The organism is Pedobacter nyackensis (assembly GCF_900176505.1).
GTDB classification, from domain to species: Bacteria; Bacteroidota; Bacteroidia; order Sphingobacteriales; family Sphingobacteriaceae; genus Pedobacter; species Pedobacter nyackensis.
Window position 1 is genome coordinate 1 of sequence record NZ_FWYB01000017.1, and the last position, 57,671, is coordinate 57,671.

The 57,671-nt window shown below is 39.6% G+C and carries 55 protein-coding genes (1 of these 55 running past the window's edge); 30 read left to right on the plus strand and 25 right to left on the minus strand.

The window, feature by feature from the left end:
- From B9A18_RS21530 to B9A18_RS21590, 13 genes are all read left to right on the plus strand, one after another.
- The coding region (locus tag B9A18_RS21530) for a thioredoxin fold domain-containing protein (protein WP_394335633.1) at nucleotides 1-372 on the plus strand (372 nt) is incomplete at its 5' end.
- A 341-nt stretch (nucleotides 373-713) separates the two neighbouring features.
- On the plus strand, nucleotides 714-1,964 hold the full coding sequence (gene fabF / locus B9A18_RS21535) for a beta-ketoacyl-ACP synthase II (RefSeq protein WP_084291625.1): 1,251 nt from the start codon (nucleotides 714-716) through the stop codon (nucleotides 1,962-1,964).
- A gap of 171 nt (nucleotides 1,965-2,135) precedes the next feature.
- Nucleotides 2,136-2,711, plus strand: coding sequence for an RNA polymerase sigma factor (locus tag B9A18_RS21540; RefSeq protein WP_084291626.1), 576 nt, complete (start codon nucleotides 2,136-2,138; stop codon nucleotides 2,709-2,711).
- Between the two features lie 87 nt (nucleotides 2,712-2,798).
- Entirely contained in the window at nucleotides 2,799-3,995 is a 1,197-nt protein-coding gene (locus B9A18_RS21545; protein ID WP_084291627.1) for a FecR family protein, read from the plus strand.
- 202 nt (nucleotides 3,996-4,197) lie between these two features.
- On the plus strand, nucleotides 4,198-7,596 hold the full coding sequence (locus tag B9A18_RS21550) for a SusC/RagA family TonB-linked outer membrane protein (protein ID WP_159452718.1): 3,399 nt from the start codon (nucleotides 4,198-4,200) through the stop codon (nucleotides 7,594-7,596).
- Between the two features lie 20 nt (nucleotides 7,597-7,616).
- Nucleotides 7,617-9,071: a SusD/RagB family nutrient-binding outer membrane lipoprotein gene (locus B9A18_RS21555; RefSeq protein WP_159452719.1), complete on the plus strand. Its 1,455-nt coding sequence runs from the start codon at nucleotides 7,617-7,619 to the stop codon at nucleotides 9,069-9,071.
- A gap of 24 nt (nucleotides 9,072-9,095) precedes the next feature.
- Nucleotides 9,096-10,328 carry a DUF5689 domain-containing protein gene (locus B9A18_RS21560; RefSeq protein WP_144009576.1) on the plus strand — a complete coding sequence of 411 codons (1,233 nt, stop codon included), beginning with the start codon at nucleotides 9,096-9,098 and terminating at the stop codon, nucleotides 10,326-10,328.
- Nucleotides 10,329-10,392: 64 nt separating this feature from the next.
- The gene (locus tag B9A18_RS21565; RefSeq protein WP_084291631.1) at nucleotides 10,393-11,748 is read left to right on the plus strand and encodes an endonuclease/exonuclease/phosphatase family protein; all 1,356 of its coding nucleotides are present in this window, start codon (nucleotides 10,393-10,395) and stop codon (nucleotides 11,746-11,748) included.
- A 96-nt stretch (nucleotides 11,749-11,844) separates the two neighbouring features.
- On the plus strand, nucleotides 11,845-13,473 hold the full coding sequence (locus B9A18_RS21570) for an acyl-CoA carboxylase subunit beta (RefSeq protein WP_084291632.1): 1,629 nt from the start codon (nucleotides 11,845-11,847) through the stop codon (nucleotides 13,471-13,473).
- A gap of 101 nt (nucleotides 13,474-13,574) precedes the next feature.
- The gene (gene trxB, locus B9A18_RS21575; RefSeq protein WP_084291633.1) at nucleotides 13,575-14,537 is read left to right on the plus strand and encodes a thioredoxin-disulfide reductase; all 963 of its coding nucleotides are present in this window, start codon (nucleotides 13,575-13,577) and stop codon (nucleotides 14,535-14,537) included.
- Nucleotides 14,538-14,662: 125 nt separating this feature from the next.
- Entirely contained in the window at nucleotides 14,663-16,564 is a 1,902-nt protein-coding gene (locus B9A18_RS21580; protein ID WP_084291634.1) for a beta-N-acetylhexosaminidase, read from the plus strand.
- A gap of 23 nt (nucleotides 16,565-16,587) precedes the next feature.
- Nucleotides 16,588-17,214, plus strand: a complete 627-nt coding sequence (locus tag B9A18_RS21585; RefSeq protein WP_084291635.1) for a hypothetical protein — start codon at nucleotides 16,588-16,590, stop codon at nucleotides 17,212-17,214.
- Between the two features lie 7 nt (nucleotides 17,215-17,221).
- Nucleotides 17,222-18,040, plus strand: a complete 819-nt coding sequence (locus B9A18_RS21590) for a helix-turn-helix transcriptional regulator (RefSeq protein ID WP_235005405.1) — start codon at nucleotides 17,222-17,224, stop codon at nucleotides 18,038-18,040.
- A gap of 148 nt (nucleotides 18,041-18,188) precedes the next feature.
- On the opposite strand, the gene B9A18_RS21595 is transcribed toward B9A18_RS21590, so the two are convergent.
- Together B9A18_RS21595 and B9A18_RS21600 are read right to left on the minus strand one after the other, a co-directional pair.
- Entirely contained in the window at nucleotides 18,189-18,788 is a 600-nt protein-coding gene (locus B9A18_RS21595; RefSeq protein ID WP_084291637.1) for a hypothetical protein, read from the minus strand.
- Nucleotides 18,775-19,272 carry an RNA polymerase sigma factor gene (locus B9A18_RS21600; protein WP_084291638.1) on the minus strand — a complete coding sequence of 166 codons (498 nt, stop codon included), beginning with the start codon at nucleotides 19,270-19,272 and terminating at the stop codon, nucleotides 18,775-18,777. Before B9A18_RS21600 ends, B9A18_RS21595 begins: the two co-directional genes overlap by 14 nt.
- Before the next feature lie 131 nt (nucleotides 19,273-19,403).
- On the opposite strand from B9A18_RS21600, the gene B9A18_RS21605 reads away from it, so the two are divergent.
- The 4 genes from B9A18_RS21605 (at nucleotide 19,404) to rpmA (ending at nucleotide 22,175) form a co-directional block, all read left to right on the plus strand.
- Nucleotides 19,404-20,831 (plus strand): dicarboxylate/amino acid:cation symporter, encoded by a 1,428-nt coding sequence (locus B9A18_RS21605; protein WP_084291737.1) that lies wholly within the window; start codon nucleotides 19,404-19,406, stop codon nucleotides 20,829-20,831.
- A 14-nt stretch (nucleotides 20,832-20,845) separates the two neighbouring features.
- Nucleotides 20,846-21,370, plus strand: coding sequence for a hypothetical protein (locus B9A18_RS21610; protein ID WP_084291639.1), 525 nt, complete (start codon nucleotides 20,846-20,848; stop codon nucleotides 21,368-21,370).
- Between the two features lie 83 nt (nucleotides 21,371-21,453).
- Entirely contained in the window at nucleotides 21,454-21,765 is a 312-nt protein-coding gene (gene rplU, locus B9A18_RS21615; protein ID WP_048904572.1) for a 50S ribosomal protein L21, read from the plus strand.
- A 53-nt stretch (nucleotides 21,766-21,818) separates the two neighbouring features.
- Nucleotides 21,819-22,175, plus strand: coding sequence for a 50S ribosomal protein L27 (rpmA, locus tag B9A18_RS21620; protein ID WP_084291640.1), 357 nt, complete (start codon nucleotides 21,819-21,821; stop codon nucleotides 22,173-22,175).
- 57 nt (nucleotides 22,176-22,232) lie between these two features.
- Here the strand turns inward: rpmA and B9A18_RS21625 are convergent, their stop codons facing one another.
- The 3 genes from B9A18_RS21625 to rnr all read right to left on the minus strand — a co-directional run bounded on the left by B9A18_RS21625 (nucleotide 22,233) and on the right by rnr (nucleotide 25,987).
- On the minus strand, nucleotides 22,233-22,595 hold the full coding sequence (locus tag B9A18_RS21625) for a helix-turn-helix domain-containing protein (RefSeq protein WP_084291641.1): 363 nt from the start codon (nucleotides 22,593-22,595) through the stop codon (nucleotides 22,233-22,235).
- 252 nt (nucleotides 22,596-22,847) lie between these two features.
- A complete protein-coding gene (locus tag B9A18_RS21630; protein WP_084291642.1) occupies nucleotides 22,848-23,816 on the minus strand; it encodes a polyprenyl synthetase family protein in 969 nt (322 codons plus the stop codon).
- Nucleotides 23,817-23,851: 35 nt separating this feature from the next.
- Nucleotides 23,852-25,987, minus strand: coding sequence for a ribonuclease R (gene rnr / locus B9A18_RS21635; RefSeq protein WP_084291643.1), 2,136 nt, complete (start codon nucleotides 25,985-25,987; stop codon nucleotides 23,852-23,854).
- Nucleotides 25,988-26,089: 102 nt separating this feature from the next.
- Here rnr and B9A18_RS21640 point away from each other — a divergent pair, with 102 nt between their 5' ends.
- A complete protein-coding gene (locus B9A18_RS21640; protein WP_084291644.1) occupies nucleotides 26,090-26,980 on the plus strand; it encodes a mechanosensitive ion channel family protein in 891 nt (296 codons plus the stop codon).
- Here B9A18_RS21640 and B9A18_RS21645 read toward each other — a convergent pair.
- Nucleotides 26,977-28,677: an ABC transporter ATP-binding protein gene (locus B9A18_RS21645; protein ID WP_084291645.1), complete on the minus strand. Its 1,701-nt coding sequence runs from the start codon at nucleotides 28,675-28,677 to the stop codon at nucleotides 26,977-26,979. The two genes, B9A18_RS21640 and B9A18_RS21645, sit on opposite strands and share 4 nt — an antisense overlap.
- A gap of 87 nt (nucleotides 28,678-28,764) precedes the next feature.
- On the opposite strand from B9A18_RS21645, the gene B9A18_RS21650 reads away from it, so the two are divergent.
- Nucleotides 28,765-30,075, plus strand: coding sequence for a nicotinamide mononucleotide adenylyltransferase (locus tag B9A18_RS21650; protein ID WP_084291646.1), 1,311 nt, complete (start codon nucleotides 28,765-28,767; stop codon nucleotides 30,073-30,075).
- 91 nt (nucleotides 30,076-30,166) lie between these two features.
- On the opposite strand, the gene B9A18_RS21655 is transcribed toward B9A18_RS21650, so the two are convergent.
- Nucleotides 30,167-30,658, minus strand: coding sequence for a YajQ family cyclic di-GMP-binding protein (locus B9A18_RS21655; protein WP_084291738.1), 492 nt, complete (start codon nucleotides 30,656-30,658; stop codon nucleotides 30,167-30,169).
- A 175-nt stretch (nucleotides 30,659-30,833) separates the two neighbouring features.
- Here B9A18_RS21655 and B9A18_RS21660 point away from each other — a divergent pair, with 175 nt between their 5' ends.
- From B9A18_RS21660 to B9A18_RS21670, 3 genes are all read left to right on the plus strand, one after another.
- The gene (locus B9A18_RS21660) at nucleotides 30,834-31,604 is read left to right on the plus strand and encodes a hypothetical protein (protein ID WP_084291647.1); all 771 of its coding nucleotides are present in this window, start codon (nucleotides 30,834-30,836) and stop codon (nucleotides 31,602-31,604) included.
- 80 nt (nucleotides 31,605-31,684) lie between these two features.
- Entirely contained in the window at nucleotides 31,685-33,742 is a 2,058-nt protein-coding gene (gene ppk1 / locus B9A18_RS21665; RefSeq protein ID WP_084291648.1) for a polyphosphate kinase 1, read from the plus strand.
- A gap of 6 nt (nucleotides 33,743-33,748) precedes the next feature.
- Complete coding sequence (locus B9A18_RS21670) at nucleotides 33,749-34,636, plus strand: Ppx/GppA phosphatase family protein (RefSeq protein ID WP_084291649.1); 888 nt, start codon at nucleotides 33,749-33,751, stop codon at nucleotides 34,634-34,636.
- Here the strand turns inward: B9A18_RS21670 and B9A18_RS21675 are convergent.
- From B9A18_RS21675 to B9A18_RS21725, 11 genes are all read right to left on the minus strand, one after another.
- Nucleotides 34,623-35,093 (minus strand): 4'-phosphopantetheinyl transferase family protein, encoded by a 471-nt coding sequence (locus tag B9A18_RS21675; RefSeq protein WP_159452720.1) that lies wholly within the window; start codon nucleotides 35,091-35,093, stop codon nucleotides 34,623-34,625. The two genes, B9A18_RS21670 and B9A18_RS21675, sit on opposite strands and share 14 nt — an antisense overlap.
- Entirely contained in the window at nucleotides 35,080-35,343 is a 264-nt protein-coding gene (locus tag B9A18_RS21680) for an acyl carrier protein (RefSeq protein ID WP_084291651.1), read from the minus strand. The genes B9A18_RS21675 and B9A18_RS21680 overlap by 14 nt, the downstream gene beginning before the upstream one ends.
- Nucleotides 35,336-36,613 carry a beta-ketoacyl-[acyl-carrier-protein] synthase family protein gene (locus tag B9A18_RS21685; RefSeq protein WP_084291652.1) on the minus strand — a complete coding sequence of 426 codons (1,278 nt, stop codon included), beginning with the start codon at nucleotides 36,611-36,613 and terminating at the stop codon, nucleotides 35,336-35,338. The genes B9A18_RS21680 and B9A18_RS21685 overlap by 8 nt, the downstream gene beginning before the upstream one ends.
- Nucleotides 36,606-37,052, minus strand: a complete 447-nt coding sequence (locus B9A18_RS21690) for a 3-hydroxyacyl-ACP dehydratase FabZ family protein (protein ID WP_084291653.1) — start codon at nucleotides 37,050-37,052, stop codon at nucleotides 36,606-36,608. The genes B9A18_RS21685 and B9A18_RS21690 overlap by 8 nt, the downstream gene beginning before the upstream one ends.
- Before the next feature lie 21 nt (nucleotides 37,053-37,073).
- Nucleotides 37,074-38,126 carry a type III polyketide synthase gene (locus B9A18_RS21695; protein ID WP_084291654.1) on the minus strand — a complete coding sequence of 351 codons (1,053 nt, stop codon included), beginning with the start codon at nucleotides 38,124-38,126 and terminating at the stop codon, nucleotides 37,074-37,076.
- On the minus strand, nucleotides 38,123-38,839 hold the full coding sequence (locus tag B9A18_RS21700; RefSeq protein WP_084291655.1) for a methyltransferase domain-containing protein: 717 nt from the start codon (nucleotides 38,837-38,839) through the stop codon (nucleotides 38,123-38,125). The genes B9A18_RS21695 and B9A18_RS21700 overlap by 4 nt, the downstream gene beginning before the upstream one ends.
- The gene (locus B9A18_RS21705; RefSeq protein ID WP_084291656.1) at nucleotides 38,830-39,966 is read right to left on the minus strand and encodes an NAD(P)/FAD-dependent oxidoreductase; all 1,137 of its coding nucleotides are present in this window, start codon (nucleotides 39,964-39,966) and stop codon (nucleotides 38,830-38,832) included. The genes B9A18_RS21700 and B9A18_RS21705 overlap by 10 nt, the downstream gene beginning before the upstream one ends.
- A gap of 86 nt (nucleotides 39,967-40,052) precedes the next feature.
- Complete coding sequence (locus B9A18_RS21710) at nucleotides 40,053-41,033, minus strand: PorP/SprF family type IX secretion system membrane protein (protein ID WP_084291657.1); 981 nt, start codon at nucleotides 41,031-41,033, stop codon at nucleotides 40,053-40,055.
- 1 nt (nucleotide 41,034) lies between these two features.
- Complete coding sequence (locus tag B9A18_RS21715) at nucleotides 41,035-41,985, minus strand: T9SS type B sorting domain-containing protein (RefSeq protein ID WP_084291658.1); 951 nt, start codon at nucleotides 41,983-41,985, stop codon at nucleotides 41,035-41,037.
- Nucleotides 41,986-42,009: 24 nt separating this feature from the next.
- On the minus strand, nucleotides 42,010-42,744 hold the full coding sequence (locus B9A18_RS21720; RefSeq protein ID WP_084291659.1) for a hypothetical protein: 735 nt from the start codon (nucleotides 42,742-42,744) through the stop codon (nucleotides 42,010-42,012).
- Nucleotides 42,745-42,779: 35 nt separating this feature from the next.
- Nucleotides 42,780-44,180, minus strand: a complete 1,401-nt coding sequence (locus B9A18_RS21725) for an immunoglobulin domain-containing protein (protein WP_144009577.1) — start codon at nucleotides 44,178-44,180, stop codon at nucleotides 42,780-42,782.
- 630 nt (nucleotides 44,181-44,810) lie between these two features.
- On the opposite strand from B9A18_RS21725, the gene B9A18_RS21730 reads away from it, so the two are divergent.
- Nucleotides 44,811-45,470, plus strand: coding sequence for a DUF6266 family protein (locus B9A18_RS21730; RefSeq protein ID WP_084291661.1), 660 nt, complete (start codon nucleotides 44,811-44,813; stop codon nucleotides 45,468-45,470).
- Between the two features lies 1 nt (nucleotide 45,471).
- Here the strand turns inward: B9A18_RS21730 and B9A18_RS21735 are convergent, their stop codons facing one another.
- Nucleotides 45,472-46,953 (minus strand): GntR family transcriptional regulator, encoded by a 1,482-nt coding sequence (locus B9A18_RS21735; RefSeq protein ID WP_084291662.1) that lies wholly within the window; start codon nucleotides 46,951-46,953, stop codon nucleotides 45,472-45,474.
- A gap of 248 nt (nucleotides 46,954-47,201) precedes the next feature.
- Here B9A18_RS21735 and B9A18_RS21740 point away from each other — a divergent pair, with 248 nt between their 5' ends.
- A complete protein-coding gene (locus B9A18_RS21740) occupies nucleotides 47,202-47,381 on the plus strand; it encodes a hypothetical protein (RefSeq protein WP_144009578.1) in 180 nt (59 codons plus the stop codon).
- 41 nt (nucleotides 47,382-47,422) lie between these two features.
- Nucleotides 47,423-47,872 carry a DinB family protein gene (locus B9A18_RS21745; RefSeq protein ID WP_084291664.1) on the plus strand — a complete coding sequence of 150 codons (450 nt, stop codon included), beginning with the start codon at nucleotides 47,423-47,425 and terminating at the stop codon, nucleotides 47,870-47,872.
- Nucleotides 47,873-47,934: 62 nt separating this feature from the next.
- Here B9A18_RS21745 and pgl read toward each other — a convergent pair whose 3' ends face one another.
- The 4 genes from pgl to B9A18_RS21765 are packed head-to-tail and all read right to left on the minus strand — an operon-like array spanning nucleotide 47,935 to nucleotide 52,363.
- Nucleotides 47,935-48,657 carry a 6-phosphogluconolactonase gene (gene pgl, locus B9A18_RS21750; protein ID WP_084291665.1) on the minus strand — a complete coding sequence of 241 codons (723 nt, stop codon included), beginning with the start codon at nucleotides 48,655-48,657 and terminating at the stop codon, nucleotides 47,935-47,937.
- A complete protein-coding gene (gene zwf / locus B9A18_RS21755; RefSeq protein ID WP_084291666.1) occupies nucleotides 48,657-50,168 on the minus strand; it encodes a glucose-6-phosphate dehydrogenase in 1,512 nt (503 codons plus the stop codon). The genes pgl and zwf overlap by 1 nt, the downstream gene beginning before the upstream one ends.
- Before the next feature lie 11 nt (nucleotides 50,169-50,179).
- Nucleotides 50,180-51,595 (minus strand): NADP-dependent phosphogluconate dehydrogenase, encoded by a 1,416-nt coding sequence (gndA, locus tag B9A18_RS21760; protein ID WP_084291667.1) that lies wholly within the window; start codon nucleotides 51,593-51,595, stop codon nucleotides 50,180-50,182.
- 3 nt (nucleotides 51,596-51,598) lie between these two features.
- Nucleotides 51,599-52,363, minus strand: coding sequence for an ROK family protein (locus B9A18_RS21765; RefSeq protein ID WP_084291668.1), 765 nt, complete (start codon nucleotides 52,361-52,363; stop codon nucleotides 51,599-51,601).
- A 187-nt stretch (nucleotides 52,364-52,550) separates the two neighbouring features.
- Here B9A18_RS21765 and B9A18_RS21770 point away from each other — a divergent pair, with 187 nt between their 5' ends.
- The 3 genes from B9A18_RS21770 to B9A18_RS21780 all read left to right on the plus strand — a co-directional run bounded on the left by B9A18_RS21770 (nucleotide 52,551) and on the right by B9A18_RS21780 (nucleotide 54,219).
- On the plus strand, nucleotides 52,551-52,703 hold the full coding sequence (locus B9A18_RS21770) for an AraC family transcriptional regulator (protein WP_084291669.1): 153 nt from the start codon (nucleotides 52,551-52,553) through the stop codon (nucleotides 52,701-52,703).
- Between the two features lie 43 nt (nucleotides 52,704-52,746).
- Nucleotides 52,747-52,983 (plus strand): hypothetical protein, encoded by a 237-nt coding sequence (locus B9A18_RS21775; protein WP_144009579.1) that lies wholly within the window; start codon nucleotides 52,747-52,749, stop codon nucleotides 52,981-52,983.
- A 114-nt stretch (nucleotides 52,984-53,097) separates the two neighbouring features.
- Nucleotides 53,098-54,219, plus strand: coding sequence for a hypothetical protein (locus tag B9A18_RS21780; protein ID WP_084291671.1), 1,122 nt, complete (start codon nucleotides 53,098-53,100; stop codon nucleotides 54,217-54,219).
- Between the two features lie 70 nt (nucleotides 54,220-54,289).
- Here B9A18_RS21780 and B9A18_RS21785 read toward each other — a convergent pair whose 3' ends face one another.
- Both B9A18_RS21785 and B9A18_RS21790 read right to left on the minus strand, forming a co-directional pair.
- On the minus strand, nucleotides 54,290-54,916 hold the full coding sequence (locus B9A18_RS21785) for an alpha/beta hydrolase (RefSeq protein ID WP_084291672.1): 627 nt from the start codon (nucleotides 54,914-54,916) through the stop codon (nucleotides 54,290-54,292).
- Between the two features lies 1 nt (nucleotide 54,917).
- Nucleotides 54,918-55,853 carry a ring-cleaving dioxygenase gene (locus tag B9A18_RS21790; protein WP_084291673.1) on the minus strand — a complete coding sequence of 312 codons (936 nt, stop codon included), beginning with the start codon at nucleotides 55,851-55,853 and terminating at the stop codon, nucleotides 54,918-54,920.
- 189 nt (nucleotides 55,854-56,042) lie between these two features.
- Between B9A18_RS21790 and B9A18_RS21795 the strand changes: the two genes are divergently transcribed.
- Together B9A18_RS21795 and B9A18_RS21800 are read left to right on the plus strand one after the other, a co-directional pair.
- Nucleotides 56,043-56,657, plus strand: a complete 615-nt coding sequence (locus B9A18_RS21795) for a sterol desaturase family protein (protein WP_084291674.1) — start codon at nucleotides 56,043-56,045, stop codon at nucleotides 56,655-56,657.
- 171 nt (nucleotides 56,658-56,828) lie between these two features.
- Nucleotides 56,829-57,671: the 5' portion of a PQQ-dependent sugar dehydrogenase gene (locus B9A18_RS21800; protein ID WP_084291675.1), read on the plus strand. Its footprint extends 663 nt past the window's final position; the window shows 843 of its 1,506 coding nt (coding positions 1-843); it begins with the start codon at nucleotides 56,829-56,831; its stop codon lies beyond the right edge, outside the window.

Here is a 57,671-nt window from a genome sequence, read left to right on the forward strand (position 1 = left end):
CCGGTAATGATCGACTTCACAGGCCATGCTTGTGTAAACTGTCGCAAAATGGAAGCGAATGTATGGCCAGATAAAGCTGTTTACAGCAAGCTGAGCAACGATTTCGTAATCATTCAGTTATATGTTGATGACAAGACTGAGCTTCAGGAAAATGAAAAATTCAAATCGACATTCAGTGGTAAAGCCGTAAATACTATAGGTAACAAATGGAGTGATCTTCAGGCAGCGAAATTCAACTCTAATTCGCAGCCGTTTTATGTATTACTAGGCCATGATGAAAAACCACTGGTAAAACCAACAGGTGCCAACTACGAATCTGTTGAATACCTACACTTTCTTGAAAGCGGTATAGCTGCTTTTAAGAATAAGTAAACAATACTATCCATAGAAAAACTGAAAATAGGTAGTTAATAATTAAGCAAAGGCCGGTGGATACCGGCCTTGTTTATTTTACGTCTTTTTGTATAATTGTATTTTCTTTTTTAAATTTTATATAATTCTTTACGATTTATAGTAAGTTTTTTCAGCCATTATTAATAATTGATTGTTGTTAAAGTGTTCACTTTGAGTAGTTAAGCTAGAAGGGTTAAAGTCGGAATAGCTTTAGTGCCGAAAAACATCTATTTTTGACGCTGGAAAAGTTGTTAGGATTATAAATAATAAGATAAAATGTTCAAAACAGCTTTTGTTTTGATATAAAGTAACAAGTAAATATGAAAAGAGTAGTAGTGACAGGTTTAGGTGCTGTAACCCCGGTGGGAAATACAGTAAAAGAATTTTGGGATAACATCGTGGCCGGTAAAAGCGGTGTGGGTGCTATTACAAAATTCGACACTTCAAAATTCAAAACTAATTTTGCTGCCGAAGTTAAAGATTTTGATGCTGAGGCTTATGTCGACAAAAAGGAATTGAAAAAGTACGATCTATATACTCAGTATGCTATTGCTGCGAGTGATCAGGCTATCAAAGATTCCGGATTGGATTTCGAGGCTATGCCCGAAGTAGAAAGATATGAAGTAGGTGTGATCTGGGCTTCAGGTAATGGAGGTATCACTACTTTTGAACAACAACTAAAGGAATATCATTTAGGAGATGGAACGCCAAGATTTAGTCCTTATTTCATTCCAAAGATGATTGTTGATATCGCGGCAGGAGTAATCTCTATCAGACATAAACTACATGGACCAAACTATGCAACGGTTTCGGCTTGTGCATCTTCAAATACAGCTATCATTAGTGCGTTCGATACCATTCGTTTAGGTAAGGCAAACATTATGGTAGCAGGTGGGTCAGAGGCAGCTATCACTGAATCTTCGGTAGGTGGGTTTAACTCTGCGCACGCTTTGTCGAAAAGAAACGACGATCCTGCAACTGCATCCCGTCCCTTCGATGTAGATAGAGATGGTTTTGTAATCGGTGAAGGTGCCGGTGCGTTAATACTTGAAGAGTACGAACATGCTATAGCACGTGGTGCACATATTTATGCTGAGATGGTAGGCGGTGGAATGGCTGCTGATGCTTATCACTTGACCGGTACTCCTCCGGATGGTCTGGGTGCTTCATTAGGTATAGCTAAAGCATTGGCTGATGCGGGAATTACTGCTGATAAAATTGATTACATCAATGCACATGCTACTTCAACCGGATTGGGGGATGTTGGTGAGTTGAATGGTATCAAAAAAATCTTCGGTGATCTTCCTGTTGCTATTAGTGCTACTAAATCTATGACCGGACACCTTTTAGGTGGTGCAGGTGCAATAGAAAGTATCATCAGCGTGATGTCTGTAAAAGATGATATCATTCCGGGAACAATTAATACAAAAGTATTGGACCCTAAAATCCCTGCAGGATTGAATATCATCCTTGGTAAATCGGTTAAACAACAGGTAAATTATGTATTGAACAATACTTTTGGTTTCGGTGGACACACTGCAACCTCTATCTTTAAAAAATACACACCATAGTGTGATTACAGAGAATGGCAGACTCTTGCCATTCTCTGTATATATAGGCCTCTCCATTTTGCTTGAATGTTATGCTTTTGTGAACAGAATATTATCAATAAAAGCTGATTTGTAAATAAGGTTTATTAGCTTTATCATTACCAATTAAATCAAATATTCATCTTTTAGAGCATGCAAAGACTTTTTGATAGTCATGATATTCTGCGTTTACGCTCCGGAGATGAGGCGGCTTTCAGATTGGTTTATGACTATTTTAGCGAGCAGGTATACCGCCTGGCCTTTCGGTTTCTGAAAAATGAAGAACAAAGTGAAGATATTGTACAGGAAGCCTTTCTTAGTCTTTGGCAAAGCAGGGAAAAACTGGATGAGCATGGTAACATGTGGTTATACCTGTATGTAATTACCAAACGACTTTGCCTGAACTCCATCAGAGATATTCATAAATCTGCCGAACTGTTTGAAAAACTACTTGTAAATATTCAACAAGCCCATAACCATACTGAAGAAGCAATTCTGGTATCTGACCTGGAGCGCTATACGGAAGTGCTGGTTGGTGGGCTTCCCCCACAGCAGCAAATCGTATTCGATTTAAGTAGAACACAAGGCCTTTCTCATCATGAAATCGCTCAAAGGCTTAACATCTCCCCAAGTACCGTAAATAACCACCTGGTACAGGCGCTTAAAACATTGAGGACGAAACTGCAGTATTCAGACCTCACTTTTTTAATTTCAATTATCTTTTATTAAAAAAAACATATTCGACTAGTTATAAGCGGTAAGTTCTGTGTTCTCTATTTATAACCAACCCCTTTTAGGGAATATAAATTAAAGAACGTGGATAAAATCAGGCTTAAAGAATTACTAGCCCAATACTTTAATCATACAATCAATCCGGCAGATTGTGAGGAGTTATTGGCTTACCTGTCTGCAAATAGAGATATTGCCGAATCATCAGGGGTTTTTGATGAATTGCTCCTGAACAGGAACGACGGTCCTTCCTTTAAAGCAGAAAATGCTGACAAGGTTTTTGATCGAATTAAAACCTCCGGGGAATTTACCCGTAAATCGGTTATCCCTGGTAAAACACCACAACGCCTTTATCAAAATATCTGGTTCAGGGTTGCTGCAATTCTGCTAGTTGTGCTTTCTATAGGGATGTTGTTTTATTTAAATAATCAGACCCTTCGACAAAATAGCAGCACATCTTTAGCGGATAGTAATGCAAGTAAATCGCTGTCTTCCGTTTCCATATTAAAACTTTCTGATGGAAAGGTGGTCGAATTGGATAGCGTTAAAAATGGGTTGATCCTGATCGCCAATGGGGCTAAAATCAGTAAATCAAAAGACGGGCAATTGATTTATGATATTTCTTCAGGTTCTGGTAACAACCAGCCCGAATTCCATACTTTATTCACCGCAAAAGGAAAGGAGTATCAAGTGAATTTACCTGATGGAACCCGCGTATGGCTCAACTCTTCATCAGAATTAATTTTTCCAACGCGTTTTTCCGGTTCGGATAGAACGGTACAGCTAAATGGGGAGGCATACTTTGAAGTGGCGAAAAATAAAGATAAGCCATTTAAAGTAAGTGCCCATGGAACAACAGTAAGAGTTTTAGGTACGCATTTTAACATCATGGCTTATGATGATGAGGAAGCAGTGACTACTACACTGCTTGAGGGAGCTGTTAAAGTTGGGATGGCTAATCGTGAATTAACGATTGCACCAGGACAGCAGGCAATTGTTAAAAGAGCAGGAAACAGTATTGTGGTTTCTGAAGTAAATATAGCGGATGCAATGGCCTGGAAGAATGGTTATTTCAAGTTTCAGGATGAAGATATTAAAAGCATCATGAAAAAGGTGTGCCGCTGGTATGATGTAGAAGTAGAATATCAGGGAGATGTGGATGATCAGAGATTTGGCGGAACATTCTATCGCGCTAAAAGTCTGGCTGAATTGCTTAACTACCTTGAAAAATTAGGCACTGTTAAATTTAAGATAGCGGGAAGGAGGATCATCGTTATGGCTTAACCGATACTTACCCCATTGGTTACATTAAACCAGGAGCGTTCCAGCGCCCCCGGTTTCCAGCTCGGAAAAGCCGGGTCAGGTAACCACAATCATTGCTAGAATACAACCTTTTATAATTAAACCCAACATCCAAATGTATAAAAATTTTACTGCATTTATTTGCAGCAGGCAACCCTGCTGCTTATATAAATTTTTGCTTATAATGAAGCTTACTTTTGTTTTATTAATGATTTTTTGTTTACAAGCGAGTGCAAGTATTTTTGCTCAAAAAGTTACGCTAAAGACTAAAAATGCTCCTGTTGAATATGTTTTTGAACAAATCAGACAGCAAACCGGATACGACTTCCTTTACAACTCAAAAGATTTGAAGGATGCCAGTCGTGTTAGTCTTGATTTTAGTAATGTGACCTTAAATGAAGCGTTGGATCAGTGTTTCATCAATCAGCCATTTACCTATAGTATTGAAAATACAATGGTTTTGATCACCAGGCGTCAGAAACCCTTAAAAACTGCACCAATAAATATCACAGGTCGTATTACCGATGATAAGAATCTTCCATTGCAGGGTGCCTCCGTTAAAATTGTGGAATTGAACAGGGCTGTGGTGAGTAAAGGCGATGGATCTTTCTCTATTGCTGTGGAACCTGGTACATATACGCTTGAGGTAAGCTATATATCTTTTCAAACCAAAAAGATTGCCGGCATACAGGTTCGTAGCTCTGGTAATATGCCACTAGTTGTAAAGCTATTACCGGTTGCACGTGATCTGGATCAGGTTGTGGTAACCGCATTGGGTATCAAAAAAGAGGAGAAGTCCTTAGGATATTCCGTGCAGGTAGTGGACGGAAAGGAAGTAACGGCAGCACCTACAAACAATATGATCAATGCGTTGGCAGGTAAAGTGGCCGGTTTAAACCTAAACAAAATAGGCGGACCGCTAGGCACAAGTGATGTGGTATTAAGGGGCGATAATGTGTTGGCATTAGGTTCAAGTGGAGCTTTGATTGTTGTTGATGGAGTACCCATCAGTACGGGACAGTCGGGTACAGGACATAATCCATATGCAGGGAACGACAGTCCTATTGACTTTGGAAGTTTATTAAGTGATATAAACCCGGAAACAATAGAGAACATTTCAGTATTAAAAGGCCCAGGCGCTGCAGCGTTATATGGATCAAGGGCTGCAAATGGTGCCATTATTATTACTACTAAGGCCGGCAGGAAATTACCTGGATTTGGTATTTACGTGAATCAGGTGGTATCCATAGATGAGATCAATAGGTGGCCGGACTTTCAGTTTGAATATGGTGCCGGTACCACAGGTGCTACTTATTATTCCTATGGTGCTACTGCAGATGGAAGTAGTACGGCTGGAAGTACGCAGACCTGGGGACCTAGATTTTTGGGACAGCCTTATTTCCAATACAATTCTCCAATTAATCCTGCTACAGGTGCCCGTACCGAAAGAGTACCATGGCTTCCTTATGAAAATGCTTATTCAGGCGTTTTCAGAACGGGGTATACTGCAACAACAACTGTAGGGATCTCTGGTCAGGGATTTTCAGGCGGAGTTTCCTATTTGAAAAACGAATGGATATTGCCGAATACGGGCTTTGACAGGGTATCAAGCTGGCTTTCTGCTTCACAAAAGGTATCTACAAAAGTAACCCTCTCAGGTAAGGTGAATTATAACAGAAAGTATACAGATAACCTTCCTTCTCAGGGGTATAATAACCAGGCGATCATGTATTTCCTTCCGCAAACACAACCCAATACGAATCCCGAATGGTTAAAACCGATGTGGACTCCTGGAAAAGAGAATGTGGAGCAACTTACGCCTTTCTGGGCTGGTATAGATAATCCTTTTGTGATTTTAAATACCATGACAAATGCCAGTGATAAACACAATGTAAATGGTAATATCAATGCAGGTATTCAGTTTAACAAGCACCTTAATCTGGCTTTGCGGTCGGGGCTCGACTTTAGCTATGAGTTCAGGTCTCAGCAAAGGCCAAAGGATACCTATAAGTTTGCAGAGGGGATGTACAGACAGCAGGATGTTTTCAGAATGGAAGCGAACACTGATTTCCTGTTGAAATACAACAATGTGCTACCAGGTAAGATAAAGTATACCGCAAGTATTGGTGGTAATCAGAGGTTTAGTGATTATAAATACAGCAATGAAATGGCCGAGCGCTTAAGTATTCCGGGTGTATACAATCTGGCAAACTCTAAAGACCCAGTATTGGTGTCGAGCGATAAAGCCCAATTTCTAGTGAACAGTCTTTATGGCTTCCTAAATTTTGATTACAAAGGCAAGGTATTTTTAGAATTAACCGGCCGTAACGATTGGTCTACAACTTTACCTGAAAATAATCAGTCCTTTTTCTATCCAAGTGTAAATACCAGTTTCTTACTGGATCAGATATTTAAACTTCCTTCGGCAATAAGTCTGGCCAAAATAAGGGCTTCTTATTCTGAAACAGGAGTTGATGCTAAAACACCATATCGTTTTAATGCGGGGTATAACCGTACCGACTTTGCAGGTGGCTTACAATTGCAGAGCATCGTACCTAATCCTGATCTTAAACCTCAGTTTACCAAAGCTATTGAAACAGGTCTTGATTTAAGGTTATTTAAAAGCAGACTAGGACTTGATATGGCTTTGTACAGAAACAATACCATTAACCAGATCATCAACCTGCCAATTGATAATTCAAGCGGCTACACCACCGCATTATCTAACGTAGGTAGAGTCGTGAACTGGGGTATGGAAGTTCAGTTAAGAGGTACACCAATAAAACGCAAATTCCAGTGGGATATAACGTTAAACTGGGCAGCTAACCGCAATAAAGTGATGGAGCTTAATGTACCTGGATCAGGAGGAATGATTGAGCTATACAACGTAAGTATGGGCTTGAATATCGTTGCAGAAGAAGGTCGGCCGCTGGGCCAGATCTATGGTTTAGGCTTAGCACGTTCTCCTGAAGGAAAAGTAATTCACAATAGTGAAGGCTATCCGGTAATGGGAACTGTTCTTCAAAACCTGGGGTCAATAAATCCGGATTGGAATGGTAGTATCCTGAATAAGTTTACCTGGAAAGGGATTAGCTTGTCGGCCTTAATTGACATTAGACAAGGTGGAGATATTTATTCACTGTCACATTCATTATATGCTTCTTATGGTAAGTTGAGGAAAACACTTCCAGGACGTGAGGATGGTATTATTGGTGATGGGGTTCAATACAACGCCGCAACAAATTCATACGTTCCTAATGATGTAAAAGCACAGATTACAGGTTTGTATTACAACAGATTGTACGACCGTTCAAATATTGAAACCAATCTTTTTTCGGCATCTTATATTAAATTAAGAGAGGTGACTGTGAACTACACTTTACCAAAAGCCTGGTTAAAAAAATCAATGCTGCAGGATGTGAGCATAGGCTTGTTTGGCAGGGAATTGTTTAACTGGACGAAGTTCCCTGGATTTGATCCTGAAACAGCTTCTTTAAACAGCGCGCAGGTGGTGCCTGGAATTGAGATCGCTCAATTCCCTTCGGCCAGAACTATCGGAATGAATGTAAGGGTAAGTTTTTAATGCTAAAAAAGACAATCGACATGAATATCAAATATTTATACACTAAAATAGCGGCCTTTCTTATAGCGGTACCAATGCTGTTTGCTGGCTGCACCAAGAGCTTTGAAGAATTGAGAATTGATCCTGAAGGCGTACTAAGCGCACAGCCATCCAGCTTCTTATCTAATGCTTTGTACCGTGCAAATTCGACTTTTATTTATCGCGGACAAAGCATTAATAACCAATTGATGCAGGTTACGGCAGGTAGAACTGCTGATAATGAGATTCACAGATATGTACTTAAACCATTGATATATGATCAGTTATGGCTTACGTATTCTCAAATAGCAAATATTGAGGAAATGCTAAACCTGTCCATTAAAATTGGAGATAAAAATTATACCGCCATTGCTTATACCTTAAAAGCATATATGGTTTCGATCCTGACGGATACCCATGGTGATATTCCTTTTACTGAGGCTTTTAAAGGGAATCAGGGAATTATAAGACCAGTTTTTGATGAGCAGAAATTGATTTATGATACCTTACTGGACAATCTGGAGACAGCAAATGGCTTGTATGACCTGACTAAGGTTTTAAGTGGTGAAGATATTCTCTTTTCTGCCAATACGAGCGCGGCGAATATCATCAAATGGAAAAAGTTTACTAATGCCCTTCATATCCGTCTGTTAATGCGCGTTGCACATAAATCTCAGGTTTATGAACAGAAATTAAGAGATATACTGGCCGACCCAGCGACTTATCCTTTAATGTCATCGGTTGCCGAAAGTGCAGTAATTTACCATACCAATATTGCGCCTAATTTAAATCCCTTTTACAATACAACTGACCTTGTATTTAGTAGCAGTGTAGGTTTCACAGAGTTTTTTGTGAATAGTATGAATGTGATTGGTGATCCGAGATTGCCATTGTGGGCTACCAAAGTAAGCGGTACTTACCGTGGTGTTCCAACTGCATATCCATTCGAGGATCAGGATCTGGTGTCGGGAAGTTCATGGTCTACTTATGTGAATACTTTAAAAAAGTCTAATCTTTTTGGAAGCATTATACAATATGCAGAGCAGGAATTTATTCTTGCTGAAGCTTGTTTAAAAGGTTACATGAATGATGATGCAAAAAAACATTACGATAATGGGGTTAAAGCATCCTGCAATCATTGGGGTATAGCAACTGCTGATATTCCTGCTGCTTTTCTTAGTAATCCGGCGATAGTTTATAATGGTACTTTAGAACAGATTATCACTCAAAAGTATTATGCCTTGTTCATGAACGATTTTCAGCAGTGGTTTGAATACAGAAGAACAGGTTTCCCTGTTCTAGGTTCGGGTCCTTCGGCACAAAATAATGGTGTTCTGCCTGTCCGGATTCCATATCCAACAGATATTGCAGCTTATAATGCGGTGAATTATGCTGCCGTTGTTGCGCGAAATGGTAAAGATGATCTCAATACCAAAGTTTGGTGGCAGAAGCCGTAAGTGGCCTTATTAATCGAAATGTTTATGAATAATAGAAATATTCTGATGAAAAATATAGAAATGAAGACCTTCATAGGTTCTTTTCTGTGCTTTGCGATGGTTGCGTTGTTTTTGCCATCCTGCACCAAAGATAAATACAAAGCGGATCCTTATACGCTGCAACAGGTAAGACTACTGTACACCGGTAAACCTTTAGAGCTTCCGGAAAGTAAAATTATAGGGGTCGTGATTTCGGATGCGAATTCAAAAAATATACCAGCAGGGATGGTTGTGGTACAAGATAACAATAGAGGTATCGCTTTGTCGGTAGGAGCAGAGGCTGCTGCTTCGCTAAGTAAAGGTGATTCGATACGTGTTGATGCTACCGGTGGTTCACTAACAAGGGAGAATGGTATTTTACAAGTGAAGAACATCGATAAGAACAAAATTCAAAAGTTGGCCTCCAATAGTATAGTAAAGCCCTTACAGCTTACCTATGCTGATTTTATGGCCAATGTTTTAAATTATGAATCAACGCTGGTACAGGTTACTGCAAGCACGGAACCTGCGCCTGTACAAGGTGACGTTTTTAAAGGTGATAAACTGTTGAGTGATAATATGGGCAAAACAATCGTTATGCATACAGAGGCTAACGCTACCTTTGCTGAGGCTGCACTTCCTGTTAATGCTACCTTTACCGGAATTGCTTTTGCAACCGCCGAAGCATTGCCTCAACTCTGGGTCCGTAACGCTGACGATGTACTGCATTCCAGTGGTGCTATGTATGCCAATTACCCAGAGCAATTTGAGAATAGCACTAAAAAAGGGTATACGCCAGCAGTAAATGTTCCACTGCCATCAGGCTCATGGCGCTTAGATAATGCCGTAATGCAAAATGATGTAAAGGATAAGCCAACCAGTGGAGTTTATGCAGTTAGGATGCAGCAAAACCTTACGATTTCGGCTTACCTGCAGATGATGTACAATGTGCCATCTGCTTCAAAAGTTACTGTGTGGTATGGTGTATTTATGGATGACCTGGGATGTACCTGGAGGTTGGAGTATTCGACCAATAATGGGACGAGCTGGACAGCAGCAGGTCCTGATGTGAAAGATGCTTCGCCACGAGATAGGAAGCTGGCGGTATTTACTTTTAATATCAAGGTTCCTGTTAGATTCAGAATTAACAAGATTGGATTGGGGACTACAAACAGTAGCGCTAAGCCGCCTATTATAAATGGCCGCTTGAATGTTGATGATTTTGCCATCTATCAGTAAAGAGTTTTTTTTGATAAATACAATCATGAAACCATTATAACCATTAAAAAGAAAATATATATTGATGAAAATAAAATATGCTTTGGCTGCTTTATTGGCTATTTGTATGAGTATAGCTACTCAGGCTCAGTCATTTAATCTGGCATCCTATAACATCAGGTTTAAGTCGCCAACTGATATCGGTAACATGTGGGAGCAGCGTGCCCCTGAAATTGTTAAACAGGTAAAAACCTATGATATTGATGTAATGGGCGTGCAGGAAGCTGCAGCACGCCAGCTGGCAGACCTGGATTCTTTATTATCCGGTTATGATTTTGTTGGCATTGGGGCGGTAGGTCCCAATGCCATCTTTTACAGGACAGCAAAATATAAGGTGGTTAAAAGTGGTCACTTCTGGCTCACGGAAACGCCTGATAAAAAGGGAAAAGGATGGGATGCCTACTCCGTTAGAAATTGTTTATGGGCAGAATTGGTTGATAAATCAGGCTTTAGCTTTTACTATTTCAATGCGCATTTTGATCATAAAGGTGTAGTTGCCCGTGCAAAAAGTACGGCGTTGATGATGCGTAAAATAGATTCTATCGCTGGGAAATCCCCTGCGGTATTTTCCGGAGATCTTAACTTCAATCAGTATGATCCCAATTACGTAACGTTGAACCAGTCGGGCTGGTTAAAAAATGCTTATGATCTTGCTGATGACCTGCAGAATGATACTGCCGGAACATACAATAACTTTGGTAAGGGCTATAGTTCTAGAGGGCGCAGAATTGATCATATATTTTTAAACGGCGGACTTAAGGTGAACAGTTATAATGTACTCCTGGATACCTATGCCGAAAATAAATACCCCTCAGATCATTTCCCTGTGCTTATCAATATGGAAAAGAAGAAAAACAAAGTAGCTTCTTTGTACGATAGTTTTCCTGAAGATTTTGAAAACGCCCCGGCAAAAAAGAATTACCTGGCGGGAAAGGTAAAGCTTAGAAGTGGGGTGTGGTTTTTGGATAATGCCGTTGTTCAGAATGAGGTTTATGACCGACCTACCAGCGGTAAGTTTAGCGTTAGGATGCAGCAAAATCTGTATGTACCGGCTTATGCGCAAATGAATTTTGACCTGCCGGATGGTGCCAGTAAAGTTGTCATCTGGTACAGTTCATGGGCAGCTTTAACAGATCCGCCTTGTCAGTGGCGATTGGAATACTCTGAAAATGGTGGACGTAGCTGGGAGCAAACGGGTGAAGATGTTATGGTGCTGAATAAGCAAAAGCAACGTATCGTATTTCCAGTGAAAATTTCAGGGCCTGTAAGGTTTCGTATTCATAAACTCGGACTGGGTTCAAATGTAATTGATGCATCTGTTCAAAACGGACGTTTAAGCATTGATGACATCTCCATATTTAAAGCAGGTTCAACTAAATAATAATTTTAACTGGCCAAGCTTCAGATACTGATGATCTTTGTACCAAAGCCCGAAACGGACTTTTGTTCCCTTGAAAATAAAATCTAACTTGGCCAGATGAATATAGAGTTCAATAAAAATGAAGATGTAAATAAGCAGTCGGTTTATGAGTTGAAAACCAGGCTTAAAAAAATATATAGTGGAGGAGGAGAAAAGAGTGCAGCGAAACAGAAAGCAAAGGGTAAACTTTTAGCCAGAGAACGTATAGCTTACCTGATTGATAAGGAAAGCGAGTTCCTGGAGGTAGGTGCGTTTGCCGCTGATGATATGTATGCGGAGCAAGGTGGCTGCCCTTCGGCAGGTGTAGTGTGTGGTATCGGTTATGTATCGGGCCGACAATGCATGATTGTGGCTAATGATGCTACGGTTAAAGCCGGTGCCTGGTTTCCTATGACCGCCAAAAAGAACTTAAGGGCACAGGAAATTGCCATGGAAAATAGGCTGCCCGTGATCTACCTGGTAGATAGTGCTGGTGTTTATCTGCCTATGCAAGATGAGATTTTTCCTGATAAGGAGCATTTTGGAAGAATGTTTAGAAACAATGCGCTGATGTCGTCGGATGGTATTGTACAGATTGCTGCCATCATGGGCTCTTGTGTTGCAGGTGGTGCATATTTGCCTATTATGAGTGATGAGGCCATGATCGTAGATGGAACAGGTTCCGTGTTTTTAGCCGGTTCTTATCTGGTTAAATCGGCCATTGGAGAAGACGTAGACAATGAGACATTGGGTGGGGCAACTACACATTGCGAAATATCAGGTGTGACAGACTACAAGCACCCTAATGATCAGGCTTGCTTAGATAGCATCCGCAACATCATGAGTAAACTGGGCGCACCACAGGTGGCTGGTTATGATCGTGTTAAGCCGGTATTGCCAAAGTTAAACCCTGAAGAGATTTATGGTGTGCTTCCTGAAAACAGAGAAAAACCTTATGACATGCTGGATATTATCCATCGTTTGGTGGATGATTCGGATTTTGAAGAATATAAAAAGTTATATGGACAGAGTATCCTGTGTGGATTAGCGAGGATTGATGGCTGGGCCGTAGGGATTGTTGCTAACCAGCGGAAGGTTGTGAAGTCTAAAAAAGGGGAAATGCAGTTTGGCGGCGTAATTTATTCCGACAGTGCGGATAAAGCTACAAGGTTTATTATGAACTGTAACCAGAAAAAAATCCCGTTGGTGTTTTTACAGGATGTTACGGGTTTTATGGTGGGTAGCCGTTCCGAACATGGCGGGATCATTAAAGATGGCGCAAAAATGGTAAATGCAGTAGCAAACTCCGTAGTGCCGAAGTTTACCATCGTGATCGGAAACTCTTACGGCGCCGGCAATTATGCGATGTGTGGTAAAGCTTACGATCCGAGGTTGATCTATGCCTGGCCAAGTGCTAAGATCGCCGTAATGGGTGGTTCGCAGGCAGCGAAGGTGTTGCTGCAGATTCAGGAGGCTTCGCTTAAAGCAAAGGGGGAGGTGATTACGCCGGAGAAAGAGGCTGAACTGCTGAAAGAAATTACCGATAGATATAACCGACAAACCACACCTTATTACGCTGCCTCGAGATTATGGGTGGATGGTATCATTGATCCTAAAGAAACACGAAAAGTGATTTCTATGGGTATCGAAGCTGCTAATCAGTCGCCTATCAAAAAACAGTTTAATGTAGGCATTATTCAAACCTGATCTACTTTATAATCTGTATATCACAATGTTGCATTTGTTACAAAATTGCTATTTGCGTATAGCGGGATAAAGCGTAATTTTGTAAAACAATAGAAAAAAATATGTCAGAAGAATTAGAACACGTTCAATGTTTAATTATAGGTTCAGGACCTGCAGGATATACAGCAGCAATTTATGCAGCGCGTGCGGATCTTAAACCAGTTATGTATACAGGTATGGAGCCCGGAGGGCAGCTAACCCAAACTACTGAGGTGGATAACTTCCCAGGATACCCTACGGGAATTACCGGCCCTGAGATGATGGAAGATTTCCGTAAACAAGCTGAGCGTTTCGGAACAGACATTCGTTTTGGATATGCAAGTTCGGTTGACTTTTCTTCATTACCACATAAAGTTGTAATTGATGATATCAAAACAATTACTGCTGATACCGTAATTATTTCTACAGGTGCTACTGCTAAATGGTTAGGCCTTCCAAGTGAAGGTAAATACAATGGCTTTGGTGTTTCTGCTTGTGCCGTTTGTGATGGTTTCTTCTTTAAAGGACAAGATGTAGCTATCGTTGGTGCGGGTGATACTGCTGCTGAAGAAGCAACTTACCTGGCTAAACTTTGTAAAAAGGTTTATATGCTTGTTCGTAGAGATGAGTTCAGAGCTTCAAAGGCGATGGTACATAGAGTATTGAATACACCGAATATTGAAGTAATCTATAACACTGAGACTAAGGAAATATTAGGTAATGGTAAAAACGTTACCGGTGTTAGAGTGGTAAATAACCAAACAGGTGCTGAATCTGATTTGGACGTTGAAGGATTCTTCGTGGCTATTGGTCATAAACCAAATACAGATATCTTCAAAGGTCAGTTGGATATGGATGATACTGGTTATCTGAAAACTGTTCCGGGATCTACATTAACCAATGTTGAAGGTGTTTTTGCTAGTGGAGATGTACAGGATAGCTATTACCGTCAGGCTGTAACTGCAGCAGGTTCGGGTTGTATGGCAGCACTTGATGCAGAGCGCTATTTAGCAGCTAAAGAGCACGATGTGAAAGTAGTATCTTAAGTATTTAAGTAAAAAAATATATAAAAAAAGCAGGATCATTTATTGATCCTGCTTTTTTTATGGGTTTAATTATTAGGTTTTTTTTATCTTAGGCATGAAAATAAACCTTTCACTTAACCACAATAATGAAAAAACTACTATCAATTGTCTTATTGGCATTCGTATATGTCAACACTTTTGCACAGAACGATATTAATATGGGTATTATCCCTGCACCTGTATCTGTGAAGAAAAATGCAGGAAATTTTAAATTAGATAAAACAGTGGTATTGGTTTCCAATGATGCGAAAAATGCGAAATCTGCTGATTTATTAAATGCTTATATCGTTGTTAAAGGCGGTTATGCACTAAGAACAGTTAAAGCTGCCGGTGCTAACGAGCGTTCAATAGTGCTTAGCGCTTCGGGTGCCGATCAATTGCCTGCCGAAGGTTATAAAATTAGCATCACCTCAAAAAATATTACAGTCACAGGTAAGGATGCCGGTCTGTTTTATGGCGTACAGTCTTTAATGCAACTGATGCCTGAGAAAATGCAGAATGGAATAAGCATAAATGCTGCGGAAATCAATGATTATCCGCGCTTTAAATATAGAGGATTGCACTTAGATGTGGGACGCCATATGTTCCCTGTTTCCTTCATTAAAAAATACATAGATATGATGGCCCAGTATAAGTTAAACAACTTTCACTGGCATTTAACTGAAGATCAGGGCTGGAGAATTGAAATTAAAAAATACCCAAAGTTAACTACTGTGGGGGCTAGCAGAAACGGAACAATTATCGGTCACCATCCCGGTGTAAATACCGATGGCGAAGTTTACAAAGGATTTTATACGCAAAATGATGTAAAAGAAGTTGTGGCCTATGCTGCTGCCAGATTTATCAATGTGATTCCTGAAATTGAATTGCCGGGACACAGCTCTGCGGCTATTGCGGCTTATCCTGAATTGAGTTGTTTTCCGGAGCGTGATACTTTTGTAAGTGATAATACACCATGGTCGGGCTCCCGTAAAGGGAAGCAGGTACAGCAAACCTGGGGCGTATTTGACGATGTATTTGTACCTACAGAAAACACATTTAAGTTTTTACAGGATGTGTTGGATGAAGTGATAGAACTTTTCCCTTCTAAGTATATTCATATCGGTGGAGATGAAAGTCCGAAGGAGTACTGGAAGCAAAGTGAGTTTTGCCAGAAACTAATCAAGCAGCTCGGTTTAAAAGATGAACATGAACTTCAAAGTTATTTCATCCAGCGAATGGAGAAATATGTGAATACAAAGGGACGCAGCATTATCGGTTGGGATGAAATATTAGAGGGTGGATTAGCGCCTAACGCAACAGTAATGTCCTGGCGAGGAGTAGCAGGAGGAATTGCCGCTGCTCAGCAAAAGCATGATGTAATCATGACACCAAATGCCGGTGGACTTTATTTTGATCACAAACAATCTGAGTCGGCTGATGAGCCAACAAATATTGGCGGTTTAGCGCCATACAGTAAAGCCTATGCTTATGATCCGGTTCCTACTGAACTTACCGCTGATGAACAGAAATACGTAATAGGCGTTCAGGCAAATGTGTGGACAGAGTATATGCAAACTTCTTCAAAAGTTGAATATTTCTTATTGCCAAGATTATTCTCTTTAGCTGAGATTGCATGGAGTCAGCCATCCCGTAAGGATTTCAAAAACTTTTCGGAAGAACGCCTTCCTTTGCATTTGTCGAAATTAGATAAGACCAATACAAATTACTGGGTGCCAACACCATTCGGACAGGATAAGAAGATTCTTAACGGTGAGCAATTTAGTATAGAATTAAAAGAGCCGATGCCGGGAGCGAAGATTTATTATACTTTAGATCTTACACGACCTTCAGAAATTGGTACTTTATACACTAAAGCCATCAAGGTTAGCGTTCCAAAGGGAAAGAAGCAAGTGTTAAAAACGGTTGTAGTTACGCCTTCAGGAAAGCGTAGCGTGGTGACTGAAACGGTACTGAACAATGGTGCTCCCGACGTTAAAACGAAATAAGCTTTAAAAACAACAATACATTAATGAGACAAATAACCAATTTATTACAACATTCACTGCTTGTGGCAGGAGTGCTTTTAATGGTGTCATGTGGTAATGAAACAAATGAAAAAGCAGGTGCTGTAAAAGAAGATGCAAGCGCAACAGCTAAAGCAAAAGGACAATTCCCTTTTTACAAAGATATCAGTGTAAAACCGGGATTGAATTTTGAGGTAGTAAGCTGGGGTAAAGGGGTAGACAGCATCGGTGGTTACCTGATTCTGATGTCTGATTCAGTAAAAAATAATTACAATTCTTTTTCTGCAGAACGTAAAGGAATCATTACTGATGCCTGGAATATGGACATGGATAATGATGGTAATCCTGAAATTTATGTAGAGTTGCTGAGCAAGAAAAATGTATTGGATTTAAATGTTTATGAGTACTCTGGTGGTGATTTTAGAAAGATTAACTTTCCACCACTAAGCAGTAACTCGAAGAAGAGCTATGCAGGTAACGATAAGTTTATCATTAAAAATGGTGATTTGTTTCGCTCTTTTCCGCTTGTAAATCCTAAAGATACTTCAATTAAGGCTGGGGCTGTTAAAATGTTACAATACCAGTTAAATGGGAATAGCTTTTCTGTAAATGAAGTAGAGCAAGCGCAGTAATCAGATAATGGGTTATAAGAGAATACGGGTTAACAAGAATGAGATTATAAGTGAATCCACTTATAATGTCGCTTATTCAAACCTTTCGGGTAAATATGCACTCCATGTTGTGTTTAGCGGAGAAGTAGATTATATCATCGAAAGGCGGAATATTACCCTTTTGCCCGGTAGTTTTATTTTCTTAAACCACGATACGCGCTATTCAAAGAGCATTAAGTCTGACGTTGAAGTAAAAACCCTCATCATTTTATTTGATCCTGGTTTTGTGCATGATTTTGAGGCGTTTAACCTGGGTAAGGAGGGGTTGCGTTTAGTTGAATCTATTCATTCGGTAGATGGGGATTTTAAATTCAATCTGGCGCAACTGGGCATGTATATTGAAAGTGGTATGAGTGACCAATTGCTTTTAAGGGAGTATTTAAATCGTTGTCTGCTTGGTTATCAGGAGATTTATCAAGATGAAATTGTAAACAGAGAAGAATCGCTGCAGTTTCTGAATGGTGCTACTAAAACCGAGATTCTGAAACGATTGTCTATCGCAAGGGATTTTATGATCAGTAACTATAGCAAGCCTATTTGTCTGGAGGAAATTGCAAAAATAGCCTGTTTGTCTGTGAATCATTTATTGCGGACCTATAAACAGGCTTATAAACAATCACCTTATCAGTTTTTAACAACAGTACGTCTGTTACAGGCAAAACATCTGCTAAAGAATACGGATTATCCGGTAAACGAAATTGTGGATATTGTGGGCTTTGAATGCCCAAGTTCCTTTATCAGATTATTCAGAAACTCTTTCAATGTTACGCCGGGAAAATATAGGTAGTTTTAGTATACTTTAATGGTGATTTTCGCTTATTGGTTTTCGAAACGGTTAAGTTAAATTTGTAGCAGGAAACCTCTATATAGATTTGGATGAATTTAATTTAGGTTAGTTAATAATAAGGTCATCCGGCTGGTCCGGATGACTTTTTTTATATAGGCTCCTTAAACTGGTTTCCAAGACGTTCAAACTTTTCAATCAATAAAGCAATTCTTTCCTTTTCTTTTTTCATTACAGCTTTTCGTACCAATGTTGAGCAGAAAACAATCCACCCAAAAGTAAAGAGTATAATCAGGCACTGGGCCCATAGGTCGAAATAAGCCAGGATTTCAAAGAAGTACAGCGTAATTCCAAGACTCAAAGCAATGGCATAAACCCAGTAGATTTTGCTGTAAAGACTGAACCTGCTTAACTGATAGCTTTTCAGGTTGTTCAGAAATTCATTGGGATCTGTAGTGAAATCATTTTTTGCGATCAGCTGATGACTTTTGTACAACATAAAGGTAGACACTGCAATTGCAAAAAGAAAAATGGTTAGGCCGGCATGGGTAGTCCAGGAATTAAAACTGAAAAATAACCACAATATAACGATTGCAATAAAGGAGAGGAGCATCCCAACGATGTTGAAAAGGGATTTATTACGAATAGCGCTTACTTCTTTCTTTGCCTGCCTGAGCATTTCATCCGAGGAGATTTTTACCTCAAGGGAATGTGATTGCCAGAGCGACTGTATATGATTAAATTCTTGCATGCTGGTTGTATAATTCTGTAAGTTTTACTTTAATCCGGTGAATTTTAACCCTTAAGTTTCCTTCACTGATGCCGGATATTTCTGCTATTTCATTATAGGGCAGTTCGTCGAGCACCATTGTGATGATCAAGCGGTCGTTTTCCTCTAACTTCGAAATTGATTTATAAAGCAAAGCTACTTGCTCATTTTTTTCCGAAAGCTCTTCAGGTTTGTTCTCTATAATGTTATCTGTGAGCGCGTCTTTTGCCTGTCTTTTTTCGGATCTTAAATAGGTTAAACAGGTGTTAACTGCAATTCTATAGATCCAGGTCGAGATCAGTGATTTGTTTCTGAATTTATCCAGGTTTTGCCAAACTTTTAAAAAAGTTTCCTGCAATAAATCATTTGCCGCATCCTCATCACCTGTGTAACCATAACATAAGTGAAATATCTTTTTGGAATTGGTATCGAAAATCTCTTTAAATAATTGGTCCTTTTTATCCATTAATAATGCGTTAACAGCAGTTTGATTACTGTCACACCGAAATGTTACAGCCTCTTTTGTCTCAAAAATAATAAATGTTTGCGGGCTTAACTCAAATAATTACTTTTGTGGCAAATCAAACAGCCTTTTTTATGAAACAAAACCGTATTGGGTTACTCACATTGGTATTTATCACTATAGCAGCCTTGCTAGGTGTTTTAAATGATTTCAATATCGTTGATATTCCGGACAATGTGATGGTGGCAACCCGTTGGATTCTTGCTGTTCAGCTGGTGATTTACTCGCTGGTGAAAAGAAACCTTACTACCTGGATATTGGTCTGTATGGTATTAGGTGTGTTTATCGGTGTAGATTATCCTCATGTTGCGGTAGCTTTACAACCCTTAAGTAAAGGCTTTATTAAGCTCGTTAAAACAATAGTTGGACCTATATTATTTGCCACGCTGGTGTATGGTATTGCAGGGCATTCTGATTTAAAACAGGTGGGCAGGATGGCCTGGAAATCGATGGTTTATTTCTATTTTGCAACAACTATAGCCTTATTTATTGGCTTGGCGGCAATTAACCTTACTCAAGCAGGTGTCGGTGTGAATATTGCAAACATGCCTCACAATGAATTGCCCAAACCTGTCACGGATCCAATTGATGAAAGTATATTGAGTACATTGCCTGATGGTGTGCACTGGTTGTACAAAACCTTGGCTTTCTTCAGGAACATTTTTCCTGAAAACATCGTTAAATCGGTATATGACGCACAGATTCTTCAAATCGTCATCTTCTCGGTTATTTTCGGAATAGGTCTGGCTATGGTGGATGAAAAGAAACGTAAACCCATGGTGGATTTCTGCGAAAGTCTGTCAGAGACTATGTTTAAGTTCACCAATATCATTATGTATTTTGCTCCAATAGGAGTAGGGGCGGCTATGGCTTATACGGTTGGACATATGGGGGTCGATATACTTAAGCATCTTTTTATGCTTGTAGCCACGCTCTATATGGCGCTAATCGCATTTATTTTAATTGTATTGTTGCCAATTGCTTTATATATCAAGCTGCCGATAGTGAAGTTCATCAATGCCATTAAGGAGCCAGTATCTATTGCTTTTGCCACAACTAGTTCCGATGCTGCCTTACCTAAAGCAATGAGTGCAATGGAAAAATTTGGGGTGCCCCGTAAAATTGTCTCATTTGTGATCCCAACTGGCTATAGTTTTAATTTGGATGGAACGACGCTTTATTTATCGCTGGCTTCTATTTTTGTGGCTCAGGCTGCCGGAATGCATTTAACTTTCGGCGAACAGTTGCTTATTGTATTCACATTGATGATTACGAGTAAAGGAGTAGCTGCTATTCCGCGTGCATCATTAATCATTCTGATTGCGACAGCGGATCAATTCGGACTGCCAACATTTATTATTGCCGCAATTCTGGGAATTGATGAACTGATGGATATGGGAAGAACGTCATTAAACGTTATAGGAAACTGTCTGGCAACCGTTGTAATTGCCAAGTGGGAGGGAGAATACAACCCTGATCAGATTGAAATTAAAGAAGCATAAGAGAAGAATAAGATATGAGTAATAAAGCAAAAAAAATATTCCTGGCTTTAACGATTGTGGTTCCTTTCATGATTTATTGCGTTGTATATTACACACCGATGTTCAGGAATGCACCTTACAAGCTAAAGGAATTTGAATCTATAGATTTTAAGTGGGGTATGGGGAATAATCTGGAGAACTCCTACAACTCAGCTACGGGCGATTACCAGTACGTGAACGCTCAGGATTCGGTGATTAAAACCAATGTGAAATTAAGAAAAGATGATATCCTTTATTTGCACTCAAAAGCAAATGAACTGGGCTTTTTTAATTTTCCTGAACTTATAGCAAATCCAGGTACAACGCTTGATTCTTCTAAAGTGCTTCGTTATGTGATGCAGTTCAATTATAAAAAGAAATCTAAGCAAGTAATTTATATCACGGATTTCAATGACATACCGAAACTAAAAGGGCTCGCAGAGCAAATGAAAACCCTTTTGCAGCAAAGTATCAATGATGCAGAAGAAAGGTATGGAAAACAGACTGAATCAAAAAACTAAATCATTTGTGTATTTAGAAAATAAAGTTCTATATTTGCACCTCGATAAAAATAAACAATTTATATAATAATAATTAATTAACAATGTACGCAATAGTAAATATAGCAGGACAGCAATTCAAAGTTGCAAAAGACCAGCACCTTTTTGTACACCGTTTGCAAGGAGATGAAGGCGCTAGTATTGAATTTGACAATGTATTGTTGGTTGAAGATGGTGGTAAAATCTCTGTAGGAGCTCCTACATTGAAAGGTGCATCGGTTTCAGCTAAAATCGTGTCTCATTTAAAAGGTGATAAAGTAATCGTTTTCAAAAAGAAACGTAGAAAAGGTTACAAAAAGAAAAACGGTCACCGTCAGTATTTCACCAAGATCCAGATCTCTGGTATCAGTTTATAATTATTGTTAAACATCAATTGCCGGTTTTCGGTAGTTAAAAAATATAAAACAAGATGGCACATAAAAAAGGAGCCGGTAGTTCCAGGAACGGACGTGAATCGCATAGTAAACGTTTAGGTATCAAAATTTTTGGTGGTCAGGTAGCTATCGCTGGAAACATTTTAGTACGTCAACGTGGTACAAAACACCATCCAGATAACGGAGTAGGTATCGGTAAAGACCATACTTTATTCGCTTTAGTTGATGGTACAGTAATCTTCAAAAAGAAACGTGATAACAAATCTTATGTTTCTATTTTACCTGCAGCTGAAGTTGTAGAAGAAGTTGCTGCTGCCCCTGTTAAAGAGGAAAAAGCACCTGCAAAAAAAGCACCTGCTAAGAAAGCTGTTGCAGCTGAAGGCGCGGAGTAATCGCAGTATAACATTATTAAAAAGGGCTGATCATATGATATGATCAGCCCTTTTTTATCATTTAAACTTATGTTTTCTGGCGTTGATGTGCTGCAACTCATGCTCCAGCTTCTTTAACGTATTACTAAAGTGCCTGTACGAAATATCCAGGTCGCGTAAAAGAACGGCCAGCTTTTCAGGAACTTCCTGGTCCTCTTCAGGAGTGGTGCCATGCAGCAGCCAGTCGTAACTTTTTGAGTAGTACCTTGATATTGCATGTAAAATAGTGAACGTCGGGTATTGGTTGCCGAGTTCTATTTGCGAATAGTTACTCCTTGATAAATTTAGAATGGTGGCAATATGTGCCTGGGAAAGACCTTTGTCTACTCTTAAAGCTTTAATACGCTCACCAATGTCTTTTCTGGATAGAATCTCTTGCATAATAAACTGTTTAATTGCTCGAAAAACCAGACAAATTTAACTCCACAAAATCTTTCAGCTGTCAGTATAGCTCCGGTTATGAAGCAAGCCTTAGGCACAAGGACGCACTAAGGTCATTTTTATAACCAATAAAAATCAAACGGGTTAATTTTTGTTAACTGACACAATAAAAAATCTGGGTAATTCTTTGAATAAAATCCCTTAATTGGGAACTTTATTGTGGAAATCATTGCACAGGTTGCAAAGAAGAAGCTAGTACTCTCTATTCATTAATTGATCGGCAAGGCTAAATAGTTCAGTCTTACGCTCTTCTGCAATATTTAAGGATGTTAATGCGCTGAAGGCTTTGTCAGAATATTTTTTCATTTCAATACTGGCCAGGCCCCTGATGTTATAGTCATCGTAAAGTGCTGTTGTGTTTTTAATTTTATCCACATGATCTTTGTTTACGCTTTGATATTCCAGCTCCTGCAGGTCGTTCTCTGTAGCCAGTTCCTTTAGTTTTAACAAGAGAAGGGTTTTTTTGTTGGCAATGATATCGCCACCTACCTGTTTTCCGAATTTTTCAGGGTCACCATAAACGTCGAGAATATCGTCTTGTAACTGGAAAGCTATTCCAAGGTTTTCACCAAAGGTGTAGAGCTGTTCAGCTTCATCAGGACTAGCGCCTGCAACCTGAGCACCAAGCTTCATCGCACCACCTAGCAATACCGCAGTCTTCAGGCGGATCATGTTGATGTAATCTGCAATGCTCACCACTTCCTGCTCTTCAAATTCCATATCCAATTGCTGACCTTCACACACGCCTTGCGCTGTTGCATTAAAGGTATTCAGCGCATCTTTTAATACAGCGCTGTCGAGCATAGAAAGTTGCTTATTGGCTTCGACCATCATCACATCACCACTTAAAATGGCATTGTTTACTCCCCATTTTTCATGTACAGTTTGCTTACCTCTTCTCAAAGGGGCGTTGTCCATAATGTCATCATGAATCAAGGTGAAATTATGGAAAGTTTCAATGGCCAATGCGGCGGGCATTGTTTTTTGTATATCTCCTTTAAATAGTTCTGCAGCCATCAATGTTAATACCGGCCTTATCCTTTTGCCTCCTAAGCTCATAATATAACGTATAGGCTCATAAAGTCTTTGAGGATGTGCAGCGTATTGAATGTTTTGAACAGCGTTTTCTATAACTTCTTGTAATTGATTAGGAGTATGCATTTTTTTTTAAAAAGGAATTTTACCGGAGTCTTGTTTTATTGTTGAATTAATGTGAAATCGATCTGGCGTTTAGACAAATCTACTTTTTTTACTTTTACCATAACTTCATCACCTAACTGGTATTTTTTATGTTTACGCTGACCAACGATGCAGTAGTTTTTCTCGTCCAGCACATAGAAGTCGTCGGTGATGTCGCGGAGGCGAATCATTCCCTCGCATTTATTCTCTGTAAGTTCTACGTACATTCCCCATTCTGTAACTCCAGAAATGAGGCCTGCAAATGTATTACCTACATTTTCTTCCAGGTATTCGGCTTGTTTATACTTGATAGAAGCACGTTCCGCATCGGCTGCACGTTTTTCCATAGCAGATGAATGGGAGGCTGCAATTTCATACTCTTCTTCATTAGCTGATTTCTCATTGTTTAAATAAGCCGCAAGCAAGCGGTGTACCATTACATCCGGGTATCGGCGGATAGGAGAGGTGAAGTGCGTATAGTGGTCGAATGCCAAGCCGTAATGACTGGTTTTCTTTGTGGTATATATGGCCTTGGCCATTGAACGTATGGCTAGTTGTGTCAATACGTTCTGTTCTTTTTTACCTTCTACATCTTCCATCAGGTAATTTAAAGATTTAGCAATCTCCTTATCTGATTTCATATTGATCTTATAACCAAAACGGGCAGCAAACAAAGCAAAGCTGCTTAAGTTTTCCAGATTTGGAGAATCATGTGAGCGATAAACAAACGTATATTTTTCTTTCCCCTTGCCTTTTTTAGCGATGAATTCAGCTACTTTCTTATTAGCAAGTAACATAAAGTCTTCGATCAGTTTGTGGGCGTCTTTACGTTCTTTAACATATACACCTACCGGTTTACCATGCTCGTCTAGTTTGAACTTTACTTCAGTACTTTCAAAGCTGATGGCTCCGTTTTTAAATTTCTTTTCACGTAATATATAGGCCAGTTCATTCAGCTTTAGAATTTCTTCAGCATGATCGCCAGCTTTATTTTCAATCACTTCCTGAGCTTCCTCATAGCTAAATCTCCTGTCTGAATGGATTACTGTTCGTCCAAACCATTCTGTAATGATGTTAGCCTTATTATCCAGTTCAAATACCGCTGCAAAGCACAACTTATCTTCATTTGGACGAAGTGAACATACACCATTGCTCAGGCGTTCTGGGAGCATAGGGATTACGCGGTCAACCAGGTATACTGAAGTAGCTCTTGAATAGGCTTCCTTATCCAGATGACTGTTGGGTGTTACATAATGGGAAACATCCGCGATATGTACGCCAATTTCATAGTTGCCATTCTCTAACGTTTTAAAAGAGATCGCATCATCAAAATCTTTTGCATCTGCCGGATCTATGGTAAAGGTGATGGTATCTCTAAAGTCTTTACGACCTTTAAGTTCAGCTTTTGTTACCACTTCTGGAATAGCGTTCGCTTCGTTTTCAACTTCGGCAGGAAAGCTGAGTGGAAAGCCATACTGGGCAAGGATGGCATTCATCTCTGTATTATTCTCGCCCTGTTCGCCCAGGATATTAATGATTCTGCCAATAGGGTTTTTCGCCCCTTCAGGCCATTCGGCAATGCTTACCTGTACTTTTTGCCCGTTTTTAGCGCCATTAATGTCAGTTAAAGGGATGAAAATATCATGAAGCATTTTCCGGTCGTCAACGTTTACAAATGCATAACGGTCGGATATTCTGATAACACCAATAAAATCGGTTTTTGCGCGGGTAATGATTTCTACAACTTCGCCTTCGTTTTTGCGACCGCCGCTTTTCTTGGCGAAAATATAGACCTTCACTTTATCGCCGTGTAGCGCATTGTGTAGTTTTCTGGCAGAAACAAAAATATCCTTCTCAAACTCGTCATCAGGAATCACAAATGCCGAACCATCGGCAGTCATGTCGACCTTACCAGTAAGGAAAGTTTTTAGATCTTTTAGTTTGAACTTACCTTTCTCTGGTTCCAGGAACACACCTTTTCTGGCCTGCTCTTTTAAAACTTCGAGAATGGTGTCTCGTGATGCTGCATCAGTAATATTTAATTTAGCAGAAACCTGTTTGTAGTTCTGTGCTTCGTTATTACTTTTTTCCAGTACATCGCTAATTAATTGGATTAAAACGAGTTCCAGATGAGATGATTTCTTTTTTGCCATAGTCTATGTATGAATCATTCGAAGGTAACAATTTGAACTGAGTATTGTTGGATTTTGTATCTTTGATTGCACGCCTATTGATGAACTTAACTACTTTTTAATATGATTGAAGACAGAGAAAGAAAGACAGGTAAAGAGATTGTAATGATTTTGATTAAAGCTATTGTCTACTTATTTCTGGTATATCTGTATATCAATAAACCAATTGTTTATAGCGAGTATCCGGTCATAGGGAAGTTAGCAGGAGCGTTGATGATTTTTCTAGGTCCCAGTTTGTTGGTATCCATGATTAGGTTGACCATTATTTACTGGTACATCCGTAAGCATAAGTTTAAAAGTAACATTAAAGATAACTTCATTCTGGGGATTAACCGGATCGTTTCTATACTTGATGTGGTATTTTTAGGACTGGCTGTTTTATCGCTGTCAGAGGTACAGCTGGAAGATCTTGTTTTTAGTGTATCGATTGTTGCGGCGGCTGTAGCGCTTACTTTCAAGGATTACGTAACCAATATGATCAATGGGCTGATCATTATGTTTTCAGACCGTTTGTCGCTTGGTGATCACATCAAAATGGGCGAACATGAGGGGAAAATCCTCGACATTACGCTGATCAATATGATCCTTCAGAATGAAGATAGTGATATGGTGATTATTCCGAATTCAGTGGTGTTCAGCTCTGTCATCATTAATCAGTCGAAACAGAACATTAAGAAACTAAGTATTGAGTTCGATATGTCTTTGAAAAACGGCTACACACCTGAGTATCTTGAAAACTATCTGAACAAAGTAATTTCGAATTACTCCGCTAATGTGATGGAGAGAGGTTTGACAGTTAAAACTATTGCCATCAATAAAGATGCAGCGGTTTTTAAAGCGATGGTGCTGTTAAGACATTATGATAAATTAAAGGAAAGAGAAATCAGGAGGGCTATCAATACTGCGCTGATCAGACTCTCTGCTACTTTGAAAGAGGAGGAGGCGGGAGGCTAGCCAGGTATGGCAGCAATCAGCTTTTTCGTGTACTCAGCTTGTGGATTATTGTAAATATCTTCAGGGAAGCCTTGTTCTTCAATTTTACCTTTATTCATCACGATCATCCTGTCGGATATGTGTTTAACTACTGCCAGGTCGTGGGAGATGAATATATAAGTTAGTCCAAACTCCTGTTGCAGTTCTCTCAGAAGGTTAAGTACTTGCGCTTGCACTGACACATCAAGTGCAGAAACCGATTCGTCACAGATGATAAAACGAGGTTTTAAAGCTAGTGCTCTTGCGATCACTATCCGCTGACGCTGTCCGCCTGAAAATTCATGTGGATATCTGTTAAAATGTTCAGGTTTTAAATCTACACGGTTTAATAAATCCAATACATAGGCTTTGCGCTGGGCATCGTTGTCGAGCATTTTATGCACCTGAAGGGGTTCCATTATAGCACTTCCTATGGTTAAGCGCGGGTTGAGGGAGGAGTAGGGATCCTGAAATATGATCTGTACGTCACGCCTCATCCTTCTTAATCCGTCGGCATTTAGCTGAGTGATGTCTGTTCCGTCGAATAAAATCTGACCCGATGTAGGATCTGTAAGTCGAATAATACTCCGTCCCAGGGTGGTTTTTCCACATCCTGATTCGCCAACCAGCCCCAGTGTTTCTCCGGGAAAAACATCAAAGGTGATGTCATCTACCGCTTTTACGTAATTGCTGATTTTGCCAAACAGTCCTTTTTTTACGGGATACCAGGTGCACAACTGTTTTACCTGTAGCAAAGGATCCTGACTATAAAGCGCTTTTCTGCGCAGAGCAATTTCCTGCGGCGTATAGCTGTTTATTTCCAGTAGATGAGCCAGGGCCATTTCTTTGTCGGTACTCAAAAAATCAGCCACTACAGGTAATCTTTTCAGTGAGCGATGTGGATTTGGCCTGCAAGCGAGCAAACCTTTGGTATATGGGTGTTCGGGTGTTTCGAATATTGCTTTAACAGGGCCTTGCTCAACAATTTGCCCCTTATACATGACGGCCACCTCGTCGGCAATTTCGCCAATTACAGCAAGATCATGGGTGATGAAAATCATGGCCATCCCCCGGTCTTTTTTTAATTTCAGCAATAACTCCAGTATGGTCTTTTGTACGGTTACATCCAGGGCTGTGGTGGGCTCGTCAGCAATCAAAAGCTGAGGATTACAACTTAAAGCCATGGCAATCATTACCCTTTGTTTTTGCCCCCCTGATAACTGGTGTGGGTAGCTGTCAAAAATGCTCCCGGGGCGGGGTAGCTGAACCTCCTCAAACAAGGCTATAGTCTTCGCTTTAGCGCTATGCTTATCTACATTCTGGTGTAACATAATGGCCTCCTTCACCTGGTAACCACAAGTAAACACGGGGTTTAGTGAGGTCATGGGCTCCTGAAAGATCATGGCTATTTTGTTGCCTCTGTATTTCCTGATTTCTTCGGCAGATAAATCAAGTAAATTGATCTGCTCAAATTCAATCTCTCCGTCAATTTTAGTGCCTTGCGGATCATGCAGGCGCATGATGGAAAAGGACGTTACTGATTTTCCTGAGCCCGATTCGCCAACTATACCTAGAACTTTTCCTTTTTCAATGCTGAAACTGACATGGTTAACTGCTTTGAGCCAGGAATGGTCTTCTTTATTGAGAAATTGTATGTCGAGATTTTTAACGTTTAGCATTATTAAGACACGATCTTGATAAGAGAAATCTGTGATCAAGATAGTTATTTTATCGTCCAAATTCAGCAGTTTGCTTAATTTTGCACTATGGAAAGAGAAATTCTTGATACCAAGCGTAAAGCTTTAAAGATTAACTTAAACCCTAGGATTTACGGGACCTTTGCGGAGATTGGGGCAGGACAAGAGGTGGCTCGTAACTTTTTTACTGCCGGCGCTGCGTCTGGTACTGTGGCTAAAACTATGTCGGCTTACGATATGACTTTTAGTGACGTCATTTATGGTGCTGAAACTTCTGGCAGGTATGTAAGTGAATCCAGATTGCTGAAAATGCTGGGACACGAGTTCAGTTTGTTAACTGAGCGATTAAACACTGAAAAATATGAGGATCGTACGTTCTTCGCATTTGCAGATACGGTTACTACATTAAACTATAACAAATCAAACGATCCGCATGGCTGGATCGGTATCCGTTTTCAGGCTGAGCCTGGAGGTGAACCCAACGAGATATTTTTTCACGTACGTTTACTGGATACTGATGCGGCATTGCAGCAAAATGTATTGGGAATTATAGGTGTAAACCTGGTTTATGCTGCTTTTTACTTCAATCAGGATCCTAAAACAATGATCGAATCTCTGGCGGATAACCTTACTGTAGGTTCTGTTGAGATCGATTTGATCTCCGTAAATGGGCCTGTGTTTAAAGATGTAAACAACATTCTGTTAAACCTGTATCTGATTGTTAAGGATTTCTCGGATGCGGCTATTTTTGACGCTCAAGGTAAGCCTTGTTTGCCTAAAGATTTGTTGTACAAGAAGGATATTATGATTTTGCGTACTAAATACGCACAGAAATCAAATCCTAACTTTAGCATGTTAAATAAAGCGGTTGATCAGTTTGTGCGCACCGAAAGTGTAAAGGAAGACAATCTGAGCGTACTGATCGAGGTACTGATGTCGAATGTGTTGAGTAATGATGATTTACCAGATAACATTGACTTAAAGGCTGTTGCTAAAAGAGCTGAGGAGATGTGCAATACAGATAACCTTGTGATTGTATCCAACTTTGCAAGACACAATAAGCTGGCAAAATACCTGGATCGCTGCAGACCGAAAAGCGTGGGTATATCGACCAACATCAATAACTTAAAATTTGTGTTCAACTCGACTAATTTTGGCGACAATTACTCTAGTCAGCTGCTGAGTTATGTAAGTGATATGTTTAGTAAAAACGTTAAGCTTTTTGCTTATCCTTATCTTGATAAAAAGACCAATGAGGTGGTTACCAGTGCGAATATGCCGGTAACGGCGGATGCAAGACCATTGTTCGACTTTTTAATTATTAACGGATACATTACAGATATTGAAGAATACAGCGAAGGGGATGTAAAAACCGTTTAATTGTACTGAACAGTGAAAATATTGTATATAAAAAAACTGCAGCCATATCGGTCTGCAGTTTTTTTATATAAGAATATTACCTTAATGTTATTTAGTTGCGCATGTTGATGAACTGTAGTGGCTGACCGAAGTCTTCACTACGGCAAAGCGCAATAACACCTTGTAAATCATCAATGCTTTTGCTTTGTACACGAACCTGATCATCCATCATAGATGCCTGTACTTTTAGGCCACTGGCTTTTATTTTAGCAACAATCTTTTTAGCGGTTTCTTTGTCAATACCTTCTTTAATAGATATCTCTTTACGGATCATGTTTCCTGAAGCATAAACCTCTTTTCCAAAATCCAAACTCTTTGAATCAAGGTTTTGTTTCATCATTCGTGAAATGATAGCGTCTTCTATGGCTTTCAAACGCATGTCATCTTCGGTAACGATGGTAATAACATTTGTTTTTTTATCATGATCAATAGTACTCTTTGAGGTGCTGAAATCATAACGGTTCAGAATCTCTTTTTTTGCATTGTTCATCGCATTATCAAGTGTTTGCGCATCAACTTTGCTAACTATATCGAAAGTGGGCATGATTATTATGGCTTTAGTGTAAAAATAGATTAAATTTATAAATATTTGGTCGGGCAACTCAACCACACAAATATAAACAATTAATGCAAATGCATACGAAATCATCATGAGTTTAAACCCTGCGAAATGCAAGGCGTACAAAGCTTAATAAATTAGAAACTTAAAAGATAAACCTATGAAAACAAGTAAGCCAAGAGTACAAAAAAAAGCCGCGAAAAAGATCATTAGAAAACAATTTGAAAAAAGCTTATCGGACAAAATCTTCGAAACGGTTAAACATGTAGGGCAGGATGCAGAGCGAATTGGAGATGAGATTGCCATGATTAGTAAGTTTGTAGCTAAGGAATTATCGAAGAAATTTCAGGATGTAAAAGCTATTGTTGGAAATAAAATTGATAAAGCTGTTGGTAAAAAGGATGTAAAAAAGGCCAAAAAGAAGGTTGGAGCTGTTAAAAAGGAAGTGAAAAAGGAGTTGGCTAAAGATGTTAAAAAAATTAAAAAGGCCGTTGAAGTGGCTAAAAAGAAGGTTAAGCCTGTATTACATAGTGTAAAGGTTGCAGCCATCGCTACTGAAGAGAAGGCTGCAATGGCACTTGCTAAACCGGTTCCCCAGGTGGTTGCTAAAGCGAAAACAGCAGCTGAAGAAGTTAAAAAGGATGTTGCTGCAGCAGTTTCAAAAACCGCGGTAAAGCCTGCGTCAGTGAAGACTCCTGTTAAAAAGGCAAGTTCGGCTGCTAAACCTGTAGTTAAAGCGATAAAACTGGCTACGAGCAAAACTGTAGCTAAGGCTCCGGCTAAAAAGGCTAGTCCTGCAGCTAAGCCTGAAGTTACAGCGGAAAAACCAGTAGCTGTTAAAGCATCTGCAAATACTACAGTAGCTAAAACGCCTGATACTTCCAAAGATGGTGTTTCAGAAGCTGTTAAAGCAGAATCGGAAAGCAAATAAGATTAAGTAGTTAAAAAGCGAATAATTGCTTGATAATTAACAATTACTTAACAATAGAATTCGCAGTTTTGAATTTGTAAATGACGAAGAAGAAGGCACCATTCCTAAACAGAGAGATCAGTTGGTTGTATTTTAATGAACGGGTTTTGCAAGAGGCAGCCGATGAGACTGTTCCCTTAATAGAACGAATCCGCTTTCTGTCTATTTTTTCGTCCAATCTAGAAGAATTTTATAGGGTCCGGGTGGCTACTTTAAGTCGCCTGGCCAATTTAAATGAAAAGGCCAAAGCTTTACTGGGATTTAACCCTAAAAAAATATTAAACGAAATTAAAAATATCGTAGTAAAGCAGGAGCGTAAGTTTGATCAGTTGTTTAAAGCTACATTGATTAATGAACTCGCGCAGAATCGGATTTTTATTCTTAATGATACGCAGTTGAACGTGGTTAGGGGAGAGTTTGTAAGAAATCATTTCCGCGACAAGATCCTGTCTAACCTGGTGCCAATCATGATCGACCTGGCGCAGCCATTCCCTGAGCTCAAAGATCGTTATCTGTACTTTTTTGTCCGCCTCTCGAGAAACGCATCTGCCAAAAGTGAAAAGTATGCACTGATTGAATTACCGCCAGATCTGCCGCGATTTCTGGTGCTGCCTGAAACCAATGGACTGAAGTTTATCATCCTGGCCGAGGACATTATCAAGTACTGTCTGGATGATATTTTTTATGTTTTTAATTACGATAACCTGGAGGCCTATTCTATACAGGTTACCCGCGATGCTGAGCTCGATATTGATAAAAATATCAGTGATAAATTTATTGATGAGTTAAAATCCAGCCTGGACAAGCGTAAAAGAGGAAAGCCAATGCGTCTGTTATACGATACGGATATGCCTTTTGAGATGCTTACCGTGTTGGTTAATAAAATGAAAATAGAGGCTGAAAGCCTTATCCCAGGCAACCAATACCATCGTTTTGGTGATTTCATAGCTTTCCCTAATGTGGGTAGTAAAGAACTTGAATATAAGCCTAATGCGCCCTTAAAGGTACATGGATTACATCGTACAGAAAGTATTTTCAATAAGCTACAGGAAAGGGATTATTTAATTAATCTCCCTTATCAATCGTACGATTACATTATTCTTTTCTTACGTGAGGCAGCCATTGATCCGAAGGTAGTTGAAATCAACATCACTTTGTATCGTCTGGCCGAGAACTCAAGGGTGGTTAATGCGCTGATCAATGCGGCAAAGAATGGTAAAAAGGTGAATTGCCTGGTAGAGCTAAAGGCCAGGTTTGATGAGCGGGCTAATATCTTCTGGACCAACAGACTGGAAGAGGAAGGAGTAAATGTAAATTACGGATTAACCGATTATAAAGTCCACTCTAAAATATGCCTGGTTAAAAGAATGGAAAAGGGTAAGGCAGTTTATTACGCTAATCTTGCCACAGGTAATTTTAACGAAAAAACAGCACGAATATACTGTGATCACAGTATATTTACCGCTAAGAAGGAAATTACTACTGATTTAATTAAGCTATTTAAAGCTTTAAATAAAAAAATGGTGGTCAAAGGTTTCAAGCACCTGATTGTTTCGCCTTTGGAAACCAGAACGAAGTTTTACACGCTGATCGATCGGGAAATCAAAAATGCAAGCCTAGGCAAACCTGCCTATATGATTTTAAAGGTAAATAGCCTTGCTGATGAAGGAATCGTTGAGAAGCTGTATGAAGCCAGTAATGCCGGAGTTAAAATAAAACTGATTGTACGGGGAATCTGCACATTAGTTCCCGGAGTACCGGAATTTAGTGAAAACATTACGGTGATCAGTATTATCGATAAGTTTCTGGAGCATGCCCGGGTATTTATTTTTGGTAATAACGGTAAAGAGGAAGTTTTCCTTTCTTCTGCAGATTTAATGAGCCGGAATTTAGAACACCGGGTTGAAGTTGGGTTTCCTGTGCTGGATCCTGAGGTAAAACAAGAAATACGGGACATTATCGACTTCCAGTTGCAGGATAATGTTAAAGCCCGGGACATCACGAAATCGAATAAAAATCAATACCACAAAAATAATCTGAAAACAAAAAACAGAGCACAGTTACAAACCTACAATTACTTAAAAAACAAACATCAATAAAAGCCAATGTTAAGATACGCTGCCATAGATATAGGTTCCAATGCGGTTAGGCTATTAATAGCCGACATCTCTAAAAATGAGGAGGGGTACAGTTTTAAAAAGAATACTTTGGTAAGGGTTCCCTTGCGGCTTGGTGATGATGCTTTTTTAGATCGTCGTATTTCTGAGCGTAAAACGGAAGATTTATTGAAGACCATGCTGGCTTTTAAAAACCTGATGGATGTGTACCATGTATCAGCCTATCTGGCTTGTGCAACTTCGGCCATGCGTGAAGCTGAGAATGGTGCTGAGATTATTAAGAAAGTAAAAGAACTAACTGATGTTGACCTTCAGATTATTGAGGGACAGCGCGAAGCCAACATCATTTATGCGAACCATATTGAAGCTAACCTCGACATCAGGAAGAGTTATCTCTACATTGATGTAGGTGGAGGTAGTACCGAATTATCTGTTTTTGTGAATAGGATACCTATTGCTTCCAAATCATTTGATATCGGAACCATTCGGATTCTGGATAATCAGGATAAGGAGGAAACATGGGAAGAGATGAGAGAATGGGTAAAGGAAAATACGAAGTCTTTAAAAAATCTGGCAGGTATTGGAACTGGGGGTAACATCAATAAGTTGTTCCGCATGTCTGATGAAAAGGATGGTATGCCATTAACCTTCTTGAAATTAAAAGCGCTTTACAATCAGCTCAATTCACATTCTCTTAAGGAGCGGATCAATATTTTTGGTTTAAATCCGGATAGGGCGGATGTAATTATACCAGCCTGCGAAATTTATATTACTTTGTTAAAGTGGACGGGGATCAAGCAGGTTTATGTGCCGAAAGTTGGTTTGGTAGATGGAATTATCAGCTTGCTGATGGAAGAGAATCTTAAAGATAAATAAGGGCCAGGTAATGGCCGTGGTGACTTACAGAAGCCGGATGGGTGCTTCTGTATGAGTTATCGAACTCATTATAATCACTAATTTTAGGGTTTATGTCTTTTAATACACTGGCTTTCTCGGATGCGATGGTATGGATATAGTTTTGGGCTATGCTGCTCTGACTATAAAACACTTTGCCCTCGTAAAATAAATCTCCGGAGGCAGTTTCATCATGCAGAATCAAGTTGTTGCAACAAATCAAGGTGGGAGCAAAGGTTCTGAATTTTGTCTCCCTTGAATAGGCCTTGTAAGCCGCTTCCTTCATGGTCCACATGAGCCATACCATTATTTGGGGGTCTTTTGCTACCTGGATATGAAACCTTTCGGCTGTGGTGAAAATCTTTTCCAGGTAACCAGTTCTGGCCCAATTGCTTTCTTTTGCAGCAATACTTAAATCAACAATATCATTCCCTATCAAGTGCTTTAAGTTTTGACTCAATAATCGTTACAGTTTCGTTTACATTCAGCATTTTCGCCATCTCCAGATTATCAATCTCAATATCAAACTCTTCTTCAACATCTAGGATCACATCTACCAGGTTGGCCGAATTGATCTTAAGGTCATTGATGAAATCTGTTGTTTGATTGATCTTTGCTAAAGCCTCTTTGTCGTGGGTGTATGGAGCAACAATTTCTTTCAGTTTTGCTATGAGTTTTTCTCTATCCATTGTAGTACTTTTTAAAGATAATGCAGGCATTCACATCACCAAACCCAAAACTTGCCTTAGCTAATATATCAATGTTTTGATGAATTATTTGCTTTGTTATTTTATTTTTATTTACCAGTTCAGCTATTTCCGGGTGGAGATCTTCGCAGTTTACCGAAGGGAAGATAAAACCTTGCTGTAATTGTAGTACTGATGCTACACATTCGATACTTCCTGCGGCACTTAAACAGTGTCCGGTCATTGATTTTAAGCTGTTTATATAGGGGAAGTTCTCGGCTGACCGGTTCAAAGCTATAGCCCAGTTTTGTATTTCCAGTGCGTCTTTTGCTGTTGCTGTGAGGTGGCCATTAATAACATTAATATCCCAGGTGTTGATACCCGAGTTTTGTACGGCTGCCTGTATGCAGCGTTGTACGGCAATGGAGTTTGGAGCGGTCATACTACCGCTACCACGTTGTCCGCCTGAGTTGAGGTGTCCACCCAATATTTCGGCATAGATTTTTGCTCCACGAGCCAGTGCGCTTTCCAGCGACTCAATTACCAATGCAGCTGCACCACTTCCGGGCACAAAACCGCTGGCGCTGCTACTCATTGGCCGCGAGCCCTTTTCCGGCTCCTCGTTGTGTTTAAAGGTACATACCTTCATCGCATCGAAGCCGCCCCAGATATAGGGGCCACTGTCGCTCGTACTCCCTGCAAGCATTCTTTTAGCCTGACCACTTTTAACGCGCTCATAGGCCATTAAAATGCTTTCTGTGCCCGTTGTACAAGCCGATGAGTTGCTGCTTACCTGGTTGCCTAATCCAAGCTTTCCGCCCAGGTAAGCGCTGATACCGCTGGCCATGGTTTGTATCACCGCAGTACTGCCCAGTTTACGTACCAGCAACTCATCGACCATATAAATGGCTTCCCTGAATTTATCAATGCCCGATGTGCCTGCGCCAAATATGGTCCCACTGTCCCAGTCGGGCTCTTCTTCATTAGCAATGGTTAGCCCGGCATCTTGCCAGGCATCCATACCGGCAATAATGCCATATAGAATGCCAGTGCTATTAAAGTTTCTCCGTTCTAAATCAGTGAGGTACTGGGCAATCAGTTCATCAGATAATTCCGGCTTTCCGGCAATCTGACAGGAAAATTGTAGTCTTTCCAACTCCGGATCGTGTTTGATGCCAGAAACACCATTTTTAATGGCCTCCGTAAATGCAGTTAGTCCAACTCCATTTGGTGCAACAACACCCATTCCGGTTATGACTACACGTTTATCCATTCATTTTGTTGGTTACCATACCGGCAATGGTACCTTTGCAAACTACCTCTCCGGCAGCATTGGTCATCTGTACAGTACAGTTTAGTTTTTTAAACCTGAAATATACTTTTTGAGCAGTTACCGTTACTTTTTCTCCCGGAAAAACAGGTTTCATAAAGTCGATAGCTGTAGATGTTAGCATAACGTGACCAGGCATTCCACCTTCAGCATTTCCAGATAAGTAAATACCCAGGCAAACCAGTCCGATTTGTGCCATGGTTTCTGTTAAAATTACCCCTGGTGTAACCGGATGATCTTTAAAGTGACCTTTATAGAAGTCTAGTTCCGGATCAAAGGTGTAAGAACCTTTAACGCCGTTTTCATCAATTTCATCCAGTTCGTCGACAAATAAAAATGGTTTCGTGTAAGGTAAATGGGATAAGATATCTGCTTTTTTCATGTTGTATTTTTTAATTGTTGTTTACCATTTTAAAAGAATTCTTTGTGCCGAGAAGCCTGGTCCGAAACTTAGCATCAGGCCTAGCTCTCCGCTTCGAATTGGCTTTGCCATATAGCGTTCCAGCACATAAAGTACGGTGGCGCTCGACATGTTTCCGTATTCTCTTAAAATGTTTTTAGTCTCATTTATATTTTTGCCTAAATTACCAAATAAGGCTTCAACTGTTTCAATAATTTTTTTTCCTCCCGGATGAAAGATCAGATGATCTATCTCTTCAATTGTGTATCCGTTTTTTTTCAGAAAAGGGTGTATGATATCAGGGAAATGCTGTTCTATGTTTTCTGGGACGGAGATATCAAGTACCATTTTTAAGCCCTTGTTGGTCAGGTTAAAACCCATCATGGGAATGGCATCATAAAAGTGATACATCTCTTCGGCAATCATTTCCGGGCCTTCTTCTCCTTCTAAAGAAGAGAGGAGAACACATGCTGCCCCATCTCCAAAAATGGCCGCACTAACGATATTGGTCATCGAATAATCGTCGAGCTGAAAGGTTGCTGTTGGTGATTCCACAGCTATTACGGCAGCGCGTTTGCCTGGATTTGCTTTTAAAAAGTTCTTCGCGTAGATCATTCCTGATATTCCGGCGGCACAGCCCATCTCTGTTACCGGAAGGCGTACGATATCCTGTCGCAGGTTTAATGCATTGATTAGGTAGGCATCCATGGATGGAATCATGATTCCTGTGCAACTTACCGTAATGAGGTAATCCAGATCTTGCGGTTTCCAGTCTGCTTTTTCCAGGGCGAGTCGTAAACATTCGGTACCTAATTTTATGCCTTCCCTGATGTAGATGTTGTTTTTTTCTTCAAATGAGCTTCGGTTAAACACTTCTTCTGGCGACATAATTGAGTACCTTTTATCAACCGCTGCCTGTTCAAATATGAGTTTCACCTTTTTTATAAACCGCGGTTCCTGATCCTCTAGCCAAACATCCAGAAAGGGGAGAATCTCGGCTGTGGGCCTCGAATATTGTGGTTCAAGCCTGGTAACTGTTTTAATTTTTACGCTCATATCGTATTAATTATCCATTGGTATCGGAAGGCCCATTTCCATTTCAGGAGATAAGAATTAATGTTCAGTTCCTGTGATAAAGTCTCAAGTTCAGATTTTTTAAAGCCTCTTAAAATGGAAACCAATCCGTCTTCCCTTGACATATGGTTAAGTCTGAAAACAAAGCATAAGGCTAAAAATAGATAACAGGCTAGTGCGCTTCTGTGTAGGTCATTAACTACGATACCTAATGCCGACTGTTTTTTAAAACCATTCATAAGCGTTCTGATCTCATCATCCCTAAAATGATGTAATGTCAATGTACAGAGAATAACATCGTAAATCTCATCTTGTTTAATTTCTTCGAAAATATCTACACATCTGTAGCTAATATTGGCGTATGCAGTTGATAATTGCTGTGCGTGTTTAACTGTAAATTTGTTGGCATCAATGCCAATCAACTTGAAATCCAATTGGTTTTTTAAGGCATAGTCGGCCAGCACGCGTAGCATATCGCCATTACCACAACCTACATCTAAAATGGTTATAGTTGTATGCCCATGTGCTTTTGCTTTCAGTAGCCATTTTAATCCCTGAAGCGTAACTTTATTGCCTCCTAATAACCTGTTGATATGTGCGATTTTATCAAGTGCGTCCCTTAATATTTCTCCTTCTAAATTGAAGTCGTCCATAATTTCCGGTGCATCGCTTCTTTTGCTGGTGTCTATTCGCATACAATGGGTTTTCCGTGGGTCATTTTAACAATTAGTGGCAGTACCGATGGGAAAGTAATTAACAGCTGCTGCATTGGTTTGAATAATCTGTCTTTTCTGATCAATCGGGATAAGAAGTTGCCCATCAGCAGACGGGTTTTAAAAATGCTATTCCATCTTTTTATATATTCCTGTTCTAATAGATTTCTGGAGGCAATACCCCCGTTTAAGTACGTTATGATGAGTTCTGCACAAATTTTGGCACTGTGGATGGCCATAGCCATTCCATTGCCGCATAGCGGATGAATCAGACCTGCGGTATCACCAATCATTAAGATATGATCTTGTACCGCCTCTTTTTTTTCAAAAGAGATTTGACTGATGGTTAAGGGCTGTTCAAAAAGCATGGTGCTGTGCTCCAGGATACTTTCCAGTTCTGGGTTTTTGCAGAGCACATTTTTCTGAAAGTCATTGATATGTTTATGCGCTTTAAAGCTTTCGTAATCTGCCAGGTAACAAATATTGATATGGTCGTTTTCTACTTTTGATACGCCGCAATATCCGCCTTTAAAACTGTGGAGGGCTACCAGATCGTCTGGAAAATTACCGTTGTAATGTGCTTTTACAGCTAGCCATGGTGATTTTTTTAAAATAAAGGGACGAGACAGTTTCTGGTCTATGGCCGATCTTTTTCCATAAGCGCCTATGACTAAATGGCTATTTAATATGCCGTGCTTGTCGGTGCTTAGCTCAAAGTTGTTGTCTTTAAATTGGATGCTTGTAACGCGGTCGGTAATGATAACGCAGCCCTTTTGTAGTGCCTTTTGGTAAAGGAAATGATCCAAAGTAAAGCGGCTTAAACCAAAGCCCCCAAGTGGTAAATCGCAGTTGATACTTTTTCCAGTACTGGATGAGACTGTCAGTTTTTTTATAATGCTTGGGCTAAGCGACAGTGGATCTGCATCCAGCCATTGCAAATAAGGGAGTACCTCATTTGATAGATACTCACCGCAGACCTTATGGTGTGGATAGGTACTTTTTTCTATTAACGTGACTTCTAAATTTGCTTTTCGTAAATGGAGTGCAGCTGATAATCCGGCTAAGCCGCCACCAACAATAACGATACTGCGTTTAGATTCTGTAGCCATTGATTTAAGCCTTGTGTAATAAATATACGTAAATCGAAGGGGAAATCGATTAATTGGGTGTTAATGGTTGTTGGAATAAAATGGCCTTAAAAATCATAACACCTCTGTTGTCGGTTTTTTCTGGCTTCTTTGCGATTGATGTAAAAACCTGCGGAGATTTCATGACTACCGTAGTTGTAATTGCGGAGTTTATTGAGAGCGTAATCATAAGAATATCCGATTCTTATGTTTTGCGTAGCAAAGACCTCAAATATGGCGCCTATAGCGTTCTGTCTAGAGGAGTTGCTTTGTTGGTAATCCTTTTTGTAAAAATCGAAGGAAGTACGATAGAAAACACCTATCGAGATGCTTTTTTTTAAGAGCACAAAAGCATTTAAATCTAATGAAGAAGGTCCCTTGGTATCATCTTTAATTAAAATTACGGGTTTAATTTGCATGTCTTCATTCAAAGGGAATAAGGCACCGGCAGTAAAATAAAAGTGGGGTTGTGGAACTGGTACTAGTCTCGACTCGGTATTCTTTTTTGACATATATTTCGCCAACACATTGGTTGCGGAGAAACCGACAAAATAGTTTTTATTTGCATAGTAGACGCCAAAACGAGCATCGGGGAGCGTATTGGTTTGTGAACCTTGTGGGATCAGTTCATCGCCCGGTGTGTAGTTATCTAATTTATTGCCATCAAGCCCCAGTTGCATTATACCCGCTGCTATCCCAAAAGCGAGTTGTGAGGATTCATCACCCATTCTAATGCGGTAGGCATAATTTGCATACGCAGTAAGGTAGCTTTGTGCGCCTAGCTGATCATTTGAAAGGATTATTCCTAAACCAACATTCCCGTCGTTAAATGCTCCATCTGCTGCAATAGAAAAGCTTTTTGGCGCGCCTTTAATGCCTTCCCATTGTGATCGGTAGAAAGACTGTATATAGATATCGTCCTTATAACCAGCGTATGCCGGATTGATATGGATGGCATTAAACAGGTACTGGGTAAATTGGCTGTCTTGTTGTGCTTTGACGCCGGATATCATACCTGTTATGAAAATTGTGAGTATAAATTTCTTCATATTATTTGCTGCGGAGTATGGTTAGAAATCCTTTATAAACTTCCCATTTGTTTGCTGCAGTTTTTACTTTCAGCAGGTAGTAATAAGTCCCTTCACTAAGCCCTGTGGCTCCCCAGTCGTTTCTATAACTTTTCTTGTCATAGACAGTTCCTCCCCAGCGGTTTACGATGGTCAATTCATTCGCTTCATACAGTTCCAGTCCTGGTATTTCGAAGGTGTCGTTTAGCCCATCGCCATTAGGTGTAAAAACATTGGGGATGATTATTCCTGCTATTGATTTACTATCTATAGCCGTATTGTTGTTTTTATCCGGGTCTGTTTCGAGTGCGGTAACGGTAGCTGTATTTCTAATGATACCAGCTTTAATGGCTTTTACTTTGATTTTTAAAGCAGTAGTTTCTCCGTTATTGAGTTTGTCAATTTCCCATAAAATGGTTTTACTACCCTGGTTGTAGCTGGCGAAGCCTAAATTGGGAGTAATTAATTGTTCGAAGTTTAGCTCTTCAGGAAGTATATCCTGGACTTTAATCATGGTGGCATTACTTGCACCGTTGTTTTTTACGCGTATCAGGTATTCAAAAGTTTCGTTGATGGCTACTGATCTCGATTCTGAATTTTTATTGATTATCAGATCAGCCGTAAGTATTGTCGTTGGTCCTGTACTTACGATTAAAGCAGCTGATATGTCGGATGCACATCCTTCAGTATTAAATGAGATAACGGTATAAATGCCTGGTAGCAAAATGTTGTATTCTGCTGATGTGGCACCTGTAATGGCGGTGCCGTCTTTTATCCATTGATAAGTTGTTGCGTTAACAGAACTGGCTTTGGCCTTAAGTGATCCCCCGGGCTGAAGGATTACTGTCTGGCTAGAACCATTAGCTTGCGCAAAGCCTGCCGTTGCGCTAAGCAACAGCAAACTCGACACAAAACTTATTTTTCTGTTAAACATGAACAATCTCAGATAAGATCTTAACTAGTTCGAAGCAATTCCAATTGTAGGTCTGCCCGGAGCCGCGGTTATTACTACAGTTTTCTTAGTAGATTCTGTTGCCCCACAGTCTTTAATTTTATAGGTAGCTTTTACATAATAGTCAAGTGAACCTACAGTTGTTCCTGTTGATACAGTATAGCTATTGGTCGTATTACCTAGAGATACTTCTGGGTCAGTCGATTTTTTAGAAAACCATTGGTAGTTTACTGCAAATGTTTGCGTTACACCTGTTCCAGAAGCATTTGAAGCGGTAAGAACCATGTCTTCCGAAGCATTTGTACAGGCAGCAAGGTCTCCCGTATTTGAAAGGGTTACAATAGGAGTTGGTAATACATACACCAATTGTTCGAAGATCTCAGAACATTGGGTTGTGGTATTTGTTGCTCTCAGTTTATATATATAATATCCAGCGGCTGTTAAATTTGAAGCAGGATCAACTAATGTTCCTGTGTTAGCAGGTAGGTTGTCTCCCGCAAGTGCTGTTACGCCATCTGTTGATTTATGTCTGGTTAGCCAAACATAATCTGTTCCGGCATCTGTATTTGATAAGGTGAGATCAACACTTTTTCCCATGCAAATCACCTGATTTAAGTTTGACATGTTCGCATTGGCGAAATCACCTATTGCCGTGATGTCTGTTTGAGCCGAAGCTTGAGAAAATACCCCTGTAATGATGCAGATTAATGCTGTTTTGAGAATTGTAGATTTTGTTTTCATGTTATTTGGATTTGTTTTTGAAATCGATTTATTGTCTAGTTTGAATTAACATTTACTAATGGATGAGAGGGAATAGGGTAAATACTTACTATTACCTCATTGCTTTCTGATGAACAGACAACTCCATTAAGTGTAGCCGTTGCTATTCTTTTGTAATAGGTTTTCTGGGTAAGGTTGACGTTCTCTGTATAGGTGAGGCTTGTAGCACCATTTATATTGGTATAATTGGTGTTGTCAACTGATGACTTTTGCCATTGATAGGTAACGTTGTTACCTGTGCCATCTAAAGTGCTGGTGATGACAAGGGGTTTAGTCCCAGAGCAAATTGATTGATTGGTGGCAATTGTACCCCCGGTAACAGAATTTACGGTAGCAGTTACTTGAGTTCTTGTTGCGCTTGGACATCCAGTAGCGGTAATGATTGATTCTACATAATAGTCTGTTGTTGTAGTTAAAGCGGGGGTCAAATAACTGGTTCCGGTATTAAAGCTAGTACCTCCCGATGAAGAATTGTACCATTTATAGGTGTAATTAACATCAGGGGAATTAACTGATAGATTTGTTGTAGTTCCGCTACAGATAGTTGTACTTGTAATATTAGGGATGGAGGGAAGAGGATTTACGGTAATCGTAATTGGAACACGAATGGATGAAAAGCTAGCGTCGTTAGCTTCGACATAATAGGTATAAGTTGTTTGAGTTGATGGAGTTGGAGGTGTTATACTAGAACCGGTGTGTGATACTGTCCCTCCTGTAGCCGCACTCCACCATTTGTACGTATAACCTGCTTGTGCATTAGTTACATTAACAGATTGACCACCGCATATAATAGGGGTGCTGAGTATAGGAGGGGCTATATAGAAGCCATGAAATACTTGTAAATTTCCTGTTCCTAATATAAGACTTGCATCTATAGTTAATACAACAGAGTTGAAACTCGAATTACCGGCAATTATGGCATACTTGGTCGCATCAACATCTGTTAAACCAGACCGGGTAGTGGTTATTGAGGAACCAGAAATGGAAGTCATTGAGCCTGAAGTTGCACCCGAATAAGCCGAAACACTCCCGCCGCCTCCTAATAATAATCCCAATAGAGAACCGGATAATGTTCCATCGATTTTTACATAAACTTTAGTGTCTTTAGGTAAAGGACTAGATGGGTTAGTGGTGTTAAGAAACTTGAGTTGGATAGTTGCATCCGCAGCTCCAAGTGCAGTAGTTACACTTAAATTTGCATAATTGATATCTGGAGCCCCAGTTGAATTTTCCGGAGTGACAACTGATGAACTAGCTAATGCAACTGCTGATTTTGTCCAACCATATTCATCAGCATATATCCTTTGCCCCTTAACTTCAAACACACCTCCAACCATTACTAGGAATAGTAATAGAAAGCTGTAAGTGTAGATGTTTTTAAGTCCGTATGAGAGCATTGGCATGTAACTAAAAATCCCAGTTTAAACGATTGTGCTCTTAATTATTTATTCCCTAATAGTAAAACTAGAGTACAGGAAGGGTTTATTTATTATTCATGTTGTTCAGTTTAACTATAGGTTGGCAAAATCTGAATCGGGTAATGTCTGGATATTTGCCTGTTTTTCCGCTGAAATTTCGTCTATTCAGTGTTTTGCTCTATCTTTTGGATGGTTTGTTCATTTTGTTCATTGCTGAGGTTGTTTGAAGGAAGAAACCGGCGTTCGAAAGTTATTTAAGTCTAGAGGAATCTCAGCGTCTTTATTGTTGTAAAATTGCCTTGATAGTTATTTGTCTATATGGTTTGTAACGAGTTATCTCTGTTGTAGAATTCTTGTGCGTGTCGGTAGCCTTTTGAAGATGCGAGCACTTGATCAGGGTATGATACAGTTTGGTCTGGGACTATAATTTCTTTTGCTATCCTTTTGCTTTCCTTTTGCTCCTCTTTTGCTATCCTTTTGCTCAAGCAAGATATAAGCAGATTAAGAGCAGTTTAGGGACAAGATTTTTACAAAAGAAAACATACACTTTGGTCGTTCTGTGCTTAACTTAGAGTAAAGGGTAATAACGCTCTTGTTAAACAATTATTTATGGCTAGATTGAAAAATGGCATTTTAGGCCCACTAATTGGAAAAATTGCCAACCTCGTAGGTTACGTTAGACTAGGTCAACCCGTGATTCGAATGGAAGCACGAAAACGCAAAAAGAAAAGAGTAAGATCTGATGCTCAGAAAGCAGTGAATTTGAGATTTAAAATTGTTAAATCGTTTATCGCTGTGATTAGCGGTTTCATCAATGTTGGTTATAAATTGGATGTTGCCGGAACCACAAAAATTCCGGAAAACAATGCCGTTTCCTATCACATCAATGAAGCCGTTACAGGCACATATCCCGACCTGGTGCTGGATTATTCCAAAGTGCTGATTAGTAGAGGTAAGCTGTCGGGACCTCTAAATCCTACTGTTGAGCTGGAAGGCGATGTTTTAAAGTTTAAATGGGATGTTGATCCAAAATCGGATTGGAAGCGGAAGAGAGATCAGGTGATGCTCCTGGCATATAAAACAGCTACTCACGAATCAGATTATATAGTCAGCGGCGCGCGGAGATTTGAAGGAGAAGACGAGCTACGCGTTCAAATAGCCCGTCATAAAAATCGGAAAGATGATTTTCTGGAAACTTACATGGCCTTTATCTCCGATGATAGACAAAGTATTTCCAATAGCGTGTACGTAGGAAGGGTAGCGGTTTAAACTAGGTAATGTTTAAACCTTTAATAACCTGATTTAGCATTTTGGCACCGCCTTCGGCCTCATGGATGTCGAAGGCGCCAAAACCCAACATCATATGGTTTACCTTTTTGTTAGTTTTTTTATTGTTGGGATGGTAAGGCACGGGAATACCCATTTGGTCGACTCTTTCGAGTACCATATTCAGGTCAATGCTGTTGTGGAATTTTAGCCAGAAGGTTAATCCGTATTCTGGGATTTCATAGGTTATATACTTATCAAGGTGGTTGTTGAGGATGATATGCAGCTCATCGCGATATGTTTTTGATTTTATCCGGACCTTTCTGGAGTATTCTGCCAGATCTCCGTTTTTGATCATTTCTGCAATTGCTTTTTCTTTAATGATGTCCCTGTTTTCGATGGATTGAGCAGGTAAGGATTGCAGTTCATTGATAAACTGTACAGAAGCTACGATTAAGCGGAGGGATTGTGTTTCCGGGCTGGCCTTGCTCAAGGTACCCATGTAAACCACATAACCATTATGGTTGTAGCAGGCCAGGGGTTTGTAGGGTTGGGAACCGTACCAGAATTCGTGATCGTCTTCTTCTTCAATAATACATATTCGGTATCTTTTAGCGAGGTCAACCAATCTTTGACAGTCCTCTGGGTTGAGTGAAAAACTTTCCGGAAAGCTACATTGTGGTCTGATATGAAGGGCTCGTATGGATGTGCCATATTCCAACATTTGCTCAATTCTTTCAATAAAATCGTCTGAATTGCGGTCAAGGTTGTAAACTATAGCTTCATACTTTACAATCGCTTTGGTTAGTGTTGTATCATGTGGTGTGGTATTTATGATGATATCGCCTTTGGTAAGCAGGATGTTAAAAACCCTTTCCAGACAGTTTTTTCTACCCTTAATGATATCCAGCATATTGTACTGTAAACCAAAATCCCGTTTACGGTTTAAATGCTCAACTACAGCATCTTTTAACTCGCGACCATTGTAAGCGCTAAATAACTCCGCCTGGCTTAAATTTCTGCTTGTTTCGCGATAGTAGTTATAATATTCTGCAAATCTTTCTTCAGGGAATTGGGAGGGGCTGGGGAAATCTGCACCAACACTGCTATATGGCAGATGGTCTTCTTCATGTCTGATTAGAAATTCCGATCTTTCACTTAGATTGGTAAAACCAGCAGGAAAATGATGCGTAAAACCTGAGTTTCTATTTGGAACTTTTATTGTTGGATTGCTTTCTGATATGATAGTGCCAGAGCCGAGCTGACTGCTTAACCAGTTGTTGTTTGTTAGTCTGTTGTAAGCTCTCCTGACTGAGCTTTCTCCAACGTCATTTAGCTTTGCTAATTCTCTGTAGGGGGGGACCGGATCACCGGGCTGTAAGGATGCTGACAAAACAGCATTAATGATAAATTCTTCGATTTGGCTGGTACATTTATTTTTGTCCAGGTCTGGAATCAGCCAATTAATGGTGTAATTCTTTTTCATTGGTGAAAGCGTTGTTTTTTGATTTAATTTTTAGCTAAACAAATGTAAATTAAAAGATTATAAAAACAATAGCAAAACCTATTCGTTAACAAAAAATTAAATCCTATTGGATTAACTCCGTTTAATCAATAGAAATTTAAATAGTTTTGCTTTTCAAATATGGGCTATGAATGCGAAGTATACTAGTATCAGAGATACTTGATATGACCAATATTTTCTTTATATTTATTAAAATAAATCCAAGGTTTATGGAAAATAAAGGTCAACACAAAGCCGATCTTTCTGAGGTAAATCAGACCACTAATGATGTAATTAAAAGCATTATTAATAAACGCGCTCATATTCAGGAAAAGTTCAACAAAGTGAACGAAAAGTTGGATAAGCTGAAAGCGGAAGCAGATAAGTTGCTTCATCCGGAGAAGTCATAATCTAAATATTTCTGCTTACTTTTAGCTTATACTAAAGCTATATGTTAAAGGAATCGTTAAAATCAATCTTTACAAGAGATCTGAATAAGCTAAAAGCGGAAATAGAGTTATATCAGAATGAAGAAAATATTTGGCATGTAGAAAAAAGCATTGCCAATTCTGCCGGGAACCTTTGTTTGCACCTGGTAGGAAACCTGAATACTTTTGTCGGGGCTGAACTTGGTAAGACTGGCTATATCAGAAACCGGGAGTTAGAGTTCTCTTTAAAAAATATTCCTAGAATTGAATTGCTAACTAAAGTAGAGGATACCATTAAGGTGGTAAACGAATCTCTGGATGGGTTAACTGAGGCAGACCTAAGTAATGATTACCCCCTGGTAAAAGTTGTGGAAGGAGGAAGCTCCGTTGCTTTTATGTTGATACATCTCAGTACACATCTGGCGTATCACTTAGGGCAGATTAATTACCACAGAAGATTATTGGATATTTAAAAGCAAAAAAGGGAGATCCAATATGGACTCCCTTTTTTGTGTAACTCAGCAATGCTATCTGTTTAATTTAATAAACTTGCTGCAGCACTATCTAAAAACCAGGTAACTCCGCCATCAATCGGATCGATTAACTGTGCAGGGTATAGTTTCGGATTCTTTTTATCACTTTCAATGACTTGCTTTACTGCCTTTGCTTTGCTTTCACCGAAAACAAGGAATGCTATATTTTTAGCCTTATTGATCAATGGCGCTGTAAAGGTGATGCGATATGTAGATAACTTCTCTACAAATACAGAATCGATCTCTACGTTTTCATTGTTCAGTATAGTTGTTTCCGGGAATAATGATGCTGTATGTGCATCATCCCCCATACCTAATAAAATCAAGTCAAATACAAGGTCAGCACCGTTGAAATGTTTTGTTAGCGCTTTATTGTATTCTATCGCTGCTTTTTCAGGCGCGAGGGTAGTATCTACATAAAAGATCTGCTTGGCAGGAATATTCAAAGGATCAAGTATTGCTCTTTTAGCCATTAAGCCGTTATAGCTTTCGTGATCGGGCATCACATTGCGTTCATCCCCAAAAAAGAAAAATACTTTTGTCCAGTCTATTTTGTCTTTATAGGTGGTTGCCAGCATTTCGTATAATGCCTTTGGCGAATTACCACCTGTAAGTACGAAATTAAAACGGTCATGCTCTTCAATTGATTTATTCGCTATTTTGATGATATAAGCGGCTAGATCTTCCAGTAATTCGCTTTGTGTTTTGTAAATCAATAAATTCATTAGTCTTTATTTAATGGTAGGGCAAACCAGTGGAAACCATCTCTTGCAATCAAGGCTTCAGCGTCTTCAGGACCCCATGAGTCCGCTGAGTAGTTAGGGAAACTCAATGATTTTTTAGTTTCCCATGCATGGATTACCGGCATTAGCAATTCCCATGCAGTTTCAACCTGATCAGCACGCATAAACTGGGTCTGATCACCAGTCATTACGTCAAGTAACAACGTTTCGTAAGCCTCAGGACTTTGAGTAGTATATGTACCTTTGTAATCAAATACCATGTCAACAGGGTTGAGCACCATATCTAAGCCCGGTCTTTTTCCTTGTACCTGCAAGCGGATACTCATTTCAGGCTGGATGCTGATAATCAATCTATTTTGTTGCCAGTGCTCAGTTACAGCAGGTGGGAAAATATGATGGGGCACATCTTTAAATTGGATCGTGATTAATGAAGAAGTCTGAAATAAACGCTTTCCAGTACGTACGTAGAAGGGAACACCTTGCCAGCGCCAATTATCTACAAAGAATTTAATCGCAGCAAATGTTTCTGTATTCGAATCTGGATCAACCCCATTCTCGTGTCTGTAGCCTGGTACTTCTTTTCCTTCAACCCATCCTTTAGTATATTGACCGCGAACGGTATTGAAACGGATATCTTCAGCAGAGAAAGGGCGCATTGCTTTTAATACATCTACTTTTTTATCCCTGATTTCATCAGCATTAAAATTAATAGGAGTCTCCATGCCGATGATACAAAGCAATTGTAACAAGTGATTCTGGATCATGTCACGCAGTGCACCAGAGCCTTCGTAATAACCACCACGTTCGCCCACACCAAGCTGCTCCGTAACAGAGATCTGTATATGGTCGATATAATTCCTGTTCCAAAGTGGCTCAAGGAAAGAATTTGCAAAGCGGAAAGCCATAATGTTCTGTACGGTTTCCTTGCCCAGATAATGGTCAATTCTGTAAATTTGCTTTTCTTTGAAACGCTCTTTTAGCAAAGCATTCAACTCTCGTGCGGTCTCAAGATCTTTACCGAACGGCTTTTCAACCACAATACGGCAATTGTCTTCATTTTCAGCCATTTTAAATTTGGCTAAACGTTTAGCGATAGGAGGGAAAAGATCAGGAGATACTGCCAGATAAAACAAAATTTGTGTTCCGGCACCGAATTCGTCTTTAAATTTGTCAACAACTACTTTTAGCTCGTCAAAAGATGCAGAATCCTTAACATCAGTTGGATTATAATGAACATTCTCTGAGAATTTTTCCCATTTTTCTTTATTTACCTTACCGGTACGTGAGAAGCTGTTTACACCGTCCATCAGGGTGTCTCTAAACTTTTCATTGGTAAGTGGTCTTCTCGCTGTACCAATAATGGCAAACTTTTCAGGCATAAAGCCTTCAACGTAAAGGTTGTAAAGCGCTGGCGCAAGCTTGCGCAAATTCAAATCACCAGTACCACCAAAAATTACGATAATGGTTGGACTAAGGCTGATACTTGTTTTCATTATACTGTTTTTTACAAATTGTTTGAGTTCCAGTCGGCATGGAAAATGCCAGCTTCATCTGTACGTTCAAAAGTATGAGCACCAAAGAAATCTCTTTGTGCCTGGGTTAAATTAAGTGCTGAATTTGCGGTTCTTAACGAATCATAATACGTTAGGGCAGAGGCAAGGGCAGGAATAGCAAAACCGTTTTGAATGGCGTGTCCTACAACTTTTCTGGTTCCCGGGATAATTTCATTAAGCTTTGTCTGCAGACTTGCATCGGCATAAAGGTGTGCCAGATCAGGCTGTTTTTTATACGCCTGGTAAATATCTTCCAATAGTTCTGCACGAATGATACATCCACCACGCCAGATCTGCGAGATCTCTTGCAGATTGAGCTCATATTTGAATTCTTCTGATGCCTGAGTAAGCAGGTGCAATCCTTGCGCATAGCAAGTGATCATAGAGAAATAAAGTGCTTGTTCCAGCTGTACTTCAAACTCAGCAGGATTATCAATTTTTTCTGCAGCATGCGGCAGGGCAGCAGCAAGTGCAACACGTAGTGATTTAAATTTAGAAAGATCTCTGCAGCTTACCGACTCATTGATAGTTGGGATTGGTAATTGCAGATCCATTGAAACTTGTGAGGTCCATTTACCTGTACCTTTTGATTTCGCTTCGTCTTTTATTACATCGATTAAATAACCGCCTGATTTTTCGTCTTTAACTTTAAAAATATCTCTGGTTACTTCTAACAGGAAACATTGCAACCTACCTTCATTCCATTTTTTGAAGGTATTATAGATTTGCTCATTATCGTAACCCATTCCGTTTTTAAGCAGGTAATAGGTTTCGGCAAGAATTTGCATCATGGCATATTCAATACCATTGTGTACCATTTTTACAAAATGGCCCGAAGCTCCAGGGCCGATATACGTTACACAAGGATCACCGTTTACTTTAGCTGAAACAGCTTCAAGGATTGGTTTAACAGCATTGTAGGCTGTCTTGTCACCACCAGGCATCATGCTAGGTCCGAAACGGGCACCTTCTTCACCACCTGAGATTCCCATTCCGAAGAAATGGATACCTTGTTCTGAAAGTTCAGAAGCTCTTCTGCTGGTATCGGTAAAATGCGAATTTCCGCTGTCAATGATCATGTCACCTTTATCCAATAAAGGAATAAGCTCTTTAATAACATTATCTACAATTTGTCCGGCAGGTACCAATAACATTACTCTTCTTGGTAGTTCTAATGACTGTATAAAATCTTCTAAAACAGCAAAACCTTTTAAGTTATGAGCTTTACCATCTTCTTCTAGTTTTTGCAGCATCCTGGCATCTTTGTCGTAACCTGTTACGGCAAATCCATTGTCGGCCATGTTAAGCAATAAATTGCGGCCCATGGTACCAAGGCCTATCATTCCTAAAGTATATTTGTTGTTCATTGTCTATTTTTTATTGGGATGGATGGTAAACACATGATATTTTTCTTCCAGATCCCATAGTTTTGCACCGCCTTTAATTCCATCTTTATTGGAGACCAGTTTAATGTTATGGTCGAGTTGAAATGAAATGTGTTTGGAGTTGCCACCACCTATATAGAGGGTATCGTAATTGAATACAGTTTTATAGATTTCGATAATTTGCTGTAAGCGTTCGTTCCATTTCTCTTTACCGATTTTTTCGAAAGCTTTGGTGCCGATATAATTGTCGTAGTCTTTGGTTTTGGTGATGGGTAAGTGGGCCAGTTCCAGATGTGGAAGAAGATCGCCATCAAATACCAATGCCGTTCCGAAGCCGGTTCCTAAGGTGAACACAATTTCAAAGCCTTTTCCTGCTACAACTCCGAGGGCTTGCTGGTCGGCATCATTGATCAGGCGAACAGGTTTACCAAAAATATCACTTACCTGTTGTGCAAGGTCAAAATCAACCCATTTGTTTTTGGCCAGGTTAACCGCTGTTTGCACTCTGCCGGATTTTACATAGCCCGGAAATCCAATTGAAATCTTTTCGAAATTATCTTCAAGACTATCAACAAGTTCTTTAATGCATTTTAATACATCTTTGGGCGTCGCATTTTTTGGAGTAGGTATTTTCTTGAACTCGGAAAGCAGGTCACCTTTTGAATTTAGTACACCGGCTTTTATGTTGGTACCACCAATATCAATAGTTAAAATGTTAGGGTCTTTCTCGTTTTTTTTGGTAACTGGCATGTTTGTTTTTTAATAAAAAATGGCCTGTTCTTTAATATCCTTCAAAATAACAAAATTAAGATCAATATTCGGGTATCTAAAACAAAAATAGAGGTTTTGTTTTAAGTAAAATTGGGTATTTTAGGAACGAATGGGTGTAGATACACGAAATCTTAAGTTCAGTAATATTTTTTAGTTTTGAGGTTCAGTGTTAAAAGTTGGAGAACAAGTGTTGGAAGATGGGGCACAGTCCATTAGAGAGGTTGCCGCGCAATACAGTTTCGCCAGTGCCTCGCATTTTTCTGAACTTTTTAAAAATGCTTACGGTGTGGCTCCTAAAGAGCACATCAGTTATCTCTAGTTATGGTGATGGGTATCAAGTATCATTATGAAATATGTGCAGGTTGGCAGCAAGCATTTGGCCGATGAGATGGGGGGGGGAGCTGATAGAGGGAAAGCATTTGGTTTTACCTGAAAACCTTGGGAAGAGTGGATCCTTTTTTCTGGAGGTGATGCCAGATTTTTCAATGGTATTGGCTGATATGACTTTTCATACACCTGTTGCATTTACGAAACTCGCAAATTCAGATCATTTCTACCTGGTGTATTACGACTTTAGCGACGGGACTAGCGGCCGTTGATGAGGTGGATTATCACATCCGTTATCCATCGAAATTTGGAGTGGGATTTACGGATATCAGCTTGCTGAAGTAGTTTAAAGTTTTTATCTTTAACTATAACCTAACATCTATTTTATGAAAAGTCTCTCGAAACTATCTCTGATTGTACTTTTTCTTTTTTCTTGTGTCTCTACGAAGAAATTATTTGAGAAAGGAGAGTATGACAAAGCTTTTTATGCTGCCATTGGCGACCTTAAAAAGAAGCCGACAGATGCTGAGGCTTTAAAAATCCTTCCAGATGCTTACAAAGAGGCTACTGCTAAGTATGAGCAGGATATCCTGGTGGCCAAGAGCGGTAAAGGCAGAAAATCCGAGCAATTGGCAGGGATATACAATGGCTATTTGTCGCTGCAAAAAATGTACGATGCTATTGAAAATTCCGGACTTAAAATCAGCGCCTTCAGTCCAAGAAATTATACTGTTGAATTGAATCAGGCGGCTTTGAATGCTGCAGAGGCACACTATAATAGGGGATTGCTGCTTTTACAGCGTAATGACCGGGTGAGTGCACGAAAGGCTTATGATAATCTGAAGCGGGCCGACAATTATATGCCGGGTTATAAAGATGTGATTGAAAAAAAACAGGAGGCTTATGATGCTGCAATTACCAATGTCCTGGTGAGTAAATTTGACCAGCGTTTTGGCTATTATAATATCAATGGCAGTTTCTTTGAACAAGACATCCTTTGGAATCTTAATAATATCGGTAATTCCAACTATTATGAGTTTTATGGGCTTAATGACAGATCTGCTGGAAACAGGCGAATTGATCAGTATATGGAACTTTCTATGTATGATATATGGTTTAGTAATCTGGCCACCAATAATTATACTTATAATGTATCGAAAAAAATTACTGTAAAGAGTGATAAGGTGGCCGGGAGTAGCAGCACTATTACTGTTACGGCTACTATAAGGGCTACAAGAAGAGTAGTGAATTCAAGAGCTGTAATGGATTACCGCATTACCGATGCTGTCACCAGAAAAACAATTGCTTCAGAGCGCATTCCGGCGCAATATACCTGGGAAAAGCTTACCGGTAAGTATTTTGGTGATTCAAGGGCATTGAGTGATCGGGATTGGGCCATTGTTAATGGTTCTTTTAATAACAGTCCGGATTATAATGAACTGTATAGGGAACTCACCCGTCAGATCATGACGCAGTTTAATTTCAAAATGCGGGATATTTACCGTTGATATCAGTTGAAACCCTTTATCCAAATTGTCGAAATTAATGAGGAAGAGGGTTTAAAGATTTGTTGGAGGACTAGAAATTTAACACCAACTTTTTAGCCAGTTCTATTTCCATTTTAGTTATTGTATGAGGTCTTCCTGAATAAATCTTTACGGTAACATTAGCATTCATTTTTTTCATAATTCCCTCGCTGACTTCAACTCTTGAAACCGGTACATGGGGATCAGGATCGCCAGTAGTGATGAGTACAGGCATTTGCTTAAAGTTGCCTTTATAATTTTGCATATTGATCTCTTTCCCGATTAAGCCACCTGTAAATGCTACGGCTCCGCCATATCTGGCGGCGTGCCTGGTGATGTATTCCAGCGTTAAGCAAGCACCCTGAGAAAAACCTATAAAGTAGATTTGTTCCTGAGGGATACCAGCTTTTTCAATATCAGAGACCAGCCCTCTGATAAGGGATAGTGCCGAATCCAATGCGGGCTGGTTATCTTTTACAGGTGCCATAAAACTATACGGATACCAACTGTGGCTGGTAGCCTGCGGGGCAAAAAGGGCAGCTTCTTCTATTTTTAAATGGTTATTCAGGGAGAGGATGTCTGCCGCAGACGCTCCCCTTCCGTGAATGAAAATAATGGCTCTTTTTGCTTCCGCTACCGGAACCCCCGCTGTAATGATATCTTTTTGATGTGTGTACATGTTACGCTAATTTTGGTAAAACACCTTCTATTTCTTCTCTGATACTTTCGTATTGTGCAGGTAATTTTAAATTTTGACCAAGTTCTTCAATAGGTTCATCAATTGTAAAACCCGGATTATCGGTTGCCAATTCAAAAAGTACGCCTCCTGGTTCTCGGAAATACAAGGAATAAAAGTAATTGCGGTCTATCTTCTCAGTAATGTTCAAACCCAGTTCTACAATTTTATCTCTGAAGTACATCAATGTGGCTTCGTCTTTTACCCTGAAGGCAACATGGTGTACGGAACCTCCGGCTACATGGCCGATAGCTTCTCCCGGGGCTTCAACCAAATCAACAATAGCAGCATGTTCCACAGCATCCGTAATAAAACGTGAACGGTTTACTTCTGTTTCTGCTAATTTATAACCAAATATATGGGTTAAAACTGCCGCAGTAGCTTCCATTTTGTTTGTGGTAATGGTAATATGATGGAAGCCATGGATAGCATGGGTTTTATCCACTTCTTTTGTTTCCCATTGCGGTCTGGTGTCTTTTACTTTAGCCTCTGTTAATTCAAATTTCAATCCATCTGGGTCAAGAAATGTAAGGTAACGTTCGCCAAATTTAGTTGCAGGTTTGTTATATATAATGTTGTGTTCTTCAAAACGGTTTTGCCAAAATGCTAGACTTCCAGCCGGAACGCTATAGCCTATTTCTGTAACCTGTTTGGTGCCTCTTCGACCTGCCTGAATACCTTCCCATGGGAAAAATGTTAAGATGCTCCCAGGTGTTCCTTTTTCATCCCCATAATAAAAGTGATAGGTATGTGGATCATCAAAATTTACGGTTTTTTTTATCAGTCTTAAACCCAGAATACCGGTATAAAAATCATAATTCCTTTTGGCATTACCCGCAATAGCTGTAATATGGTGTATTCCTAATATCTCGTTTTTCATCGTGTTTATTTTTTAATTACAACACAAAATTAAGGTTTGAATGTTTTATAAATCTTACCATAGATTAAGAAATGCTTTGCTGAATTTGTATATTACAATTATGACTGAATTTTAATAAATGCGATTTTTAGAATAAAAGAAAACCCGTAATTTAGCGGTTCCTTATTATAGGCAGCAGAATTAGTTAAGATGAAAAAGAATTTTGTATCCAATTCCCAGGAATCGATAAGAATGTTTAAGAACCCATTGTTCGAATCATTGTCTAAAGTACCTTATTATGTACCTTTAATAGTTTATATACCAGTTATTTGTTATTTTTTCTGGGCGTCAATTCGAACTAATGGTTTTTTGATATTTTTAGCACATCTTTTTCTAGGTTTACTGATCTGGACATTTACAGAGTATGTGTTACATCGTTTTGTATTTCACTTTTATCCTTCTTCTGAATGGGGTAAGCGCGTTCATTTTATTTTTCATGGGGTACACCACGATTATCCAAATGATGCACAAAGGTTGGTAATGCCGCCTTCTGCAAGTATACCTCTGGCTGCAGCATTTTACTTCCTTTTCATGTGGATGCTACCTGTGAATTTGTTGGATGGTTTCTTTGCCGGTTTTATACTAGGCTACCTGTTTTACGATATGACTCATTATATGTTGCACCATGCTCAGTTTAAAAATGGGGTATGGAAAAGAATTAAACAACATCATATGTTACATCATTACGACGATTCTACCAAAGGCTACGGAGTAACGTCTGCGTTATGGGATAAAATCTTCGGTTCTGATTTTCTAAAAAAATAAAACACTTTTGTGGAGATTCTTTGATCCGCATGCTTAAATCGCTGATTTGTAGTGTGGTTTTTATCGGTTGTTTTTCTAATCATTCTTTTCTGGAAACAAAAAATATGATTTAAAATTTGGTTAATAGGATTACGGTTACTATCTTCGGGTACGTACACATAATTCCATTACATGAAAGGAATACTACTATTTCTGGTATTGATTACAGGTGTTGCACTTACTGGTTATGTTAGTGGGGTGGATAAAAGTGTGTCTTCTGATGATTCGGTTAGGTTAGCAACGAAAACTGTAATTTCTAATTTAAATGTAGCCTGGGAAATTACCTGGGGCCCCGACAACTGGATTTGGTTTACTGAGCAGGGGGGGAGTTTAAGTAAGGTTAATCCCGAAACTGGTGAAAGGAAAATTCTACTCCATATTCCTGAAGTATATAGGTATCGTTCATTGGGCCTATTAGGTATGGCGGTTCATCCTGATCCGAAGAAACCTTATGTCTTTTTGGATTATACGTATAAAAATGGTACTTCTATTTTATCCAAGCTGGTTAGATATACTTATACAGCGGATACGTTGATCAATCCTGTAATTTTATTAAATGATATTCCTGGTGCTACTGGTCATAATGGTTCACGTGTTACTATAGCTCCCGATGGGAAGGTAATGATGTCTACCGGAGATGCCGTAAAAGGTGCCAATGCGCAAAACAGCGGTTCAATAAATGGTAAAATACTTCGTATTAATATTGATGGTACTATCCCAGCTGATAATCCTTTTCCGGGGAGTCCGGTTTGGTCACTGGGCCATCGCAATGCGCAAGGCCTGGCCTTTGGGAGGAAAGGAATACTCTTTAGTAGCGAACATGGTGATGCCGTAGAGGATGAACTTAATGTGATTAAAAAGGGGGCTAATTACGGCTGGCCATTTGTAGAGGGCTTTTGTGATACTGAGAAAGAACAGGCTTTCTGTAAAACAACTGAAGTCACGGTGCCTGTAAAATCCTGGACTCCTGTTATT

Excerpts from the sequence above, each read along its gene's own strand:
- fabF (WP_084291625.1), top strand. The coding sequence starts at position 714 with ATGAAAAGAGTAGTAGTGACAGGTTTAGGTGCTGTAACCCCGGTGGGA.
- B9A18_RS21540 (WP_084291626.1), top strand. The coding sequence starts at position 2,136 with ATGCAAAGACTTTTTGATAGTCATGATATTCTGCGTTTACGCTCCGGA.
- B9A18_RS21550 (WP_159452718.1), top strand. The coding sequence starts at position 4,198 with ATGAAGCTTACTTTTGTTTTATTAATGATTTTTTGTTTACAAGCGAGT.
- B9A18_RS21555 (WP_159452719.1), top strand. The coding sequence starts at position 7,617 with ATGAATATCAAATATTTATACACTAAAATAGCGGCCTTTCTTATAGCG.
- B9A18_RS21560 (WP_144009576.1), top strand. The coding sequence starts at position 9,096 with ATGAATAATAGAAATATTCTGATGAAAAATATAGAAATGAAGACCTTC.
- B9A18_RS21565 (WP_084291631.1), top strand. The coding sequence starts at position 10,393 with ATGAAAATAAAATATGCTTTGGCTGCTTTATTGGCTATTTGTATGAGT.
- B9A18_RS21570 (WP_084291632.1), top strand. The coding sequence starts at position 11,845 with ATGAATATAGAGTTCAATAAAAATGAAGATGTAAATAAGCAGTCGGTT.
- trxB (WP_084291633.1), top strand. The coding sequence starts at position 13,575 with ATGTCAGAAGAATTAGAACACGTTCAATGTTTAATTATAGGTTCAGGA.
- B9A18_RS21580 (WP_084291634.1), top strand. The coding sequence starts at position 14,663 with ATGAAAAAACTACTATCAATTGTCTTATTGGCATTCGTATATGTCAAC.
- B9A18_RS21585 (WP_084291635.1), top strand. The coding sequence starts at position 16,588 with ATGAGACAAATAACCAATTTATTACAACATTCACTGCTTGTGGCAGGA.
- B9A18_RS21590 (WP_235005405.1), top strand. The coding sequence starts at position 17,222 with ATGGGTTATAAGAGAATACGGGTTAACAAGAATGAGATTATAAGTGAA.
- B9A18_RS21595 (WP_084291637.1), bottom strand. The coding sequence starts at position 18,788 with ATGCAAGAATTTAATCATATACAGTCGCTCTGGCAATCACATTCCCTT.
- B9A18_RS21600 (WP_084291638.1), bottom strand. The coding sequence starts at position 19,272 with ATGGATAAAAAGGACCAATTATTTAAAGAGATTTTCGATACCAATTCC.
- B9A18_RS21605 (WP_084291737.1), top strand. The coding sequence starts at position 19,404 with ATGAAACAAAACCGTATTGGGTTACTCACATTGGTATTTATCACTATA.
- B9A18_RS21610 (WP_084291639.1), top strand. The coding sequence starts at position 20,846 with ATGAGTAATAAAGCAAAAAAAATATTCCTGGCTTTAACGATTGTGGTT.
- rplU (WP_048904572.1), top strand. The coding sequence starts at position 21,454 with ATGTACGCAATAGTAAATATAGCAGGACAGCAATTCAAAGTTGCAAAA.
- rpmA (WP_084291640.1), top strand. The coding sequence starts at position 21,819 with ATGGCACATAAAAAAGGAGCCGGTAGTTCCAGGAACGGACGTGAATCG.
- B9A18_RS21625 (WP_084291641.1), bottom strand. The coding sequence starts at position 22,595 with ATGCAAGAGATTCTATCCAGAAAAGACATTGGTGAGCGTATTAAAGCT.
- B9A18_RS21630 (WP_084291642.1), bottom strand. The coding sequence starts at position 23,816 with ATGCATACTCCTAATCAATTACAAGAAGTTATAGAAAACGCTGTTCAA.
- rnr (WP_084291643.1), bottom strand. The coding sequence starts at position 25,987 with ATGGCAAAAAAGAAATCATCTCATCTGGAACTCGTTTTAATCCAATTA.
- B9A18_RS21640 (WP_084291644.1), top strand. The coding sequence starts at position 26,090 with ATGATTGAAGACAGAGAAAGAAAGACAGGTAAAGAGATTGTAATGATT.
- B9A18_RS21645 (WP_084291645.1), bottom strand. The coding sequence starts at position 28,677 with ATGCTAAACGTTAAAAATCTCGACATACAATTTCTCAATAAAGAAGAC.
- B9A18_RS21650 (WP_084291646.1), top strand. The coding sequence starts at position 28,765 with ATGGAAAGAGAAATTCTTGATACCAAGCGTAAAGCTTTAAAGATTAAC.
- B9A18_RS21655 (WP_084291738.1), bottom strand. The coding sequence starts at position 30,658 with ATGCCCACTTTCGATATAGTTAGCAAAGTTGATGCGCAAACACTTGAT.
- B9A18_RS21660 (WP_084291647.1), top strand. The coding sequence starts at position 30,834 with ATGAAAACAAGTAAGCCAAGAGTACAAAAAAAAGCCGCGAAAAAGATC.
- ppk1 (WP_084291648.1), top strand. The coding sequence starts at position 31,685 with ATGACGAAGAAGAAGGCACCATTCCTAAACAGAGAGATCAGTTGGTTG.
- B9A18_RS21670 (WP_084291649.1), top strand. The coding sequence starts at position 33,749 with ATGTTAAGATACGCTGCCATAGATATAGGTTCCAATGCGGTTAGGCTA.
- B9A18_RS21680 (WP_084291651.1), bottom strand. The coding sequence starts at position 35,343 with ATGGATAGAGAAAAACTCATAGCAAAACTGAAAGAAATTGTTGCTCCA.
- B9A18_RS21685 (WP_084291652.1), bottom strand. The coding sequence starts at position 36,613 with ATGGATAAACGTGTAGTCATAACCGGAATGGGTGTTGTTGCACCAAAT.
- B9A18_RS21690 (WP_084291653.1), bottom strand. The coding sequence starts at position 37,052 with ATGAAAAAAGCAGATATCTTATCCCATTTACCTTACACGAAACCATTT.
- B9A18_RS21695 (WP_084291654.1), bottom strand. The coding sequence starts at position 38,126 with ATGAGCGTAAAAATTAAAACAGTTACCAGGCTTGAACCACAATATTCG.
- B9A18_RS21700 (WP_084291655.1), bottom strand. The coding sequence starts at position 38,839 with ATGCGAATAGACACCAGCAAAAGAAGCGATGCACCGGAAATTATGGAC.
- B9A18_RS21705 (WP_084291656.1), bottom strand. The coding sequence starts at position 39,966 with ATGGCTACAGAATCTAAACGCAGTATCGTTATTGTTGGTGGCGGCTTA.
- B9A18_RS21710 (WP_084291657.1), bottom strand. The coding sequence starts at position 41,033 with ATGAAGAAATTTATACTCACAATTTTCATAACAGGTATGATATCCGGC.
- B9A18_RS21715 (WP_084291658.1), bottom strand. The coding sequence starts at position 41,985 with ATGTTTAACAGAAAAATAAGTTTTGTGTCGAGTTTGCTGTTGCTTAGC.
- B9A18_RS21720 (WP_084291659.1), bottom strand. The coding sequence starts at position 42,744 with ATGAAAACAAAATCTACAATTCTCAAAACAGCATTAATCTGCATCATT.
- B9A18_RS21725 (WP_144009577.1), bottom strand. The coding sequence starts at position 44,180 with ATGCTCTCATACGGACTTAAAAACATCTACACTTACAGCTTTCTATTA.
- B9A18_RS21730 (WP_084291661.1), top strand. The coding sequence starts at position 44,811 with ATGGCTAGATTGAAAAATGGCATTTTAGGCCCACTAATTGGAAAAATT.
- B9A18_RS21735 (WP_084291662.1), bottom strand. The coding sequence starts at position 46,953 with ATGAAAAAGAATTACACCATTAATTGGCTGATTCCAGACCTGGACAAA.
- B9A18_RS21740 (WP_144009578.1), top strand. The coding sequence starts at position 47,202 with ATGGAAAATAAAGGTCAACACAAAGCCGATCTTTCTGAGGTAAATCAG.
- B9A18_RS21745 (WP_084291664.1), top strand. The coding sequence starts at position 47,423 with ATGTTAAAGGAATCGTTAAAATCAATCTTTACAAGAGATCTGAATAAG.
- pgl (WP_084291665.1), bottom strand. The coding sequence starts at position 48,657 with ATGAATTTATTGATTTACAAAACACAAAGCGAATTACTGGAAGATCTA.
- zwf (WP_084291666.1), bottom strand. The coding sequence starts at position 50,168 with ATGAAAACAAGTATCAGCCTTAGTCCAACCATTATCGTAATTTTTGGT.
- gndA (WP_084291667.1), bottom strand. The coding sequence starts at position 51,595 with ATGAACAACAAATATACTTTAGGAATGATAGGCCTTGGTACCATGGGC.
- B9A18_RS21765 (WP_084291668.1), bottom strand. The coding sequence starts at position 52,363 with ATGCCAGTTACCAAAAAAAACGAGAAAGACCCTAACATTTTAACTATT.
- B9A18_RS21780 (WP_084291671.1), top strand. The coding sequence starts at position 53,098 with ATGAAAAGTCTCTCGAAACTATCTCTGATTGTACTTTTTCTTTTTTCT.
- B9A18_RS21785 (WP_084291672.1), bottom strand. The coding sequence starts at position 54,916 with ATGTACACACATCAAAAAGATATCATTACAGCGGGGGTTCCGGTAGCG.
- B9A18_RS21790 (WP_084291673.1), bottom strand. The coding sequence starts at position 55,853 with ATGAAAAACGAGATATTAGGAATACACCATATTACAGCTATTGCGGGT.
- B9A18_RS21795 (WP_084291674.1), top strand. The coding sequence starts at position 56,043 with ATGAAAAAGAATTTTGTATCCAATTCCCAGGAATCGATAAGAATGTTT.